At 50.5% G+C, this 57671-nt stretch carries 51 protein-coding genes and 2 riboswitches (1 of these 53 running past the window's edge); of the genes, 36 read left to right on the forward strand and 15 right to left on the reverse strand.

Annotated features, from left to right (window positions below; genetic code table 11):
- Positions 1–174: 174 nt before the first annotated feature.
- On the reverse strand, positions 175–903 hold the full coding sequence (locus tag I4V53_RS05170; RefSeq protein WP_195984326.1) for an ImmA/IrrE family metallo-endopeptidase: 729 nt from the start codon (positions 901–903) through the stop codon (positions 175–177).
- Positions 904–914: 11 nt separating this feature from the next.
- The gene (locus I4V53_RS05175) at positions 915–1244 is read right to left on the reverse strand and encodes a helix-turn-helix domain-containing protein (protein WP_195984327.1); all 330 of its coding nucleotides are present in this window, start codon (positions 1242–1244) and stop codon (positions 915–917) included.
- A 303-nt stretch (positions 1245–1547) separates the two neighbouring features.
- Between I4V53_RS05175 and rpsU the strand changes: the two genes are divergently transcribed.
- The 13 genes from rpsU to I4V53_RS05240 all read left to right on the forward strand — a co-directional run bounded on the left by rpsU (position 1548) and on the right by I4V53_RS05240 (position 14752).
- Positions 1548–1724 (forward strand): 30S ribosomal protein S21, encoded by a 177-nt coding sequence (gene rpsU, locus I4V53_RS05180; RefSeq protein WP_050698288.1) that lies wholly within the window; start codon positions 1548–1550, stop codon positions 1722–1724.
- A 105-nt stretch (positions 1725–1829) separates the two neighbouring features.
- A complete protein-coding gene (locus I4V53_RS05185) occupies positions 1830–2348 on the forward strand; it encodes a YqeG family HAD IIIA-type phosphatase (RefSeq protein ID WP_195984328.1) in 519 nt (172 codons plus the stop codon).
- 4 nt (positions 2349–2352) lie between these two features.
- Positions 2353–2787, forward strand: a complete 435-nt coding sequence (gene aroQ / locus I4V53_RS05190) for a type II 3-dehydroquinate dehydratase (RefSeq protein ID WP_195984329.1) — start codon at positions 2353–2355, stop codon at positions 2785–2787.
- Between the two features lie 124 nt (positions 2788–2911).
- Positions 2912–3469 carry an elongation factor P gene (gene efp, locus I4V53_RS05195; protein WP_050698285.1) on the forward strand — a complete coding sequence of 186 codons (558 nt, stop codon included), beginning with the start codon at positions 2912–2914 and terminating at the stop codon, positions 3467–3469.
- A gap of 99 nt (positions 3470–3568) precedes the next feature.
- Entirely contained in the window at positions 3569–3982 is a 414-nt protein-coding gene (locus tag I4V53_RS05200; protein ID WP_195984330.1) for a CD1247 N-terminal domain-containing protein, read from the forward strand.
- 119 nt (positions 3983–4101) lie between these two features.
- A complete protein-coding gene (locus tag I4V53_RS05205; protein WP_195984331.1) occupies positions 4102–5157 on the forward strand; it encodes an ABC transporter substrate-binding protein in 1056 nt (351 codons plus the stop codon).
- A 34-nt stretch (positions 5158–5191) separates the two neighbouring features.
- Entirely contained in the window at positions 5192–5926 is a 735-nt protein-coding gene (locus I4V53_RS05210) for an ABC transporter permease (RefSeq protein WP_353616475.1), read from the forward strand.
- A 10-nt stretch (positions 5927–5936) separates the two neighbouring features.
- On the forward strand, positions 5937–6551 hold the full coding sequence (locus I4V53_RS05215; protein ID WP_195984333.1) for an ABC transporter ATP-binding protein: 615 nt from the start codon (positions 5937–5939) through the stop codon (positions 6549–6551).
- A gap of 363 nt (positions 6552–6914) precedes the next feature.
- Positions 6915–8819 (forward strand): nucleoside-diphosphate sugar epimerase/dehydratase, encoded by a 1905-nt coding sequence (locus I4V53_RS05220; RefSeq protein ID WP_195984334.1) that lies wholly within the window; start codon positions 6915–6917, stop codon positions 8817–8819.
- 266 nt (positions 8820–9085) lie between these two features.
- Positions 9086–10489 carry a glycoside hydrolase family 10-like protein gene (locus I4V53_RS05225; protein WP_195984335.1) on the forward strand — a complete coding sequence of 468 codons (1404 nt, stop codon included), beginning with the start codon at positions 9086–9088 and terminating at the stop codon, positions 10487–10489.
- 251 nt (positions 10490–10740) lie between these two features.
- On the forward strand, positions 10741–11481 hold the full coding sequence (locus I4V53_RS05230; protein WP_353616476.1) for an ABC transporter ATP-binding protein: 741 nt from the start codon (positions 10741–10743) through the stop codon (positions 11479–11481).
- A gap of 10 nt (positions 11482–11491) precedes the next feature.
- Positions 11492–13342 carry a COG1361 family protein gene (locus I4V53_RS05235; protein WP_195984336.1) on the forward strand — a complete coding sequence of 617 codons (1851 nt, stop codon included), beginning with the start codon at positions 11492–11494 and terminating at the stop codon, positions 13340–13342.
- A 39-nt stretch (positions 13343–13381) separates the two neighbouring features.
- The gene (locus I4V53_RS05240) at positions 13382–14752 is read left to right on the forward strand and encodes an ABC transporter permease (RefSeq protein ID WP_195984337.1); all 1371 of its coding nucleotides are present in this window, start codon (positions 13382–13384) and stop codon (positions 14750–14752) included.
- Positions 14753–14911: 159 nt separating this feature from the next.
- On the opposite strand, the gene I4V53_RS05245 is transcribed toward I4V53_RS05240, so the two are convergent.
- The 7 genes from I4V53_RS05245 to I4V53_RS05275 form a co-directional block, all read right to left on the reverse strand.
- On the reverse strand, positions 14912–15610 hold the full coding sequence (locus tag I4V53_RS05245; protein ID WP_195984338.1) for a response regulator: 699 nt from the start codon (positions 15608–15610) through the stop codon (positions 14912–14914).
- A complete protein-coding gene (locus I4V53_RS05250; RefSeq protein WP_195984339.1) occupies positions 15603–18299 on the reverse strand; it encodes an ATP-binding protein in 2697 nt (898 codons plus the stop codon). Before I4V53_RS05250 ends, I4V53_RS05245 begins: the two co-directional genes overlap by 8 nt.
- 348 nt (positions 18300–18647) lie before the next feature.
- On the reverse strand, positions 18648–19250 hold the full coding sequence (kdpC, locus tag I4V53_RS05255) for a potassium-transporting ATPase subunit KdpC (protein WP_195984340.1): 603 nt from the start codon (positions 19248–19250) through the stop codon (positions 18648–18650).
- Positions 19251–19266: 16 nt separating this feature from the next.
- Positions 19267–21336 carry a potassium-transporting ATPase subunit KdpB gene (gene kdpB, locus I4V53_RS05260; RefSeq protein ID WP_195984341.1) on the reverse strand — a complete coding sequence of 690 codons (2070 nt, stop codon included), beginning with the start codon at positions 21334–21336 and terminating at the stop codon, positions 19267–19269.
- 14 nt (positions 21337–21350) lie between these two features.
- Positions 21351–23171 carry a potassium-transporting ATPase subunit KdpA gene (gene kdpA / locus I4V53_RS05265; RefSeq protein ID WP_207747844.1) on the reverse strand — a complete coding sequence of 607 codons (1821 nt, stop codon included), beginning with the start codon at positions 23169–23171 and terminating at the stop codon, positions 21351–21353.
- Between the two features lie 168 nt (positions 23172–23339).
- Entirely contained in the window at positions 23340–23558 is a 219-nt protein-coding gene (locus tag I4V53_RS05270) for a hypothetical protein (RefSeq protein ID WP_195984342.1), read from the reverse strand.
- A gap of 234 nt (positions 23559–23792) precedes the next feature.
- Entirely contained in the window at positions 23793–24434 is a 642-nt protein-coding gene (locus tag I4V53_RS05275) for a phosphoribosyltransferase (RefSeq protein ID WP_195984343.1), read from the reverse strand.
- Positions 24435–24648: 214 nt separating this feature from the next.
- On the opposite strand from I4V53_RS05275, the gene I4V53_RS05280 reads away from it, so the two are divergent.
- The 17 genes from I4V53_RS05280 to I4V53_RS05360 all read left to right on the forward strand — a co-directional run bounded on the left by I4V53_RS05280 (position 24649) and on the right by I4V53_RS05360 (position 40617).
- Positions 24649–25482, forward strand: a complete 834-nt coding sequence (locus I4V53_RS05280; RefSeq protein ID WP_195984344.1) for a mechanosensitive ion channel family protein — start codon at positions 24649–24651, stop codon at positions 25480–25482.
- A gap of 22 nt (positions 25483–25504) precedes the next feature.
- A riboswitch (cobalamin riboswitch) is annotated at positions 25505–25683 on the forward strand.
- 140 nt (positions 25684–25823) lie between these two features.
- Positions 25824–26963, forward strand: coding sequence for a cobalt-precorrin-5B (C(1))-methyltransferase CbiD (cbiD, locus tag I4V53_RS05285; protein ID WP_286167037.1), 1140 nt, complete (start codon positions 25824–25826; stop codon positions 26961–26963).
- Positions 26960–27739, forward strand: a complete 780-nt coding sequence (gene cobM, locus I4V53_RS05290; protein WP_195984345.1) for a precorrin-4 C(11)-methyltransferase — start codon at positions 26960–26962, stop codon at positions 27737–27739. The genes cbiD and cobM overlap by 4 nt, the downstream gene beginning before the upstream one ends.
- Complete coding sequence (locus tag I4V53_RS05295) at positions 27729–28781, forward strand: cobalt-precorrin 5A hydrolase (protein ID WP_195984346.1); 1053 nt, start codon at positions 27729–27731, stop codon at positions 28779–28781. The genes cobM and I4V53_RS05295 overlap by 11 nt, the downstream gene beginning before the upstream one ends.
- Complete coding sequence (gene cobJ, locus I4V53_RS05300; protein WP_195984347.1) at positions 28778–29509, forward strand: precorrin-3B C(17)-methyltransferase; 732 nt, start codon at positions 28778–28780, stop codon at positions 29507–29509. Before I4V53_RS05295 ends, cobJ begins: the two co-directional genes overlap by 4 nt.
- On the forward strand, positions 29509–30276 hold the full coding sequence (gene cobK, locus I4V53_RS05305; protein ID WP_195984348.1) for a precorrin-6A reductase: 768 nt from the start codon (positions 29509–29511) through the stop codon (positions 30274–30276). Before cobJ ends, cobK begins: the two co-directional genes overlap by 1 nt.
- A 13-nt stretch (positions 30277–30289) precedes the next feature.
- A complete protein-coding gene (gene cbiE, locus I4V53_RS05310; RefSeq protein WP_195984349.1) occupies positions 30290–31495 on the forward strand; it encodes a precorrin-6y C5,15-methyltransferase (decarboxylating) subunit CbiE in 1206 nt (401 codons plus the stop codon).
- Positions 31492–32874 carry a cobyrinic acid a,c-diamide synthase CobB gene (locus tag I4V53_RS05315; RefSeq protein ID WP_195984350.1) on the forward strand — a complete coding sequence of 461 codons (1383 nt, stop codon included), beginning with the start codon at positions 31492–31494 and terminating at the stop codon, positions 32872–32874. Before cbiE ends, I4V53_RS05315 begins: the two co-directional genes overlap by 4 nt.
- The gene (gene cobT, locus I4V53_RS05320) at positions 32861–33919 is read left to right on the forward strand and encodes a nicotinate-nucleotide--dimethylbenzimidazole phosphoribosyltransferase (RefSeq protein WP_195984351.1); all 1059 of its coding nucleotides are present in this window, start codon (positions 32861–32863) and stop codon (positions 33917–33919) included. Before I4V53_RS05315 ends, cobT begins: the two co-directional genes overlap by 14 nt.
- A gap of 12 nt (positions 33920–33931) precedes the next feature.
- Positions 33932–34471, forward strand: coding sequence for a bifunctional adenosylcobinamide kinase/adenosylcobinamide-phosphate guanylyltransferase (locus I4V53_RS05325; RefSeq protein ID WP_195984352.1), 540 nt, complete (start codon positions 33932–33934; stop codon positions 34469–34471).
- Positions 34462–35226, forward strand: a complete 765-nt coding sequence (cobS, locus tag I4V53_RS05330; protein WP_353616477.1) for an adenosylcobinamide-GDP ribazoletransferase — start codon at positions 34462–34464, stop codon at positions 35224–35226. Before I4V53_RS05325 ends, cobS begins: the two co-directional genes overlap by 10 nt.
- An 18-nt stretch (positions 35227–35244) precedes the next feature.
- Positions 35245–35628, forward strand: coding sequence for a bifunctional adenosylcobinamide kinase/adenosylcobinamide-phosphate guanylyltransferase (locus I4V53_RS05335; RefSeq protein WP_195984353.1), 384 nt, complete (start codon positions 35245–35247; stop codon positions 35626–35628).
- Positions 35625–36596: an adenosylcobinamide-phosphate synthase CbiB gene (gene cbiB, locus I4V53_RS05340; protein ID WP_195984354.1), complete on the forward strand. Its 972-nt coding sequence runs from the start codon at positions 35625–35627 to the stop codon at positions 36594–36596. Before I4V53_RS05335 ends, cbiB begins: the two co-directional genes overlap by 4 nt.
- 5 nt (positions 36597–36601) lie before the next feature.
- Complete coding sequence (gene cobD / locus I4V53_RS05345; RefSeq protein WP_353616478.1) at positions 36602–37663, forward strand: threonine-phosphate decarboxylase CobD; 1062 nt, start codon at positions 36602–36604, stop codon at positions 37661–37663.
- Between the two features lie 7 nt (positions 37664–37670).
- Entirely contained in the window at positions 37671–39173 is a 1503-nt protein-coding gene (locus I4V53_RS05350; protein WP_195984356.1) for a cobyric acid synthase, read from the forward strand.
- A 12-nt stretch (positions 39174–39185) separates the two neighbouring features.
- On the forward strand, positions 39186–39821 hold the full coding sequence (locus I4V53_RS05355) for a precorrin-8X methylmutase (RefSeq protein ID WP_195984357.1): 636 nt from the start codon (positions 39186–39188) through the stop codon (positions 39819–39821).
- 19 nt (positions 39822–39840) lie between these two features.
- Positions 39841–40617: a sirohydrochlorin cobaltochelatase gene (locus tag I4V53_RS05360; protein ID WP_195984358.1), complete on the forward strand. Its 777-nt coding sequence runs from the start codon at positions 39841–39843 to the stop codon at positions 40615–40617.
- A gap of 314 nt (positions 40618–40931) precedes the next feature.
- Here I4V53_RS05360 and I4V53_RS05365 read toward each other — a convergent pair whose 3' ends face one another.
- From I4V53_RS05365 to asd, 4 genes are read right to left on the reverse strand one after another with little or no spacing between them, the layout of a single operon-like run.
- Complete coding sequence (locus I4V53_RS05365) at positions 40932–41390, reverse strand: ACT domain-containing protein (protein ID WP_286167038.1); 459 nt, start codon at positions 41388–41390, stop codon at positions 40932–40934.
- A 12-nt stretch (positions 41391–41402) separates the two neighbouring features.
- Complete coding sequence (gene dapB / locus I4V53_RS05370; RefSeq protein WP_195984359.1) at positions 41403–42155, reverse strand: 4-hydroxy-tetrahydrodipicolinate reductase; 753 nt, start codon at positions 42153–42155, stop codon at positions 41403–41405.
- 31 nt (positions 42156–42186) lie between these two features.
- Positions 42187–43074, reverse strand: a complete 888-nt coding sequence (gene dapA / locus I4V53_RS05375; RefSeq protein ID WP_195984360.1) for a 4-hydroxy-tetrahydrodipicolinate synthase — start codon at positions 43072–43074, stop codon at positions 42187–42189.
- Between the two features lie 38 nt (positions 43075–43112).
- Complete coding sequence (gene asd, locus I4V53_RS05380; RefSeq protein ID WP_195984361.1) at positions 43113–44192, reverse strand: aspartate-semialdehyde dehydrogenase; 1080 nt, start codon at positions 44190–44192, stop codon at positions 43113–43115.
- A gap of 168 nt (positions 44193–44360) precedes the next feature.
- Positions 44361–44543, reverse strand: a riboswitch (Lysine riboswitch).
- A gap of 116 nt (positions 44544–44659) precedes the next feature.
- Here asd and queA point away from each other — a divergent pair.
- The 6 genes from queA to ltrA all read left to right on the forward strand — a co-directional run bounded on the left by queA (position 44660) and on the right by ltrA (position 55780).
- Entirely contained in the window at positions 44660–45697 is a 1038-nt protein-coding gene (gene queA, locus I4V53_RS05385) for a tRNA preQ1(34) S-adenosylmethionine ribosyltransferase-isomerase QueA (protein ID WP_195984362.1), read from the forward strand.
- Positions 45698–46363: 666 nt separating this feature from the next.
- Positions 46364–46609: a helix-turn-helix domain-containing protein gene (locus I4V53_RS05390; protein ID WP_195984363.1), complete on the forward strand. Its 246-nt coding sequence runs from the start codon at positions 46364–46366 to the stop codon at positions 46607–46609.
- Between the two features lie 147 nt (positions 46610–46756).
- Positions 46757–49534, forward strand: coding sequence for a type I restriction-modification system subunit M (locus tag I4V53_RS05395; protein ID WP_195984364.1), 2778 nt, complete (start codon positions 46757–46759; stop codon positions 49532–49534).
- A gap of 1 nt (position 49535) precedes the next feature.
- Positions 49536–50744 (forward strand): restriction endonuclease subunit S, encoded by a 1209-nt coding sequence (locus I4V53_RS05400; RefSeq protein ID WP_195984365.1) that lies wholly within the window; start codon positions 49536–49538, stop codon positions 50742–50744.
- A gap of 14 nt (positions 50745–50758) precedes the next feature.
- Positions 50759–53881 carry a type I restriction endonuclease subunit R gene (locus I4V53_RS05405; RefSeq protein WP_195984366.1) on the forward strand — a complete coding sequence of 1041 codons (3123 nt, stop codon included), beginning with the start codon at positions 50759–50761 and terminating at the stop codon, positions 53879–53881.
- Between the two features lie 615 nt (positions 53882–54496).
- Positions 54497–55780, forward strand: a complete 1284-nt coding sequence (gene ltrA / locus I4V53_RS05410; RefSeq protein WP_195984367.1) for a group II intron reverse transcriptase/maturase — start codon at positions 54497–54499, stop codon at positions 55778–55780.
- Positions 55781–55857: 77 nt separating this feature from the next.
- On the opposite strand, the gene I4V53_RS05415 is transcribed toward ltrA, so the two are convergent.
- Together I4V53_RS05415 and I4V53_RS05420 are read right to left on the reverse strand one after the other, a co-directional pair.
- The gene (locus I4V53_RS05415; RefSeq protein WP_195984368.1) at positions 55858–57456 is read right to left on the reverse strand and encodes a recombinase family protein; all 1599 of its coding nucleotides are present in this window, start codon (positions 57454–57456) and stop codon (positions 55858–55860) included.
- Positions 57449–57671, reverse strand: the 3' end of a protein-coding gene (locus I4V53_RS05420; protein WP_195984369.1) for a recombinase family protein. The gene runs 1667 nt beyond the window's last position; 223 of the gene's 1890 nt are visible here — the last part of the coding sequence; its start codon lies off the right edge, out of view; it ends in the stop codon at positions 57449–57451. The genes I4V53_RS05415 and I4V53_RS05420 overlap by 8 nt, the downstream gene beginning before the upstream one ends.

The raw sequence follows: 57671 nt of genomic DNA on the forward strand, positions 1-57671 counted from the left end.
ACTTGTGTATAATTCCGTTTCTCCATGACAATACCCCCTGATGTAGTCTATTTTCCTACATCAGGGGGTACTTTGTCTCTGTCCGTTTTTACTGGACCTGTTCATGGCGGGGGGATTGCTCTTGCTCTATGTGGTTTTTGTGTGTAGAACATGCACTTTAAACACTGCTCTTTTTTATGAATGGATGTCGATGGAGCGCAGGTTGAGCTTGCGGTCATGAATCTTTTTAAAGGTTGCGGTTTCTTTATGCAGCAGTTCTGCTTCCAGGTCGTTCAGCGAACGGACCGAGATACCGGCCTGACGCTGCCTGGAAGCGGACAAAAACTGAATGCGGTCTAGGGGAGTCCCCTCCAAGTATTGTGAGATTTCGTATTTTAAGCTTTCAAACCGGTAGGTGATGACGGCTTCCGTCACGGAAAAGATGGACGCCAGCTTTGCTTTAAAGGAGCCGTAATCCCTCCAGGCGGTGAGCTGCGGATATTGCTCCGCTATGTATGGAAAAAGCAGATGGGCGGGCGTCAGGATTTCCGCAGCGCCTTCGTTGGCCTGCCATTCCAGAAAAGCGTCCTGGTTGGGCTTGGCCTTTTCAAAACAGTTAAAGGACTTGGCCGGGCCGCTCTTGTGCAGTGTGATGTGAATCAGCTCGTGTGCACAGGTGAAATTGTTTTCCTTCCAGGAAAGCGTTCCGTTTAACAGGATGACGTTTGGTTCCCCCTGCGTCGACAGGCAGGAGATCCCTTTCAAACCGGGCGTTTTAAAGCAGGGGCAGGCTACCTCGATGTCCGGCCGCTCCCGGCAAAATTGAATCATATCCAGCGGATAGCCGTCCCGCGCGATATTCAATTCCCCGCAGAGCTGATGGATTTCCCGGTAAAGCTCCGCTTTTGTACAATGATGGTGCATAGGGCCTCCATTCAGCTCCGGCGCAGCTTTTTGATGATATCGATGGCCAGCTTGATGTCGTCCGGATCGATATCGTTCTCCTGTGCTTCGCGTGCAAAATTAAAGTAGACCTTGTCTAATTGGCTGGGAACAGCGCTCTGTGTACTCCAGTCCATCAAATAGGCGGGCGTTACCTGAAGCGTCTGGGCAAGCAGGGCGATCTTATCCCCGCGCAGGCTGGCGATTTCGCCGCTTTCCCAACGGGAAACCGTTGCAGAACTGACGCCGACTGTATGCGCCACATCTTCCAGGGTGAGATGCAGCTCAATACGCCGGTTTTTGATCTTTTCCCGGAGTTCCATGGAAACGCCTCCTCATAAAGTTTTATTCCAGTATAGCACATATTTGCGCTTTTGCAATCTTTATTGAATGAAATTGCATTTACGTATTGCTTTTTGTTTTGTAATATGAGATAATAAAATCCGTTCAGTTGGTAGTCAGGGATATTATATAAGGAGATAATTGGTTTTTCTGAAAGCATGACCGGAATTTTGATAGTTTATGCGGAAAGACTTGACAGATGGGGAATCTGTCTGTATAATATCTTTTATGTAATATGACTCTTACTCATAACCCCTGCCTTTCGGCGGATGGGAGGGAAATAAATGGCTGAAATCAGAATTAAGGACAATGAATCCTTGGACAGTGCTCTGAGAAGATTCAAGAAGCAGTGCGCCAGATCTGGAGTAATTGCTGAAGTTCGCAAGAGAGAGGCTTATGAAAAGCCGTCTGTCAAGCGCAAGAAGAAGTCCGAGGCGGCCCGTAAACGTAAGTTTAGATAAGGGCTGTCGGATTAGAATGAATTTTTAACAAAAAGCGGGCATGTTGCCCGCTTTTTTGATGTTATCCGGGTCGGGGCAGGCTCGGGCTGCATACGGAGGTGTCAAATGGCTTTCTTTTTGCCTACTGTCTCGGTAAAGAGCATTTTGGATATCACGCCTCAGCTGCTGCGTGCGATGGGCGTGAATACCATTTTACTGGATGTAGACAATACCCTGGCGGTTCACGGCGCGCAGGAGCCGTTTCCCGGCGCGGTGGAGTGGACAAAACAAATAAGTCAAAAAGGCTTTCGTATCATCATCCTGTCAAACAATTTTGAAAAGCGGGTTGCGCCGTTCGCACAGAAATTCAGCTTACCGTTCCTCTCTTTTTCCATGAAGCCGCTTCCAATGGCATATACCCGTGCGATGCGGAAACTCGGCGCGAGAAGGAAAGAGACCGTTGCGGTCGGCGATCAGATTTTTACCGATGTAATCGGCGCCAACCTCTCTGGCGTGAAATCCATTCTGCTTGCGCCCGACGATTTAGAAAATACGCTTTCTTTCCGGATCCGCCGTGCGCTGGAGCAGCCAATCCGCAGGCGGGCGGAACGCATCGGGCGTGGCTCGCAGTATTTTAAGGAGTAGCGGTATGAAAAAGAAGGTGCTTGTTCTTTTGGGCCCGAATCTCAATATGGTTGGGGTCCGGGAAAAAGGAATCTATGGGGACGAAACGGCAGAGCACATCAACGCACAGATTTTGGAGCATGCGGAAAAGCTTGGATATGATTGCGACATATATCAATCCAATCACGAGGGCGATTTAATTGATAAAATTCATGCGTCCAGGGGAATCTATAACGGTGTGGTGCTCAACGCCGGCGCGCTGACGCATTACAGTTATGCGCTACACGACGCCATCGGCTGTGTGCGGATTCCGTTTGTTGAAACCCATATGTCAAACATCCATGCGCGCGAGGAATTCCGTCACAAATCCGTGATTGCGGACGTTTGTGCGGGTCAGATTTCCGGCTTTGGAAAAAACAGCTATTTTCTTGCATTGGCAGCGCTGAAAGACCTGATGTGAGCTGGATAAAACAAAACCACAGCGGTTTTTTCGCAGATTGCCGTTTTGTAAAAATTTGTCTTGAAAAATAGCGGGAAATATTATACACTAAAGGATAGTAAATTAGTTATTGGAGGATACAGTCATGATATCTGCAGGAGATTTTAGAAACGGCGTAACATTCGAGATGGAAGGCAATGTTTATTCCATTATCGAGTTTCAGCACGTAAAACCTGGCAAGGGCGCTGCGTTTGTCCGTACGAAGATCAGAAATGTAATCAGCGGTTCGGTTACAGAAAAAACCTTCAACCCGAACGACAAATACCCCACCGCGTTCGTAGAGCGCAAGGATATGCAGTACCTGTACAGCGACGGCGATCTGTACTACTTCATGGATTCTGAAACCTTTGAGCAGATTCCGATCAATAAGAGTGTTCTGAATGATAACTTTAAATTTGTCAAAGAAAACATGGACTGTAAAGTGCTTTCTTACAAGGGCAATGTGTTTGGCGTAGAGCCGCCGAACTTTGTGGAGCTTGTCATCGTGGAGACCGATCCGGGCTTCAAGGGCGATACTGCTACCAATGCGACAAAACCGGCGAAGCTGGAGACCGGCGCGGAAATCAAAGTCCCGCTGTTCATCGACGAAGGCGAAACCATTCGCATCGACACCCGCACAGGCGAATATATGGAGCGCGCATAAGGCACACTATCTTTTGGTAGGGAAGCCTAAGCTTTGCCGCGTGCCAAGGCGCGTGGAATTTATAATAAAGAAGCTTACATTAAAAAGGAGGCACAAGTCATGACGAACACAGAAAAAGTTGCGTACATCCGCGGTTTGGCGGAGGGTCTGGAGCTCGACGGGAGCAAAAAAGAGGTCAAGGTTCTGAATGCAATCATTGAGTTGCTGGACGATCTGGCGCTGAGCATGTCCGATCTGGAGGATACCTGCAATGATATGGCGGATCAGCTCGATGCGGTTGACGAGGACCTGGGTTCGCTGGAAGAGGACTTTTATTTCGATGAAGACGATGAGGACGGTGAAGATTGCTTCTATGAGGTGACCTGCCCGAATTGTCACGAGACCATTTGCCTGTCTGAGGATATTATCGAAGACGGCCAGATGGATTGTCCGAACTGCGGCGAAACATTGGAGTTCGATCTCGACGAGTGCGACGAGGATTGCTGCTCTTGCGGCTGCGAGGATTGCGAATAAAATCCCCGCCAGCGCCCTCTATAGATTCATAATCCAAAGAGATAGAAGGCACCGTATCTGATCATACAGATGCGGTGCTTTTTTGAGAAAAAACGTTTTTTAAAAGGAAGGATTTTTTAATGAAGATCACTAAGAAATTTACCGCAATGGTTGTCTCGTTCTGCCTGTTTGCACTGGCTCTTTCTGGCTGCGGTGCTCCGCAGTCTGCGGATAGCAGTACGGCGCCGTCTTCCGCTACGGCAGGCTCCTCCGCAGCTGTATCGTCCGGTGAGCCGGAAGAGAAGATGACCATCAAGATTGCGGCGCAGAAGGGCCCTACCGGCCTTGGTATGGTCAAGCTGATGAGCGACAGCGAAGCGGACAAAACGGCGAACCGCTATGAGGCGACGGTGGTCGCCGGACCGGATGCCGCCGTTTCCATGATTTCCAGCGGGGAAGCCGATGTGGCGGCGGTTCCTTCCAATACAGCGTCCATCCTGTACAATAAAACGTCCGGCAGCGTCCAGCTTGCCGCGCTCAATACGCTTGGCGTTCTGTATGTCGTGACAGATGGCGAACCCGTCGGCAGCATACAGGACTTGAAGGGAAAGACCGTTCATTCTTCCGGCCAGGGCGCAACGCCGGAATATGTGCTGAACTATATCCTGGAGGAAAACGGATTGGAGCCCGGAAAAGACGTTACAATAGAGTATAAGGCAGACCATACAGAACTGGCGGCAAACCTTTTGGCCGGCAAATCCAAGGTGGCGGTTCTGCCGGAACCCTTTGTTACCCAGGTGACGACGAAGAACCAGGAGCTGAAAGTGGCGCTGAATCTGACGGATGAATGGAACAAAGTGGCGGGGGATAAAAGCGTCCTCACAATGGGTTGCCTCGTTGTACGCAAAGAGTTTGCGGAAAACAATAAGGCGGCGTTCGATGCCTTTTTGGAGGAATACAAGGCGTCCATTGCGTTTACAAACGAACATGTGGACGAGGCGGCGGAACTTTCTGAAAAATATGATATTATGCCGGCGGCAGTGGCAAAGAAAGCGATACCAAACTGCAATATCGTATATATTGACGGCGAAGAGATGCAGCAGAAAATGCCGGACTTTTTAATGGTGCTTTACAACGAGAACCCGAAATCCGTTGGAGGGGAATTGCCCGGAGATGATTTTTACTATAAAAAATAAGAAAACTGGCAAGAAATCATATCCGGCGGGGGTCGTGCAAAAAATATTGATCGCTTTATTCTGGCTGGCAGTCTGGCAGGTTCTATATTTAGCGGTCAAACAGGAGATACTGGTTGTATCCCCTGTCCGCGTTTTTCTCCGGTTAACAGAGCTGATGAGGGAAACAGAATTTTGGCTGTCCGCGGGATATTCCATGGTCCGCATCGTAAGCGGCTTTTTAGCAGCGGTGTTCGCAGGGACCGTTCTGGCGGTATGGACCTCTGTTTCTTCTCTGGCGAATGACTTATTTCGTCCCGTCATATCGATCGTCAAATCGACGCCGGTTGCCTCGTTTATTCTATTGGCGCTGGTTTGGATTGAGTCGTCCCATGTCCCGGCGTTTACGTCCTTTTTGATGGTCCTGCCTGTGGTTTGGGCCAATGTCACCAACGGAATCGCCAAAACGGACCAGAATCTTTTGCAGATGGCGCAGGTATTTCGTTTTGGCGCGGCAAAGACGGTGCGGCGCGTGTATGTGCCCTCCATCATGCCGTACTTCACAGCAGCGTGTACGACGGGGATGGGACTTGCATGGAAGGCGGGCGTTGCGGCGGAGGTGCTGGCCAATACCAAATATTCGATCGGCGGGCATATCTACAGCGCGAAGATTTATATTGAAACAACGGACTTGTTCGCATGGACGGTGGTGGTTATCCTGCTAAGCGTGCTGCTGGAATGGATGATGACCCATGTCATGCGTATCGTCAGCCGAAAATACAGCTTGTCTTGAGGGGAGAACGATGGAATTACAGATAAAAGACGTCTGCAAAACATACGGATCACAGAAAGTTCTGGACCATTTTTCTCTGACTGTCCCCAAGGGGAAAACGGTCTGTCTGTTTGGACCGTCCGGATGTGGAAAGACGACGCTATTGCAATGTATCGCTTCTTTAGAAAAGCTGGATTCCGGAACAATCGCCGGGATGGATCGAAAGAAAATTTCCTATATGTTTCAGGAGGATCGCCTCTTGCCGTGGATCAGCGCAGCTGAAAATATTTCAGTCGTTTGGGAACATCCTCATAGGGAGGATGCAATCGAGTGGCTCCGTCTGGTCGAACTGGAGGACGCGGCGGAGAAACGTCCCGCAGAGTTGAGCGGCGGCATGCGGCAAAGAGTTGCGCTGGCGCGGGCCCTGGCCTACGATGGAGACCCTTTCCTGCTGGACGAACCGTTTCGCGCGCTGGATCAGGGGACCCGGCGGCAAATGATGGATCTGCTGTGTGCACATACAAAAGGAAAGACCAAGATTTTAGTGACGCATGACTTGGGGGAAGCGCGTCTAATGGCGGATTGCATTGCTTTTTTGGAGGGGCCGCCTTTGAAAATTGTGCGAATAGAGAGAATACATGCGTAACCTGTAGTTGAATAACGTAGATTTTATCGGATTTTCCGGAGTGTGGAGAGAATTTGTTCCAAATAGAGGGAATTTATGCTATAATAACCTCACGCCGTAAACGGAAGCGGAGCTTCCGACGGCTGGGAGAACATGGAATCATACTGAAATCTTGGAAAAAAGAATAAAATCGTCTTAAAAAGCTTCTCATAGAATCGAGTATGATTGAATAACCTCACGCCACAAACGGAAGCAGAGCTTCCGACGGCTGGGAGAACATGGAATCTTGCCGGACTATAGGACAAATTTAGTTTAAAAACAGGGATAAAAACCCATAAAATAGATGCGGGAGTCCGCAGGATTGATACAGTTGGGGGAATGATAATGAGACAAAAAAGAGCCAGCATCTGGTCTGCCTTGCCCCAGGTGGTTTTTGATATCGTCTGGGTGTATTTCAGCTATTGGATTGCGCTGATGCTGCGGTTCGATGGAAATGTACCTTGGTGGGAATTTGAGTACTTCCAAAAACAGATTCCGTGGGCAACCGGCATCTGCATACTGGTCTTCTTTTTGGCACGATTCTATAATACGATGTGGCAGTTTGCCAGCCTGGACGAATTGCTGCAAATTTTTTATGGCGTCTCCATATCAAGCGTTTTGATTATGGCAATGGGCTTTGTTATGGCGGAGCCTGTTTTCCACACCAACCGTCTGCCGATTCCTGTGTATCTGATGGGCTGGGCACTGATGTTCCTGTTTGTTGGTGGATCGCGGTTTGCCATCCGTTTATGGCACAGGCGTAAACGCAAACAATCGCAGACGGATCAGGAGGAATTCCACCGCGTCATGGTGGTCGGCGCAGGGGAGATGGGTTCCCTGGTCATTAAAGATATGAAAACGGCGCCGGAGAGCAAGGGCATTCCGGTGGTCGCGATCGACGATGATAAAAGCAAGCGCGGCACCCGGATTCACGGCGTTAAAGTGGTCGGAGGGCGCGAGAGCATACCGCGTATGGCGGCGCGCTACAATGTAGATCAAATTGTTCTGGCAATTGCCTCGGCAAAAAAGCAGGACCGGCAGGATATTCTGAGCATATGTGCAAAGACTGGCTGCAAGTTGAAGACGATCCCCGCCCTGTATGAAATCCTGGAAGAAAACATGGAGCACCTCACCGTCCGCGATGTGGACATTCTTGACCTGCTTGGACGCGACGAAGTAGATCTGAATGTTGCAGAAATCAGCGGCTATTTGCAGGGTAAGACCGTGCTGGTTACAGGCGGAGGCGGTTCCATCGGTTCGGAACTTTGCCGCCAGATCGTGCATTTCCATCCTAAAAAGCTGATTATTTTCGATATTTATGAAAACAGCGCATATGACCTGCAAAACGAGCTGCTTATGAAGTTTCCCAAACTGAAGCTGGACGTACTGATCGGTTCGGTGCGGGATAAGATGCGTGTGGAACATATTTTTTCCGTCTACAAGCCGGACGTCGTATTCCATGCAGCCGCGCATAAGCATGTGCCGCTGATGGAACTCAGCCCTGGGGAAGCGGTAAAAAACAATGTTTTCGGCACGTTAAATGTGGCGCAGACCTGTGATAAATACGGCGTCAAACGAATGGTTATGATTTCCACAGATAAGGCGGTCAATCCGACCAATATTATGGGAGCAACAAAGCGTATCTGCGAGCTGATTATCCAGTATTGCAGCCGCCACAGCAAGGTAACGGATTATGTTGCGGTTCGGTTCGGCAACGTGCTGGGCAGCAACGGCAGTGTGATTCCGCTCTTTAAAAGGCAGATTGCGGCGGGCGGCCCGGTGACGGTTACACACCCGGAAATTATCCGGTATTTTATGACCATTCCGGAAGCAGCGCGCCTGGTCATTCAGGCAGGCGGCATGGCGCGCGGTGGGGAAATCTTCATCCTGGATATGGGCGAACCTGTCAAGATTGTTGATTTGGCGCGCAATCTGATCCGCCTTTCCGGGTTGGAACCGGATGTGGATATCCGGATTGAATATTCCGGACTGCGTCCCGGCGAGAAGCTCTACGAGGAGCTTTTGCTGGACAGCGAAGGCGGCTGCCAGAAAACATCGCATGAATTGATCTACATTGGCAAGCCTATTCCCTTTGATGAGGACAGCTTTCTGAGTGAGATTGAAGGGTTGCGCGAAGTGGCGGGCGTTGACAACGTGAAGATGATGGGAATTGTCCATAGGCTGGTGCCCACATACTCCGGTCACGCCGAAAAGAGCGACTTGCTGGCAGTGGAAGAGCAGAAGGCATAAATTTTAAAATTATTTGTACAAAGTGTGAAAGATTTTAAGCGCCTTTCCTGTATTATATAGGAAGGCGCTTTTTTATGCGGAAAACCATATTTTGGAATGGTGCCTAACTTGAGGAAAAGCGGATATTTTAAGCTGTGTTTCTTGAAATAGGCGTTTTTTTCCTGTATACTATACATAATTTTTATGTGTGAGCGCTTCCGCATAATACTGATAAAAAGCGCAGAAACGTACCGACCGTGAGACGTAGAGAAAAGGAGAGTACCAAAGTGAAGCCATTGAAGCGAATTTTGGCGGCTTTTGCCGCTGCCGCCCTGTTGTGCACAAGCATGGCCTGTACCAGCACGCCGGCGCCGGAAGAGCCGGTTTCCTCCAGCAGTACGGTTTCCAGCGAATCGCTGGCGCCGGAGTCCTCCGAATTGCCGGAGCTTCCCAGCAGCAGTTCCCCGGAGATCGTCGTATCGCATGAACCCATTTCGGAAGAGCCCTCCTCCAATCCGATCTTTTTGGAGAAAACGCCCTCAACTGTAACACCGGACACGGAGCTGAAGGAAGGGACGTTGAACAGTCCGCAGACGAACGCTCCCGCAGTGACACAGACAAAAGAGATGCGGGCCGTGTGGGTACCGTTTCTCAGCTTGGACATGAGCAAAGACGCTGACAAAAGCTATGAAGCGTTCCAAAAGAAATACAATGATATTATAGCAAAGGCGAAGAACAGCGGCGCAAACGCCCTTGTCGTACATGTACGTTCGCATGGAGACGCATTCTATCCGTCCAGCTATTATCCGTGGACGCATTTTCTGAGCGGCACGCAGGGAAAAGGACCTGGCTACGACCCGTTGGCGTATATGATTTCCGCCACGCATCAGGCCGGCATGGAGTTCCATGCGTGGTTTAACCCTCTGCGAATCAAGAAGGGCAACTATCCGCCGACGCTTGCGTCCACCAGCCCGCATACCGTGTGGCAGAAAGACGCGGCAAAAACCAACTGGACCTTTACCAAGGACGATGGCGTGTATATGAATCCCGGCTACTCGCAGGTGCGGGATTATATTGTCAACGGGATCAAAGAGGTTGTCCAGAAATACGATGTAGACGGCGTACAGTTCGACGACTATTTTTATCCGTTCAACGTTAATTCTAAAGAAGTAACGCTTGACCAGCAGGCCTACATAGCCAGCGGCTCCACATTGGAGATTGGAAAGTGGCGCACGCAGAATATCAACAGCCTGGTTTCGTCCGTTTATAAGATGATTAAAGAGGTAAAACCCAAGGTGGTGTTCGGCATTTCCCCGCAGGGAAATATCACCAATGACCTGAATGCGGGCGCGGATGTGTATACCTGGTGCAGCACGCCCGGTTATATTGACTATATTTGTCCGCAGATCTATTGGACCTACGACCATCCGACCGCTCCTTATGAGAAGCTGGCAAAACAGTGGAAGAGCATGGTGACGGCAAAGGACGTTAAAATTTATATCGGCCTTGCGCTCTATAAGGCGGGTACAACCTCCGGCGGTTGGGAGAAATCAAACAATATCATATCCCGTCAGATTCAGACGGCACGGAGCCTGGGATGCGACGGTTTTATGTTGTACGCATGGGCGTATCTGGATAACGCGCAGACCAAAACAGAGATGGAGAATGTTAAAAAACTCCTGAATGGATAAGGACCGGCAAACGATTTCCGCAGAGAAATGGAAATCAGCGCAGCCCGCCGGCAGGAGAGATATTCCTGCCCGGCGGGCTGTTTTGCGTTTTCAGCACAAAAAACAGGGAAAACAGATATGGCGGAAAAGAATGAAGAAAAAATTACAGTCTTTTCATAAATAGAGCAATTATTTCTGTTGTATGGTATAATAACATAGAAATTTGCCAAAAATGTGGTAATTTTACGTTTGTACATAAGAGGAGAACGACCGTGAGCCTGATACAAGTAAAGGATATCCGAAAAGTGTACCGGGTGGACGACGAAAAAATCGTCGCGCTTGGACGCATCAATATTATGATCGAACAAGGGGAAATCTGCTGCATTCTGGGAACCTCCGGCTCGGGTAAATCCACCCTGTTGAATATCATGGCGGGATTGGAAAAACCCTCGAAGGGAAAGGTCGTCATTGCAGGAGCAACTGTCACTTCCTTTTCGGAAAGGCAGTGGGCGCGGTTCCGCCAGCAAAATATTGGTTTTGTTTTTCAGTCGTACAATTTAATGCCGACGCAGACCGCCATTGAAAACGTAGCGATGCCTTTAATGTTTAAAGGCGTGAATAAGCGAAAGCGAACCAAAGAGGCGGTTCATATGCTCAAGGCGGTCGGTCTGGGGAGCCGCATGATGCATAAGCCGACGCAGATGAGCGGCGGTCAGCAGCAGCGTGTGGGCATTGCCAGGGCGTTTGTCGCCAAGCCGAAGATCGTCTTCGCGGATGAGCCGACCGGCAACCTGGACAGCAAAACCAGCCGCGACGTGATGGAAATCATGGTGGGCATGGCGAAGCGGTATCACGAGACGCTGATCATCGTAACGCACGACGTCAACATCGCACAGTATGCGGACCGGATCATCAACTTGCATGACGGCAGCATTGTCAGCGACAAACCCAATCAATCAATACTTTCCTTTGCGGACAAAGCGGAACCGGTTTCCGCCGCCGCAAACGGATAAGGAGGAACTTATGAGACAGACAGTAAAAAAAGGAATGGCACTGCTTACAATGCTGGTGTTGGTTTGCAGCGTTGTCATTTCATCGTTGCCGGTAGCTGCGGATACCGTGAAATATCAGCCGGATCCCAAGGTCTACAGCGATAAGCAGACAGTTACCAAAGGAACCCCGTTTGAAGCGACATTTATCTTTGATCACGACGATTTTATTGGTACGCTGCCGGAAAAGATTGACATCGACGTTAGCAGTGTGACAAGCGCGATTTCCCTGGGCAAGAAAAGCTATTCCACGGAAAAAAATGAAATTATCACCGAGGATGTGGAAGTGCCCGACCCGACGGAATCCGGGGCACTGGCGGAATCCGACTTTTCCTATAAGCTGACCATTCCGGAGAAGTATATGAAACGCGTTGGAGACGCCGTCGGTACGCTGCGTTTTAAAATCACGTATTATAATTCCAATGGCGGAAAACTGAATTCCTTCACCGTTCAAAAAACAGTTTTTGATCCGATTGGCGATGCGGCCAGCTCGGAGGATGAGGAAAAGAAGCCGATTTTGACGGTGGTTTCCTATGAGACGGACCCGCCAACCGGTATCAAAGAAGGCGATCCGTTTAACCTGAAGGTGACGATTAAAAACAACAGCGGCGTCGTTTGCAACAACATTGTGGCTGCGTTTGACAATACCAACGCACCGGATATTTCCATGCGCGGGACGACCGATACGCTTTATATCGATTCCCTGATGGCGCAGGGGACGGCGACGCTGACCTATCCGCTGGTCTGTGCAACTAAAATGGAGGACAAAAGCTATCCGGTTGCCATCAAGCTTTCGTCCAGTGATCTGGCGGCGGAGTCCAATATCTCTCCGCGTATGTTTATCCCGATCAAGGGAACCAAAGTGAGCGAAGAGGACAAGGACGACGAGCTCTCCACCAGCATCCCGCAGATCATCATCCAGAATTACGATTACGGCGGGCTTTCTGTCACGGGCGGCCAGGAATTTATGCTGACCATGAATTTTAAGAATACCAGCCCGAACGTCGCCATTGAAAACCTGAAGATGACGGTATCTGCTACTCCCGACGGCGACGAAGGCGTGGTGGCCTTTACGCCTGCCAATTCGTCCAATACCTTTTTTATTCCCAAGGTGGGCGGCAGTGGGAGCTTCCAGGAGAAAATTGCGCTCTATCCAAAAGTGGATGCAGCGCCCAAATCCTACGGCGTCACCATTGACTATACCTATGAGGCAGTGGTGGACAACGTTCGCAAATCGGACCTCAAGGGGACGGAAACCATTGCAATTCCGCTGACACAGCCGGACCGTTTTGAGGTCAATCAGGTGGACCTCTATGGACCGATTTATATGGGAGACCAGGGTCAGCTCAGCATTAACTATGTAAATAAGGGCAAGAGCAAAATCTTTAATCTGTCCGTTTCCCTGGAAGGGAACTTTACTTCTACAGAAGCCTCTACCTACATCGGCAATGTGGATTCCGGAACCGGCGATTCCTTTGATGCGTCGCTCACGCCTCTGGAGGAAGGGACGATGTCCGGCACAGCAACCTTTTCGTATGAGGACTCCAATGGAGAGTTAAAAGAAATACAAAAAGAATTTGCGTGCGACGTTATCCCGCTGCCGGATATGAACGGGGGGATTGATGGGGGAGAAATGCCTCCCGATGTCCCGCCGGAATCCTCCGGCCCGCCGCTTTGGGCGGTCGGTCTGGTAATAGCGGGCGGCGCGATTCTGTTGATTATCATTATCATCCTGATTCGACGTAAAGTGAAGGCCAGAAAGCTGCGCATGCTGGAAGAGGACGACGATTACGACGATATGACAGCCAATGAAGAGAAACCATAAAACGAGGCCATCGGTGTTTGGGAAAGGAGGGCTCATCATATGAAAATAAAAGATATGATCGGTATGAGCCTGGGCAACCTTTTTAAACGCAAAGTGCGTACGCTCCTCACCGTTGCCGGAGTTATCATTGGCACCTGCGCCATTGTGGTCATGGTTTCCTTCGGTATCGGAATTCGGGAAAGCATGAATACCATGATGGAGGGTATGGGAGACCTGACGATTATACAGATTAACAACTACAACCAGACAAATACCGACAATCCGCTGGATGACAAAGCGGTTGAGCAGATTGCGGCGCTGCCGCATGTGGCGGCGGTTACGCCGGTATATAATCTGGATTGGAACGCGGTGACCATCAACAGCGGCAAATACGCGTATCAGGGGCAGATTTACGGCGTCAATATGAAGGCGCTCGCTGATTTCGGGTATACCGTAGAGCGGGGCGAAATGCCAGGAGAGGATTTCGATTCCAGTACCATTCTCTTTGGCCATTCCGCGCTTTACAATTTTTACAACACGAAGAAGACCAGTAATAACATGATTTTTGAACAGCCGGATGTGACGGGTAACATACCGGACCCTTATGTGGATCCGCTGGAAGACAAGCTGGAACTGGTGATCAATGAACAGGACAGCAGTTCACCCGGAACCACTACGGCCAGCAAGAAACAAAAACCGATTAAATTGAACTGCATCGGCGTCATGGGGGACGATTGGAGCCGCAGCCCGCCGCCGGGCTACGCCGTTTTCATGGATATCTCCTTTGCGAAGGAGCTGCAGGAAAAGTATAACAAGATCAATAAGATCAAGGTGGATAAGGCGCAGCAGGCGCAGGGATACCAGAACGTCAGCGTTAAGGCAGACAGTGTGGAGACGGTGGCGGAGGTGCAGGAAGCGATTCAGGCAATGGGTTTTTCCGATACCTTCAGCATGGAAAGTATCCGCAAACCGCTGGAAGATCAGATGCGCACCATCCAGATGATCCTGGGCGGGCTGGGAGCGATTTCCCTGTTGGTTGCGGCACTTGGCATCACCAACACGATGATCATGTCCATCTATGAGCGGACGCGTGAAATCGGCGTGATGAAGGTGCTCGGCTGCGTGCTCGGCAATATCCGCGCAATGTTTTTGGTGGAAGCCGGAACCATCGGCTTTATAGGAGGCGTATTGGGACTCGCCTTCAGCTACGCAATCTCCTTCGGTATCAATACGTTTTCAGCCGGAGGAGAGGGAGGCTCAATGGGCGGCATGTTCGGAATGGGAATGGGCGGAACCAGCATTTCCATCATTCCGCCATGGCTTGCACTGGGCGCTTTGGTATTTGCCACGATGATCGGATTGGTTTCCGGATTTTATCCGGCAAACCGTGCCGTAAAGATCAGCGCTTTAACGGCAATTAAACAGGAATAATCAAAACAGTGGCTGCGCCATTGTGGACGTTTAGCACAAATGATTGACAGGAACAAAGCGATTCCCCCTCTGCCTTCGACGGAGGGGGAATCGCTTTGTTCCATAAGCTTTTTGACATACACGGTCTGCGGTGAGACAAATACTTTTTTCAGGATGCGTTTACACCCTGAGCATCCGATAGCCGATCCCTACATGGGTTTGGATGTATTGGGGGGAAGAAGGATCCTTTTCAATTTTTTTTCTGAGCGTTGCCATAAAGACGCGCAGGGAAGCGACGTCGTTTTCCCAAGAGCTGCCCCAGACTTCCCGTGTGATGAAAGAATGTGTGAGGACCTTGCCCACATTTTTGGAGAGCAGGCAAAGCAGCTTGTATTCGATCGGGGTCAAATGCAGCTCCTTTCCGTCCAGATATACACAGCAGGCGGAGTAATCGATTTTTAAATTTCCGTTTTCAAACACTGCGTTTTCGTTTCCGGTGTTGTTGGCGGAGTAATTCAACCGACGGAAGGTTACGCGCAGCCGGGCGAGCAGCTCCTCCACGGAAAAGGGCTTTGTCAAGTAATCGTCCGCTCCCGCGTCCAGCGCTTCTATTTTATCGGTTTCTTCACTGCGGGCGCTGATAACAATGATTGGAAGATTGGACCAGGAGCGTATTTTCCGAATGATTTCAATCCCGTCGATATCCGGAAGGCCCAGGTCGAGCAACACGACATCCGGATTGTGTGAAACCGCCTCCATGATGGCGGATTCCCCGCTTGCAGCGGTGAGATGCCTGTAGTTGTGCGTCTCCAGCGTGGTGGAGATTAAGTTCCGAATGGCCGCGTCATCCTCCACGGCCAGTACAAGTGGTTTATTCACGTAACGTTACCTCCTCTTTAGGCAATGTAAAACGGAAGATGGTCCCTTTGGGATTGTTGTTGCGCACGGAAATTTCGCCGCCGTGCGCGGCGATAATGGATTTACAGAGCGACAGGCCCAGTCCCAGGCTGCGCCGGCTGTCTGCAAGTCCTTTATTGGCGGTGTAAAACATTTCAAAAATATGAGCCTTTGCATCGTCGGGGATACCGTCTCCGTCATCGGCGATCTCAACGATAACGCTGCTGTCCTGCGCGGAGGTCGTAATAACGATATTTGAACCGGGCGGCGTATATTTGATGGCGTTGTCTACAATATTGATAATCACCTGAATGATCAGACGCGCGTCGATCTTGGTGAGCAAAAACTCGTCCGGCTGCCGGACAGCAATCTTATGCTCCGCACTTTTGCGATTCACATGCCTAAGTGCTTCCGCAATTACTTCCTCTATCAGTTCCGCAGACAGGCGCAGCTTCATGGTGCCGTCTTCTATGCGGGTAACGGACAGAAGGTTTTCCACCAGGTTAATCAGCCACAGAGAATCATCGTAGATATCCAGATAGAGCTTTTTGCGGCTTTTCTCGTCCATGTCATTTGCGTTGGCCAGCAGAATCCCGGCGTTGCCGGAGATCGAGGTCAACGGCGTCCGCAGGTCATGGGAGATAGAACGCAGGAGGTTGGCGCGCAGCTGCTCATTCTTTGCCAGCAGGGCGCTTTGCTCGCGCTCCTTCAGTGCCGTTTCATTTTCAAGTGCCAGCGCACATTCACCCAAAATAGAAAGCATAACGTTATTTTCAAATGTGTCAAGCGGTTCCCCCGGCATAGCAACTCCCACAACACCGTACACGGTATCGTTGACGCGGATTGCGAGATACAGGCATTTTGCATTCCCAAGCGTATTTGTGGTGGCGCCGGCATGCTTATTGTTTTTACAGACCCAGGAGGCGACCGCGCGTTCATTGGCGGTGGTATATTCAGGGGCAATGGAGGATCCGTTGACGGTAAAGGGCATCGGTTTGGAGAGACGATCTTCCTCTGTCAGGTAAAAGATCACGTCGCGCCGCAGCAGTTTAACCAGCTGACTGGCTACAACGGAAACAATCTCGTCCTTCCCTTTGCCTTTTTGGATCAACTGATTGGTTTCAAGCAGGATTTTGGTGCGAAACGCGGCCTCAGATGCCTGCTTTGTCTGTTGTTTCATTCGCACGGCCAGCGTGCTGGTGATGAAGGCGGACAGGAACATGACCAAAAAGGTGACGGGATAGCCTTCGTCGTAGGCCTTCAGCGTCAGATATGGCTCTGTGAAGAAATAGTTAAAGGTCAGGACGCTGACCAGTGAGGAAATCAGACTGTAGATGCGCTGGTTTGTAAACGCGGCAGTGAGCAGTACGCCCAGAATATAGACCGTGATGATGTTGGCCTCTGAAAAACCGAACTGCCGGAATGCGAATCCGACCAGCGTAACGGCAGCCAACAGAAAAATGCTGATGACTGCATCCAACAGGATGACGCGCCCCTTCTTTTGCCGCATACGTTTTCTTTTATAGATGGGGGTGTTTTGGTCTGGAATGATGTGGATATCCAAATTTGGAGCCAGTGTGATAAGCTTTTCAGTCAGAGACGGTTTGCTCCAAATGTATTTCCGCTGCATGTTGCTGCGCCCCATGACAATTTTGGAGACGCCCGACAGACGGGCAAATTCCGCGATCTGAAAAGGGATATCGTCCCCGTAAACGGTTTCAATGGTAGCGCCTAAACGCTGTGCCAGCCGGATGTTTTCCCGCAGCCGGTTTTTATCCTCTTCGTTCATTTGAAGAAAGCTGGGTGTTTCCACAAACAAAGCTGTAAAAGTTCCTTTGAAGGCGTTAGCCATCCTCGCAGCGGTGCGTATAATCTTGGAATTTGTGGGGGAAGAGGAGATGCAGACCAGAATGTGTTCGTCTGTGTAATAGATGTCCCGGTGGGACAGCCGCACTTTTTCAGACATTCGGTTGACCCGGTCTGCGCACCGCCGCAGAGCGATTTCCCGCAGCGCCGTCAGATTTTTAATATCAAAGAAATTTCCCAATGCTTTCTGCGCCTGCGTTTCCCGGTATATTTTTCCGGCGTTTAATCTCTCAATCAATTCCTCCGGCTCGATGTCGACCAGCTCGACCTGATCGGCGTTGTCAAAAACGGAGTCAGGAATCCGCTCCCGCACGGCTACGCCGGTAATGGATGCGATCATGTCGTTTAAGCTTTCGATATGCTGTACATTTACTGTCGTATATACGTGGATGCCTGCCTTTAACAACTCCTGAATATCCTGATACCGTTTTGCATGGCGGCAGCCATCCGCATTCGTGTGTGCCAGCTCATCCACCAGAATCAGCTGCGGTTTGCGCTGTATGGCGGCGTCCAAATCAAACTCATGCAGAGTGATATCCTTATGCGCAACAACGAGGTCGGGAAGCCGTTCCAGCCCTTCAAAGAGCGCGGTCGTTTCCGGTCTGGAATGGGGCTCCACATATCCAATTGCAACATCCATACCGCGCCTTTGGGCGGCATGTGCGGCCTTCAACATGGCGTAAGTTTTGCCAACGCCCGCTGCGTACCCGCAAAAAATTTTCAGATGGCCTTTTACCTGTTGGGAACGTTCTTCCTTTTTGATCTTTCGAAGGAGTTCGTCGGGATCGGAGCGGAAGTCGTCCATGAACCTCACCTCTTTTCTTTGTAAAGTTATTCAATCCTGCCGTTCGCGCAGAACAGTTTGTATCGTACGGCAATTTAACAAATAGCTTTAAGCCGGTATGATTCAATGTTCTCTCGGCCGTCGGAAGCTCTGCTTCCGGTTACGGCGTAAGGTTATTCAATCCTGCCGTTCATACTGAACAGTTTGTATCGTACGGCAATTTAACGAACAGTTTTAAGCCGGCATGATTCAATGTTCTCTCAGCCGTCGGAAGCTCTGCTTCCGGTTACGGCGTGAGGTTATTATAACACAAATACCCTTAACGAGACATAATGGGTCGCGTCAAGGGTATTAAGAACGTATAAAGATTTATAGAATGCCATCCAAACGAAGATTTACTTCCAACACGTTAACGGTTTCTTCGCCAAACAGACCCAGCCATTTTCCATCGGTGCAGTCCTGTATGATGACGCGGACTTCGTCTTCTGTCATCTGGTTGGCCTCTGCCAGCCTGGGAACCTGGTATTCCGCGGCGGCGGGGGAGATGTGAGGATCCAGTCCGCTGCCGGAACAGGTAACCAGATCCACCGGGATGGCGGTTTCATCCATATTGGGATTTGCGGTGCGGAGCTTTTCAATACGATCCTGCACCAAAGCCTGATACTCCTCACTTGCCGGGCTGAGGTTGGAGGGGGCGGCATACATCAGCGGAGAGCCGTCCTCTGCCGTGAAAGTGCCGACGTCCACTTTCATGATGCGGCCCCAAAGGTGCGCATCGTCCGTATACTGCTGCCCCAGCAGTTCACAACCGTATTTTTTTCCGTCTACTTCAATGATGCTGCCGTTTGCCTGCTTGGGAAAGAGCAGCTGGGCAATGCCAGTGACCAGAGCGGTGTAGATCACGCCGCAAATGATCGTAAAAGTCAGAAAAAACAGCACCGCGCGTAAAAGGGTGGATTTCATTGCTTTCATAATCTGTCTCTCCTTTTTATGCCAGACCCAGCAAGACGAGCAGCATATCGATTAATTTAATGAAGATAAAGGGAGCCGCCAGCCCGCCGACGCCGTAGAGCAGCAGGTTGCGGGAAAGAAGCTTCCCAGAGGGCAGTTCGCGATATTTAACGCCTTTTAATGCGAGCGGGATCAGTGCGACGATGATCAGCGCATTATAGATAATGGCAGAAAGCACAGCGCTCTGCGGGGAATGCAACCCCATGATGTTAAGCGTGGCCAAACCGGGATAAAGCCCCATGAACAGCGCAGGGATAATGGCAAAGTATTTTGCCACATCGTTGGCGATGGAAAAGGTAGTCAGGCTGCCGCGAGTCATCAAAAGCTGTTTGCCGATGCGGACGATGTCGATCAGCTTGGTGGGGGAGGAATCCAGATCGACCATGTTGCCCGCTTCCTTGGCAGCCTGTGTGCCGCTGTTCATCGCTACGGCGACGTCCGCCTGGGCCAGGGCCGGCGCGTCGTTCGTGCCGTCGCCTGTCATCGCAACCAGATGGCCTTTCGACTGGAAGTCCCGGATCATGGAGAGCTTACCTTCCGGCGTAGCTTCTGCGAGAAAATCGTCCACACCGGCTTCCGCCGCAATCGCGGCGGCGGTCAGGGGATTATCGCCGGTGATCATGATTGTTTTGATACCCATTTTGCGCAGGTCCGCAAATTTCTCCTGTACGCCCTGCTTAATAATATCCTTCAGGTGAATAACGCCCAAAACCTTATGGTTTTTTGCCACCACCAGCGGCGTACCGCCCTGCTCGGCGATGTTTCGGACCGTTTCTTCACATTCCTTGCTGTAAGTACCGCCGTTTTCCAGGACGTAATCACGGATCGAATCGGCCGCTCCCTTGCGGATTTCATTTCCCTCGTAGTCAACGCCGCTCATGCGGGTTTTGGCCGTGAAAGGAATAAAATGCATCTGTTTATCGCGCAGGCTCCTGCCGCGCAGTTGGAAGAGTTCCTTTGCCAGAATTACTACGCTGCGGCCTTCCGGCGTCTCATCTGCAAGAGAGGAGAGCTGTGCCGCGTCCGCCAGTTCTTCGGCGGTGGCGCCGTCTACCGGAACAAATGCGCTTGCCTGGCGGTTTCCCAGAGTGATCGTGCCGGTTTTGTCCAGCATCAGAATATCCACATCACCGGCGGCTTCAATCGCGCGTCCGCTCATCGCAAGAACATTGGCCTGATTCAGGCGGCTCATACCCGCAATACCGATTGCGGAGAGCAGCGCGCCGATGGTCGTCGGAGCGAGGCAGACCAGCAGGGCAACCAAGGTGGTGACGGAGGTGGGGTTGGCAATACCTGCCTGGCTGGCGGAGAAGAGGGAATAGGTGTAAAGGGAAACCGTGACCAGAATGAAGATGATGGACAATGCGACCAGAAAGATTTGCAGCGCAATCTCATTTGGCGTTTTCTTTCTGGAAGCGCCTTCGACCATGGCGATCATCTTATCCAAAAAGCTTTGGCCGGCTTCGCTGGTGACCTCCACAACAATCCAGTCGGAGAGAACCGTGGTGCCGCCGGTGACGGCGCTGCGGTCGCCGCCGCTTTCGCGGATTACCGGCGCGGACTCGCCTGTAATAGCGCTTTCATCTACGGATGCGGCGCCCTCTACGACCTCGCCGTCCGCGGGAATCTGTTCGCCGGCTTTGACAATCACAAAATCGCCCTTTTTCAACAGGGCAGAGGGGACGCAGGTGACAGCGTCCTTTTGCTGGGCGGAGGGGATCTGATGCGCCTCTACATCCTTCCGGGAAGCGCGCAGCGCGTCGGCCTGCGCCTTGCCGCGCCCCTCCGCGATGGCTTCTGCAAAATTGGCAAACAGCACGGTGAACCACAGAATAACGGCAATGGCCAGCGTGTAGCCGGAAGTTACGTCCTTTAGACCGAACAGAGAAACGGCCCACAGAATGGTTGTCAGAATTGCAGAGATGTAAACCAACAGCATGACGGGGTTTTTGGCCTGCGTTTTGGGTGCAAGCTTGATAAAAGAATCCTGAACGGCTCTCAACAGTATTTTTTGATCCATAAAGGGGCTTTTTGTTTTTGTTGTCATTTTGAAAACCTCCTTTAGGCAATGCTGCCAAAGTATTCTGCGATCGGGCCGAGGGAAAGTGCGGGGAAGAAGCTCAGAGCGCCAACCAGGAGCACAATAAAGATCAGCAAAAATACAAACATGGCATTGGTGGTAGAGAGTGTTCCCGCCGTCGTGGCGACTTTCTTTTTGGATGCAAGGCTGCCTGCAATCGCCATGGTACCGATAATGGGGATGAAGCGCACAAACAGCATCACAAGCCCGAGCGAAACATTTAAAAATACGGTATTTGCGTTAAACCCTGCAAAAGCGGACCCGTTGTTGCCGCCGGCGGAAGAATACGCGTATAAAATTTCAGAGAAGCCGTGGGCGCCGCCGTTGTTCAGGCTGTCCGCCACGCTGGGGAGCGCGGCCGCGATTCCGCTGCCGATCAGGATTGCAACAGGGGTGGCCAGGCAGACAACCACAGCCCATTTCATTTCGTACGGTTCAATCTTTTTCCCAAGGAATTCCGGTGTACGGCCTACCATCAGTCCGGCAATAAATACTGTCAGGATGGCGAAGGCGAGCATACCGTAGAGTCCGCAGCCGACGCCTCCGAAGATTACTTCGCCCAGCTGCATCAACAGCATGGGAACCATACCGCCGAGCGGGGTGTAGCTGTCATGCATAGAGTTGACGGAGCCGTTGGAAGCTGCGGTGGTGAAGACTGCCCAGGTGGAGGAGGTGGCGATGCCAAAGCGGGTTTCCTTCCCCTCCATGTTGCCGCCTGCCTGCATCTGCGAAACAGCGGTGTCCACAGCGCCGTTTTGCGAAAGCTGCGGCGTGGCTAGCTGCTCATTGACGGCAACCACAGACAAGGCGAACGCCAGGCAGATAAACATGGCCATAAAGATGGCGATTCCCTGCTTTTTGTTTTTTATATTGCGCCCAAAGGCGAAGCAGAGGGCGGCGGGAATTAAGAGTAAGGAAATCATTTCCAGAATATTGGTAAATGGATTCGGATTTTCCAGGGGATGTGCGGAGTTCACGCCAAAATATCCGCCGCCGTTGGTACCGGTCTGCTTGATGGCGATTTGGCTGGCGGCGGGGCCAAGCGGAACAATCTGCTGTGTGACGATCTGCGCGTCGGGGATGATTTTCCCTCCTGCGGTAACGATTTGGGTTTCCACGTCAATTGCGGCATTTTCAATGATTTCGCCTTCTGCACTTATCGCGATCGGTTCGAGCAAATCGACTGCCTCCGCGGGTTTTAAATTCTGCACCACGCCGCCGCCCACCAGGCAGACTGCAATCACAAGATTTAAAGGGAGCAGAATGTGGACGAGGATGCGGGTCATGTCCACCCAGAAGCTTCCCAGGCCTTCTTTTTTTACTTGAATCAAGCCTCGAATCAGCGCGAACAAGACGGCAATGCCGGTCGCGGCAGATACAAAGTTCTGAACCGTCAGACCCAAGGCCTGTGTTAGGTAGCTGAGCGTGCTTTCACCGCTGTAGGCTTGCCAGTTGGTGTTGGTTACAAAGCTGACAGCGGTATTAAAGGACAGGTCCCACGGAACACCGGGAAGGTGCTGTGGGTTACCGGGTAAAAAGCCCTGCAGCATTTGCAGGAGAAAAAGTCCCACCAAACCGGCAGCGGAAAAAAGCAGGGTACAGACGGTGTATTTTTTCCAATTCATCTGCTCGTTTTTGTCAATCCGCATGACTTTGTATACCAGATTTTCACATGGGACAAAAACTTTTGACAGAATGGTTTTTTCACCGTTCATGACCTTGCCTATGTACGCTCCAAGGGGGATTGCCAGTATAACGAGGATTGCCAGATAAAGGATATACTGCATGACCGTTCCCATCATTGTTTGTCACCTCTCATCAGAATCGCGACATAGTAGACCAACAATGCCACGGCAGTCAGGCCTGTCAGGCCGATCAATATTTGCATGTTGTCTTCCTCCTTTTGCGTTTCAGTTTAATACAGGCGCGTTTAATTCGGTATAAGGAGACGAGGCAAAAGCATTAAGATTTTATAAAGGCCAGCCCATCAGCCAGGCGATAGGAAGGATAATGATGATTGCCAGAGTGCCAACCGCGCCGAGCGCCACGGCGGGAATTCCCACCAGAGCCGCCCAAAACGACAAGAACGGATGACGGCTGGTAAATTGGCTGAGCAAATGTTCTGCATTGTATTTATGACGTTTTTTCGCATCGCCTGAATGACGAATGTCCATTATATTTGTGTTCATGGTTCTTCCTCCTTTACGTTCTCTTCTACTATTATTGTAAGCGCCGCCCCGTTAAGATGGTTGCGGGGGAACAGGTAATGGAGTTAAAAAAACGTAAAGATCAAAAAAACACCGCGGATATTGAACCGTGGTGCAAAGTATGTTTATTTATTATAGTAAAGGTACGTTTTCAGTATAGGCATAAAAAAGCCAGCCGGGAGGCAAACTCCCGGTTGGCTTTTGTTAATCTTCAAATTAGATTTTTGAGTATCCGTAGCTGTTGACAATGGCGTCGATTTTACGCTTTTGCTGACAGTCCGGACAATCCTTAAACAGATAGGTCTGATAATTGGGCACATCGCTGCTGGTGAAGATGCTGTCAATGTGAATGCCGCCTATCTCGGAAATCGCGCTGAAGATAGCCGAAATTCCCATGACGCTTCCGCCGTAATATTTGATGCACTCCAGCGAGCGGTTGATGGTTTTGCCTGTTGTTGCTGAAGCGACCAGCAACAGAACCCGCTTTTCCCAAACCATTTTTTGAATATTATCGCGGAAGATCATTTGCCCGTTGCTGTTGAATTCCGGGGTGATAATAGCAATGTCACTTTTGTCGTTCATCGACATAATACCGGATTTCGCCAGATACTGCGCAAGGAAAGCGGCAATAATCTCACAGCCGTCCATACAGATGATCGTGTCGATGGGCGTGTTGTTTTCATAGCGCATCGCCATGGTTGCGGCGGCTTCATAGGCCATCGCATGCCGGTGTTTGATACTGGTCATATCAATATAATAATTGACGTGTGAGTGGTTCGTTGCAAAATGACCCGGGATCACACTGATGGATATTTTGCTGTTTTTGGGGGATTTAATCTTTATTGCTCTGCTTTCCATAAACTGCCTCCATTCTCCATTACTGGAATGAATTTTCTTTTGGTTACAATTGCATTATAACATTTGTTTCTAAAATATGCAATAGAAACTTCAATAATATAGGTTATAATATACAAAATACGCCTGAATTCTCTTTGCAAGGGCTTGTTTTTCGAGATCGTTTCCAGTATATTAAATGAAGTAGAATATGAAATAGACAGGGGAAGGTGTTTTTATGGGAGGTGCGTCCGCCAAGCTGTGGGAATCTTTTCTGAAGTGGTGGGAGGAGTCGGGGCCGGGTTTATTGGGCGATATACTCAGTGCGATTGTAATTCTGGTTTTAGGCTGGTGGCTCAGCAAAATTGTCGTCCGTTTCATGAAGCGCGCAATGTCCCGCACAAAAGCGGAAGCAGGCGTCATCTCGTTTATCTGTTCTCTTGTAAAGGCCGCGGTACAGGTGCTCGTCTGTATTACCGCTCTGTCTAAATTGGGCGTGCCTGTCAGTTCTATTATTGCCACTTTGGGTGCGGCGAGTGTGACGATTGGCCTGGCCTTGAAAGACAATATGACCAATATTGCCAGCGGCGCGCAGATTATCTTTACCAAGCCGTTTGCAGTGGGGGACTATCTTCTGCTGGATGGCGTGGAGGGAAAGGTGGAGCGGATTGAAATCATGTTTACCACACTGCGCACATTTGACAACAAGGAAATCGTTATTCCAAATTCGAAGGTGACAGTGAGTACCATCACCAATTATTCCGCGATGACCACCCGGCGTCTGGATCTCACCTATTCCATCGCCTACGATGCCAATATTGCCCAGGCAAAGGCGCTGCTCTGCGCGCTTGCGGAGAAAAACCCGCTGGTTGAAAAGGAACCGGCGCCGTTGATTGCGGTGGGCGAGCATCAGGACAGCAGCATCCAGATGATCGTTCGCGTCTGGTGCAAAACAGAGGACTATTATACGCTGTATTATCAAATGCAGGAGGACGTCAAGCTGGCGTTCGATCAGGCGGGAATCAACATCCCTTTCCCGCAGATGGACGTCCATGTGGATCACCTCAGTTGACAAACAAAGGAAATTCGCTTAGAATAAACAACAGAATACAGGTTCCGCTTTTGCGGATGAAAAGGGAAGCAGGTGTAAATCCTGCGCAAGTCCGTTGCTGTGAGTACGGAGCGCTGCCCCAATCAGCCACTGGTAAACCGGGAAGGCGGGATGGTGTGTCGATGTATGAGCCAGAATACCTGCCGTATTTCTATTCATGCGACTCTCCACGGTACTGGAGTGCGTGTGGCTGATAAGTGAACATGATGCGCGGGGTGCCGCGCCCATTTTCATTTGCAATTCACGCCATTCGGTAATGCGAGTTACTGGATGGCTTTTTTGTTTTTACAGGAGGTACGCCGTTGAAGCTGGAGGAATACGTATACCGGGGACAAAAACGGCTGCGCTGCGGCTACACAACGGGTTCCTGTGCGGCTGCTGCGGCGAAAGCGGCGGCGGTAATGCTCCTGTCCGAAAAGCAGGTAGAAGAAGTCAGTCTGATGACGCCAAAAGGAATTCTTCTGCGTTTGACTGTTCAGGACGTGCGGATCGGAAGAGGGGAAGTTTCCTGCGCTATTCAAAAAGACAGTGGCGACGACCCGGACATTACCAACGGCGTTTTGGTTTATGCGCATGTAACCCGCATCGACCAGGACATTCTTGTGGAAGGCGGCGAAGGCGTTGGGCGCGTCACACGGGCAGGGCTGAAATGCGTGGTGGGAGAAGCGGCGATCAATCCCGGGCCCCGCGAACTGATTATCCGGAATGTACAGGAGGTTTGCCGGGAGTATGCGTATCCAGGCGGAATGCGCGTCCGGATTTCTGTTCCTGACGGCGTGGAATTGGCGAAAAAAACCTTTAATCCCCGGTTGGGAATCGAGGGGGGAATCTCAATTCTGGGTTCAACCGGTATTGTAGAGCCAATGAGCGAACGCGCGTTAATTGAGACGATCCGCGCCGAGCTGACGCAGATGAAGGCGAACGGTGCGCAGGTTGCGGCGGTGGTCCCCGGCAACTATGGGGAAACGTTTTTACACGACCGTCTTTCCCTGCCGTGCAGGGCTGTGCAATGCAGCAATTATATAGGAGATATGTTGGATCTTGCCGTGGAGCTTCAATTAGATGGTATTCTTTTAGTCGGCCATATTGGAAAGCTGGTAAAACTGGCGGGCGGCATTATGAACACGCATTCCCGTTATGCCGATGGGCGGATGGAGATTCTGGCGGCCCATGCGGCGCTGCATGGGGCTGACACCTCCTTAATTGCCCGGCTGATGGACTGTGTTGCAACAGATGAAGCGCTTTCCATACTGGACGGACAAGCGCTGCTGTACCCAGTAATGGATACCATCATGAAGAAAATTTCCGGTCATATGGACCTGCGTGTGCATGGAAGCTTGCAGACCGCAGCGGTCGCTTTTTCAGACGCTTATGGCGTCTTGGGGCAGACAGACCGTGCGGACGGTCTGATCCAACGGCTCAGAGAGGAAGATAGAAAATGATCTATATTGTAGGGGCAGGTTCCGGGGCGGTGGATCTGATTACTGTCCGCGGCGCACGCCTGTTGCGTAATGCCGACGTTGTTGTTTATGCGGGCTCTTTGGTCAATCCGCAAATCCTTACGGAGTACACGAAACCGGAGTGCCAGATTTATGACAGCGCTCGCATGACGTTGGAAGAGGTGCTGCAGGTACTAATTACAGGGGAAAAAGCCGGTTTGACAGTTGTGCGTCTGCATACGGGGGACCCCTGTCTGTATGGGGCTATCCGCGAGCAGATGGATGCATTGGATGCGCAGGGCGTTGCGTATGAAGTGGTGCCGGGAGTCAGTTCTTTTTGCGGAGCCGCCGCCGCTCTGCGCGCAGAATACACGCTGCCCGGCGTTTCCCAGTCAGTTATCATCACACGAATGGCGGGGCGCACCCCTGTGCCGGAAAGGGAAGAGATTGAAAAGCTGGCGTCGCACGGTGCGACAATGGTGGTTTTCCTCAGCACAGGATATTTAAAGGAGCTCAGGGAACGCTTGCTCGCCGGCGGATACGCATCGGATACGCCGGCGGCAATCGTGTATAAAGCGACCTGGCCGGATGAAAAAGTGGTGCGCGGTACAGTGGAAGAACTGCCGCAAATGGCGGAAGAAAACGGAATCGAAAAAACGGCATTGATTCTGGTAGGCGGGTTCTTGGGAAATCAGTACGATCGCTCTAAACTGTACGATCCTTCCTTTTCCCATGGATACCGAACGGCCGTAAGCCCGGAGACCTTGCATGAAGATTGAGTTAATTGCCTTTTCTGCAAGGGGAGCGAAGCTGGCGGCTCAAACGGCCTCTTTGCTGGAAGAAGCGGGACATATCTGCCAAGCCTTTGCCCCGGAAAAGTATGCGGTGCAAAGGTCTGTTATGCCGCTTCAACAAACGCTTTCCGGCTGGACGGAGCAGGCGTTTCTCCATGCAGACGCGCTCCTGTTTATTGGCGCCTGCGGAATAGCCGTGCGGAGCATTGCGCCGTATCTGCGGAGTAAAAAAGATGACCCGGCCGTTCTTGTAATGGATGAATGTGGGCGCTTTGTAATATCTCTGGTTTCCGGGCATGTTGGCGGCGCAAATGCGTTGGCGGAGGAAATCGCCGGATGGACCGGCGCAACACCGGTCATAACGACCGCTACTGACGTCAACGGACTGTTTGCGGTGGATACCTGGGCGGTGGAAAATCAAATGATGGTCACTGATTTTGCGGCGGCAAAGGCAATATCATCCGCTCTGCTGAATGGGCAGACCGTCGGTTTCTACAGCGATTTTCCAGTGCAGGGAGCATTGCCCAAGGGGCTGGCGTGGATGCAGGAAGGGGAAATCGGGATCCAGGTTTCATTGCGCTCAGAGCCGCGATTTCAGACCGCCTGCTGGTTGATTCCGCGTGTCCTGACAGTGGGAATCGGTTGTAAAAAGGGCATTTCAAAAGAAAAAATAGAAAACGCTGTAAAAAACGCCCTGCAAGGTATTGGGCTTTACATCAAAAATATAAAAAAAGTGACATCGATTGACTTAAAAACGCATGAAATAGGGATTTTTGAGCTTTGTAAAGCCTATAAGCTTGACAGAGAATTTTATACAGCAGAGCAGCTGAAACAGGTTTCCGGGCGGTTTTCCGGCTCGGATTTTGTAAAAAAAGTGACCGGCGTGGACAATGTCTGTGAGCGGGCGGCGGTGATCGGCGGAGGGCGTCTTATTCTCTCAAAGCAGGTTTACGACGGGGTGACAGTTGCCGTAGCGGCGGAGCCCTGGACGGTCGTTTTTTCACGCGCGGAAGGAGAATCAATATGAAGCTATACGTTGTGGGGCTTGGGCCGGGCGCACCGGAGCAGATGACCAACCGCGCCGCCGCCGCTCTGGAGAAAAGCGACGTCATTGTAGGATATACCGGATATGTGGAGCAGATTGCGCCGCTCTATCCAAAGAAAAAACAGATTTCCACGCCCATGCGGGGGGAGCGAGAACGCTGCCGAATCGCAGTGGAAGAAGCCGCTGCAGGAAAGACGGTATCCATTGTCTGCAGCGGGGACGCCGGCGTTTACGGAATGGCAAGCCCTGTTTTGGAGGCGGCGTCCGTTTATCCGGACTTGGAAATAGAAGTTGTCCCGGGGGTAACAGCGGCGTGCAGCGGGGCGGCTCTGCTGGGCGCTCCGCTTTCCCATGATTTTGCAGTGATCAGCTTGAGCGATCTTTTAACGCCCTGGGAGTTGATAGAAAAGCGTCTGGCATGCGCGGCAGAGGCGGATTTTTCGATCTGCCTGTACAACCCTTCCAGTAAAAAACGGGCGGACTACCTGCAAAAAGCTTGTGCAATCATTTTGCGGTTTCGCTCGCCGGATACGCCTGCGGGGGCGGTTCGGAATATTGGACGTGAGGGAGAAACCGCGGCGTATATGACGTTGGAGGAATTGCAGCGTTATCAGGCGGACATGTTTACAACGGTTTTTATTGGTAACTCTCAGACAAAAATGATTCATGGAAAAATGGTGACGCCGCGGGGATATCGGGAGGAAGCATAATGCCGTCTGTATTGCTGTTTGCTGGTACCAGTGAAGGCCGAGAACTGGCGGAGCGTCTGATTGGGTGTGGATTGCAGATTTATGTCAGCGTCGCAACCGGTTATGGAGAGGCCCTTTTGCCGCGCGCGGGACTGCATGTTTTGCAGGGCCGGATGGACAAGGAACAAATAGAGCAATTTTTGCGGGCGCATACGGTGGATTGCGTCGTCGACGCCACGCATCCCTATGCCGTGTTGGCGACAAAGAATATCCAATCTGCCTGCCATGGTCTTGCGGTTGACTATTTGCGTCTTTTGCGCGAGCGTACAGAAGCGTCGTTCAGTGAGCGGCAGGATTATCTGTATGTGGAGAATGCGCAGGCAGCGGTTGATGCTTTGTATAAAACGCAGGGGAATGTATTGCTGACGACAGGCTCAAAAGACCTGTCCGCCTTCACACAAATACCGGATTACCAACAGAGATTATTTGTGAGAATCCTGCCCAGCGTGGAGGCGGTCCAGCATGGCCTGGACCTGGGCGTCGCGCCAAGCCGTTTGATCTGCATGCAGGGGCCCTTTTCCAAAGAATTGAATCTGGCTTTGCTGCACCAGTTTGCGATTCAGACATTGGTAACAAAGGAGTCGGGAAAAGCCGGGGGATTTACAGAAAAGCTGGAAGCGGCGCAGGAGGCGGGGATTCAAACAATTGTGATCGGGAGACCGCCGCAGGCTCCGGGGGATTCATTGGAGTCCGTTTGGGCCAAGTTAAAACAAAGATTTTCATTATGAGGAGGCGGACACGATGGCGGAACAGATTTATTTTGTCGGCATTGGGATGGGGAATCGCGATACGCTGACCATCGGCGCGTGGAAAGCGCTGCAACAATGTGACTGCCTGATCGGCGCGCAGCGGATGCTGGACGCGTTTCAGGATTTGCCCTGTGAAAAGCGCGCATTGACGTTATCGGAACAGATCGCCGCGTATATCCAATCGAATCCGCAGCATCGTGTGATCGGCATTGTCTTTTCCGGAGATCTGGGATTTTACAGCGGCGCAAAACGTTTGCGGGAGCTTTTGCGGGCATACCCGATCCAGGAGTTTTGCGGAATCAGCTCGGTTTCCTATTTCTGCGCAAAGCTGCACCAGTCATGGGAGGATGTGCATTTAATCAGCCTGCATGGACGTGCGGGAAACCTGGTGGGAGTGGTACAGAACCATGAGAAGGTCTTTATTTTGGCGGGTCAGCTGCACGCGCAGGCGGTCTGCCGGAATCTCTGTGATGCCGGTCTCGAGCAGGTGACTGTATCTGTGGGGGAGCGTCTGTCCTATCCGGATGAACGCGTGACGACGGGAACCGCGCGGGAGCTATCCGAACAGGAGTTTCACCCGCTCAGCGTGTTACTGATTCAAAATCCAGAGGCTTTGAATCAGACGGGATTTGGACTGCCCGACCACCTTTTTCTGCGGGGCGGCGCGCCGATGACCAAATCCGAGGTACGTGCGGTTTCCCTTGCGCGGCTCCGGCTCCGGCCGGACAGCGTTGCCTGGGACGTCGGTTCCGGTACAGGCTCGGTAGCGGTGGAAATGGCGCTGCAATCAAAATATGGAAGCGTCTATGCGGTGGAAAAAGAGGAAGAAGCGGTGGAACTGATCCGGCAGAACCGCAGCAAGTTTTCTGTTCTGCATATGAGCGTTGTTCAGGGAGAAGCGCCCACGGCCTTGGACGGTCTGCCCGCGCCGGACAGCGTGTTTATCGGCGGCTGTTCCGGTAATTTGGAGGCTGTGATGCGTACGGCGCTTTATAAAAACCCGAAGGTGCGGGTTGTGGTCAACGCCATTACGCTGGAGACGCTGCATGCGGCGGTCGATGCGTTTGCGTCTTTGCATTTTACAGATGTAGAGATTTCACAGGTTTCGGTTGCCAGAGCGAATCAAGCTGGCCCGTATCATATGATGCTGGGGCAAAATCCGGTTTATGTGCTCAGCGGGCAGGGGGCAGGCTTGTGATTGGGTTGCAGCCGCGCATTCTTCTGGCCGCTGCCGTCAGCGGTTCAGGCAAAACGACGGTGACGTGCGCGATCCTTCGTGCGCTGAAAAATCGCGGCGTACGCGCGGCGGCGTTTAAGTGCGGCCCGGATTATATTGACCCCATGTTTCACCGGGAGGTTTTGGAAGTCCCTTCAACAAATCTGGATCTGTTTCTTTTGCAGGAACAGACTGTCCGTTCCCTTTTATGCGAAAACGCGCAGGAGGCCGGCATTGCCATTTTGGAGGGCGTGATGGGGTATTACGACGGAATTGGCATGACAGATCGGACGAGCAGCTTTCATATGGCGTGCGTGACGAAAAGCCCTGTGGTATTGCTTGTGGACGCGCGTGGCGCGGCGCTTTCCCTATTGGCACAGATCGAAGGATTTTTGAGGTATCGGCCGGACAGCCGCATTGCGGGCGTCATTTTCAACCGGCTATCTCCCGCGCAGTATCCTGCTTTGAAGGAGCGCGTCGAGCAGGATTTGGGGATCGCATCATTGGGCTTTCTCCCGAAAATGCTGGAAGCAGTGTTGGAAAGCCGCCATCTGGGACTGGTAACAGCGGAAGAAATACAGGGCTTGCAGGATAAGCTGGACATGCTGGCATTTCAGGCGGAGCAGCATATCGATTTGGACGGTTTTCTGGCATTGGCAAGGCGGGCCGAATCTTTGCAATATACGCCTGTGGAGGTTCCCGCGTGTACCGGAGAATTGCGTATTGCGGTAGCCAAAGACAAAGCTTTCTGCTTTTCTTATCCGGATTCGCTTCGCCTGCTGCAAAAAATGGGTGCGGCGCTTTGCTTTTTCAGCCCTTTGCGGGATGAAAAGCTGCCGGAGGGATGCAGTGGGCTTTTGCTGTGCGGCGGTTATCCGGAATTATTTGCACAGGAGCTGGAAGCGAATATCTGCATGCGCGCACAGGTCAAATATGCCGTGCGGAACGGCATGCCCTGCATCGCGGAGTGCGGAGGCTTTTTGTACCTGCATGAGTCGATTGAGGATGAAACCGGCGTCTGTCGGGAGATGGCCGGCGTGCTTCCGATCAAAGGAAAACGGACCGATCGATTACAGCGCTTTGGCTATGCAGTTTTGACAGCCAGAGAAAACAACCTTCTCTGCAATAAAGGAGAAACCATACCGGTGCACGAATTCCATTATTGGGACAGCACCGACAGCGGCGCGTCTTTCCGGGCTCGGAAGGCGTCCAATGGAACGGAGTGGGACTGTGTTTTTGCGGGAGATACGCTTTATGCGGGGTATCCCCATCTGCATTTTTGTTCCAATCCGAGGATGGCCATATCCTTTTTGCAAAGATGCCAGAGATATAAAGAGGAGCAGATCAATGACTTTAGATGAAGCGATTCGCGGGATTGTCCCGCCGGACGAAGCCGCCGTTCAGCTGGCCTGGCAGAGGTGGGACAGCATTGCAAAGCCGCTGCGGAGCTTGGGCCTTTTGGAAGAAGCGCTGGCGCGCATTGCCGGTATGACCGGAACGCCGGAAATTGACCTCAGCCGCAGGGCGGTAACGGTGTTTTGTGCAGATAACGGCGTCGTACAGGAGGGCGTTACACAGACGGGCCAGGAGGTGACCGCGGTTGTGACGGAGAACCTTTCCAAGGGGGATACCAGTGTCTGCCGGATGGCGCAGGTGGCGCATGCGGACGTTTTTCCGGTCGATATCGGCGTTGCACGCGATGTGGTGGGAGAGAACATTCTGCATCGGAAGGTTGCGTATGGAACGCAGAACATGGCAAAGAGTCCCGCAATGACGCGTGGACAGGCGGTTCAGGCGCTGGAGACAGGGATTCAATTGGCACTGGAGCTCAAGGAGAAAGGCTACAAAATTCTGGCGACAGGTGAAATGGGGATTGGGAATACAACCACCAGCAGTGCGATCACCGCTGTATTTCTGCGTTTGCCGCCGGAGCAGGTGACGGGGCGCGGCGCAGGGCTGTCTTCCGAAGGACTGAAAAGGAAGATACAGGCAATTGAGCGGGCGATTGCGGTCAATCAGCCGGACTGCAATGACGCAGTCGATGTGCTTTGCAAGGTTGGAGGGCTGGATTTGGCAGGGCTGGCCGGCGTGTTTCTCGGCGGCGCTTTGGCGCGTATTCCTGTTGTGGTGGATGGTTTCATTTCCGCGGCCGCGGCGCTGGCAGCGGTCCGGCTGTGTCCGTCCGTCAAAGGGTATTTGCTGGCGTCCCATGTTTCCAGTGAACCGGCGGGTTGTCTTTTAATGCAGGAGTTGGAGCTGTGGCCGTTTATCACAGCTGATATGTCGTTAGGAGAAGGAACGGGCGCTGTAGCCGCCCTGCCGATTTTGGATATGGCATGCGCGGTTTACAACGGGATGCGCACATTTGAGCAGATCGCTATTGCGCCTTATCAGCCTTTGGCCTAGGAGGAATACGCAATGTTGACGTTGATTTTGGGCGGCGCCGCCAGTGGAAAGTCCGAATATGCCGAAGATTTGGCGATGGAGCTTCCCGGTGCGCCGCGGATCTATCTGGCGACCATGCAGGCAAACGACGCGGAAAGCCGGGCGCGTGTGGAGCGGCACAGGGCATTGCGCAAGGGGAAAGGCTTTTTGACAGTGGAGTGTCCATTGAAATTGGAAAATGTTGCGGTTCCTCCAGGATCGATCGTTTTGCTGGAATGCATGTCCAATTTGCTGGCGAATGAGTATTTTAGTCCGGAAGGTGCGGGAGGGCTGGCCTGTGAACAAATTCTGCGCGGGATGGATCGCTTATGCCGACTTGCCGATCACACCGTTGTTGTTTCTAATCTGGTGTTTTCAGATGGAATGGTATATGATGCGTCCACCATGGAGTATATCGCAATGCTGGCGCGCGTGAACGCCTCATTGGCGCAAAAAGCGGATCGTGTGGTGGAGGTTGTATGCTCTATTCCAATTTTTTATAAGGGGAAAGGGGAAACTACAGCGTGCGTCTGATTCGATCGTTCTGTATTGCTTTTTCGATGTATTCCCGTCTGCCTGTGCCGCATACGGAATGGACCGAAGACGATATGCGGTATGTCATGTGTTTCTTTCCGCTGATCGGTGCGGTGATCGGTTTGGTTTTGATTGCGTGGACTTCACTTGCCGCTCATTGGGAGATAGGAAAAGCTTTGTTTGCCGGGGTTGCGGCGGTTATTCCGGCGGTTTTGACCGGGGGCATCCATCTGGATGGGTTTTGTGATACGCTGGATGCCCTGGGGTCCCGGCAGCCGATGGAACGCAAGCTGGAAATCCTGAAGGACTCCAACAGCGGCGCGTTTGCCGTCATGGGCTGCTGCATATATTTCCTGCTGCTGTTCTGCCTGTGGCAGGAATGGGCGCTGAATGGGAAATCCCTGTGCATTCTGGCGGTTGGTTTTGTACTTTCCCGCGTGTTGAGCGGCCTTTCCGTGGTTTGCTTTCCGTGTGCAAAAAACAGCGGCTTGTTGGCCATGTTTTCCCACACGGCGGATAAACGGCGCACGGCCTGGGTGCTGGCTGCCTATCTGGTTTTATCTGCGGCTTTTTTATTGCTGGTTGACGCCAGAACCGGCGCTGCGGTATTGATTGCGGCGCTCGCGGCGTTTGGATATTATCGTTGGATGTCTGTGCGGGAATTCGGCGGAACCACCGGCGACTTGGCTGGATGGTTTTTACAGCTGTGCGAATTGGCCATTTTATTGGCGGCCGTCATTGTACAGAAAATATAAAGGTTGGGAGAAGAAAACATGCGTCTGGTAATTGGCGGTGCGAAGCAGGGGAAACTGCAGTGGGTGTTAAAGGAAATCGGCGGTGTGGCGTCGCAGGTAGCGTATACCTGCGATGAGGCGGAAAACATGCCGGTTTGGAATGCGCTGCACGAAGAAATCCGCAGGCTGATGCTGTTTGGGCAGGACCCGGTAAAAGCAGTGGAACGGGTGCTGTTTCAGAATCCGGAGGTTGCGATCCTGTGCGATGAAATTGGCTGTGGAATCGTACCGATTGATGCTTTTGAACGCGAATGGAGGGAGCAGACAGGGCGGATCTGCTGTATGCTGGCCCGGCGTGCGGATCGGGTGGATCGGATGTTCTGCGGGATTGCGGCCTGTTTGAAGCCGGAGGCTCCGGTATGATCGGCTCTCTTGCAGCGCTTTTGCTGGGCTTCCTTTTAGACCTGTGTTTGGGAGATCCGCATTGGCTGCCGCATCCGGTGCGGTTGATCGGATGGCTGATTCAAAAGCTGGAAAAACTTCTGCGCGCCTGTTTTCCAAAGACGGAACGGGGAGAAAGGTTTGCGGGCGTTCTTCTTGCTGTTTTAGTACCGCTGTTTTCCACCTGTACGGTGGCCGCATTGCTTTTTCTGTGCAGGAAGATAAACGTTTGGCTTTCCTTTGCGTTGGAGACGCTGCTTTGCTATCAGATGTTGGCGGCAAAATCCCTTCGGACAGAAAGTATGAAGGTATATGACCGTCTGCGGGAGGACGATTTGGAGGGTGCGAGAAAGGCTGTGTCCATGATCGTCGGGCGCGATACACAGGCGCTCTCTGAAACCGGTGTGACAAAGGCGGCGGTGGAGACCGTGGCGGAGAACACCTCCGATGGAGAAATTGCGCCGCTTTTCTTTTTGGCATTGGGCGGTGCTCCGTTGGGCGTGTTTTACAAGGCGGTCAACACGATGGATTCCATGGTGGGCTATAAAAACGAACGATACCTGCATTTTGGCAGGGCCGCGGCAAAGCTGGACGACATTTTGAATTTTATTCCTTCCAGGCTGTCGGCATGGCTGATGATCCTGGTAGCCCGTCCTCTGGGACTGGATGCAGAAAATGCGCTTCGGATCTATCGGCGCGACCGCTTTTGCCATGCGAGCCCGAACAGCGCACAGACGGAAGCGGCCTGTGCGGGCGCATTGGGCGTCCAGCTGGCAGGGGACGCTTCTTATTTTGGCAAGCTTGTTGCAAAACCGACGATCGGGGACGAAATGAGACCAGTTGTGCCGGAAGATATCCGGCGGGCCAACCGGCTTTTATATGGGGCGTCGATTCTGATGTTGCTTTTATGTGTGATCTTTCGTTTCTGTATCGTGTTGTATTGGGGGTGATGTTTGTGAATTTGATACACGGCGGCGATATTTACTCGCTGCAAAGAGAGAAGGGAGAAGCGCCGCTCGACTTTTCCGCGAATATCAATCCGCTTGGAATGCCCCCCGGGGCGGTAAAAGCGGCGATGGATTCCCTCGAAGAGTGTGTGCATTATCCGGATCCGCTTTGCCGTGCGCTTAGGGACGCGATCTCCGTATATGAGAGCGTTTCTCCGGAACAGATTGTGTGCGGCAACGGCGCGGCGGATCTGATTTTTCGCATTACCGCTGCGGCAAAACCGCGGACAGCGCTTTTGCCGGTTCCAACCTTTGCAGAATATGAACAGGCATTGACAGCGGTAGGCTGTGAGTGCCGGTTTTATTCGCTGAAAGATACAAATGATTTTGCGCTCATGGAAGATTTTTTACAGGAGCTGACGCCGGAAGTGGATATTGTATTTCTCTGCAATCCCAATAATCCAACCGGGCGGACCATCAAGAAGGACCTGCTTTTGCAGATTGTAGAACGATGTAAGAATTGTTCCATCCGTTTGGTGGTGGACGAATGCTTTAATGACTTTCTGGATGAACCGGGAAACCATACAATGAAGCCGCATCTGAACGCATATCCGAATATGGTTCTCCTAAAGGCGTTTACAAAAATATTTGCCATGCCTGGGCTGCGGTGCGGTTACGCGCTCAGCGCAGACCTCCGCTTCATAGACGCATTGTATACGGAGGGACAGCCGTGGAGCGTTTCCATACCCGCGCAAAAGGCGGGAATTGCGGCATTGACAGATGAGGCCTATTTGAAAGATACGAACCGTCTCATACGGCAGGAGAGGGTGTGGCTCGCGCGGAATCTGGAACAGCTTGGAGCAAAAGTTTATCCGCCGGAGGCCAACTATATTTTATTCCGTATAGAGGATGCGGGGGCCGTTCAAAAACGGCTTGCGGACAAGGGAATCCTGGTGCGCGGTTGTGGAAATTACAGGGGGCTGGACGACCGTTACCTGCGTGTTGCCGTGCGCGGGCGAAAAGAAAATGAGCGGCTCATAGATGCGCTGGAAAACAGCTTAAAGGGGTGAATGCCGGATGGCAAGGGCAATCATGGTGCAGGGGACGATGTCAAATGCGGGAAAGAGCTTTTTAGTCGCTGGTCTGTGCCGCATTTTTAAGCAGGATGGATACCGGGTCGCGCCATTTAAATCACAGAATATGGCGCTGAATTCCTATATCACCTCGGAAGGGCTGGAAATGGGACGCGCGCAGGTGATGCAGGCGGAAGCCGCCGGTGTAGAGCCTTCGGTGCGGATGAATCCTGTCCTGCTGAAACCGACAAATGACACCGGTTCGCAGGTGATCGTCAACGGCAGGCCGATTGGCAATATGGATGCGTCCGCGTACTATCCGTTTAAAAAGCAGCTGGTCGCCCCGATTCTGGCGGCGTACCAGTCCTTGGAGGCAGAGAACGATATCATTGTTCTGGAAGGAGCTGGAAGCCCGGCGGAGATCAACCTGAAACAGGACGATATTGTCAATATGGGCATGGCGAAGCTGGCAAAGGCGCCGGTGCTGCTGGTGGGGGACATTGACCGCGGCGGCGTGTTCGCGTCCCTCTATGGGACCATGGAGCTGTTGGACCCTGCGGAGCGCGGAATGATTAAGGCGATGGTCATTAACAAGTTCCGCGGCGATGTGGAGCTTTTAAAACCGGGCCTCCGCATGCTGGAGAAGCGCACGCATGTACCATTTGCAGGGGTAATTCCCTATTTACGAGTTGCGTTGGATGATGAAGACAGCCTTTCGGAGCAATTACATCAAAAGGCACAGGGGGGCTTGATCGATCTTGCGGTGATCCGCTGCCCAAAGGTGTCCAATTTTACGGATTTTAACCCACTGGCCAGAATGCCCGGCGTTTCCGTGCGGTATGTGGAATCTGTCAGGGAATTCGGCAGCCCGGATATGGTGCTGCTTCCGGGCACGAAAAATGTAATGGGGGATTTGCAATGGATACGGGAAATCGGGCTGGAAGCCTGTATTGTGACCTATGCAAAGCAGGGGAACCCTGTCCTGGGCATCTGCGGCGGATACCAGATGCTGGGCAAAACGATCAGCGATCCGTTCGGCGTGGAGGGCGGTGGAGAGATGGAAGGAATGGGACTGCTTCCGGTATCCACTGTGTATGAAAAAGAAAAGGTTCGTACCCGTGTGAAAGGTTCCGTTTTGCAGGTAAACGGTATTTTGGAGGAACTCTCCAACACGCCGTTTGAGGGGTATGAAATTCATATGGGGAGAACCAAGCGGGAACCGGGAACCGTGCCCTTTGTTACAATGACGGAACAGGGAAAAGAGGAAAAGAAGGACGGCGCGGTATCCGGCAATGTCTATGGTACCTATGCGCACGGCTTTTTTGACGGAAAAGCGGCCGCCGCTTTGGTGCGGTCATTGCTGCATCGCAAAGGGCTGCCCTCAGATGCGCTTCCCGAAATTGATCAGCAGGCGTTTAAAGAGACGCAGTACAATCTATTGGCGGAAGCTCTGCGAAAAAATCTGGACATGCGTATGATTTACCGGATTTTAAAGCAGGGTGTTTAAAAGGAGAACTTTATGCAGTTTGAAACCATACAGCCGGGAGAAATTGAAAAACGCAGCTTTTCCATCATTGAATCGGAATTGAGGGGCAGAACATTACGTTCCGAGGAAGCGCCTGTGATCAAACGGGTGATCCATACAACCGCGGATTTTGACTATGTGGAAAATCTCTGCTTTTCGCCGGATGCCGTAAAAAAGGGGATCGCGGCGCTGAAAAGCGGCGCCTGCATCGTAACGGATACGGAAATGGCGAAGGCAGGCGTCAACAAAAGAAGCCTTGCGCGCTGGGGCGGAGAGGCTTTTTGTTTTATGGCGGATCCAGATGTTGCGAGAGAGGCGAAAGACCGCGGCGTGACCCGGGCGACCGTCAGTATGGAGCATGCCGCGCGTCTGGATGGCCCGTTGATTTTTGCTATTGGAAACGCGCCGACGGCGCTGATTCGCCTGCATGAGTTGATCTGTAAAAAAGAGATTCAACCGGCACTGGTAATCGGCGCGCCGGTTGGATTTGTCAATGTGGTGGAAGCGAAAGAGTTGATTTTACAAGATGAATCGCCTTATATTGTTGCGCGCGGCAGAAAAGGCGGCAGCAATGTGGCGGCGGCTATTTGCAATGCGCTGCTATATTTAGCGGAAGATCGGAAATTGTGAGAATAAAGGAGTACGGATCGTGGGAAAAAAAGCAATTCTGGCAGTTAGCTTTGGAACAATGGTGGACGAAACCCGTGAAAAGACGATCGGCGCGATAGAAGAAGCATTTCGGGCAGCTTTTCCAGGTTGGGAGGTTCGCCGCGCGTTTACCAGTCCGACTATTCTGCACAAGATGGCGGCAAAGGGGAAACCGACGGAAAACGTCTGGCAGGCGCTTGACCGATTGGCGAAGGATGGTTTTTCGTCGATTCTATGCCAGCCGACTTACGTTGTCAACGGAGAAGAATATGAAGATATGTGCGGGGTGGTGAAGCAGTATGCTGCCAGGTTTGACCACATTTGCTGCGGCAGGCCGCTGCTGACGCAGACAGAGGATTACCATGAGGTTGCTGCGGCAATTCAGAAGGCGTACTCCTTGCCGGAAAGCACAGCGCTTGTTCTGATGGGACACGGGACCGTACATTTTGCAAACGCCGCTTACGCCGCGCTGGACTATGTGTTTAAAGAGCGGGGGGCGCAGAATGTTTTTGTCGGCGCGGTGGAAGGGTACCCGGAATTGGATGAGCTTCGCCGTCAGATCGGCCGGTTTCAGCCGGAACGTGTGGTGCTTGCGCCATTAATGGTTGTGGCGGGCGACCATGCGAGAAACGATATGGCGGGCGAAACAGGTTCCTGGAAAACTGCGCTTGAAGCGGACGGTTATTCGGTGGAAGCCGTATTAAAGGGATTGGGAGAGTACGCGGATATCCGTGCGATTTATGTGCGGCATGCGAAAGATGCGATGCAGGAGCTTTAAAAAGGGATTGCTCTGAAAACCAGAAAAGCGAAGAAAAAAGTGCAACAAAAAAGCCCGCCTGAAAAGCGGGCTTTCCGTTTTAAAAGAAAGGAATCAGGAAGAAGGAGAGAGCGTTCGTTTTCATCAGGCGTTACACCAAGGTCGCTTCCCGATACGGTAGGATGTACTTTTTAGTCAGAATCCTGGAACTTTTATAAAAGGAAACAGCAACACCGTTCAAAGGGTACTCCTCATGAACGGTGTTGCTGTTTTTTCTGAATCCGTTAATGCGCGCCTCTGCCTGCTGTTTTTGTTGACCGCGGTTTCAAGCAGGCTTACGCTTCTACTTTTTTCTGAATAGATTCCAGCGTTTGCTCAAAATCGGCGGAGGTTACCAGCAGGGAAATCTCTACATCAGAGGTGGAGATCAAACGGACGTCTGTTTCGACCTCTGCGGCGGCCTGCAAAATCTTGGCGGCGACGCCGGGGGTGTTCTTCATTCGTTCGTCATACACAGCGATTTTGCAATTGCCGCCGCTGACGATCGTCTTGATACTGTGGTTGTCGTACAGCGCGGAGGTAAATTTCAAAATTTTCCCCAGGTCCTCATCGTTGATTGTAAACGAAATGGTCGTATAGGCGCCATGCGTGGGAGCCAGGGAGATCATATCGACATTGACGCCCAGCTCGGAAATTTTTTGGAAAATCTTTGCGATAGAAGTAAGCCCAGCCGGGCAATTTTGCAGCGTGACCAGCGTAATATCGTTCAAGGTGGTAATAACTGCTTGATCCATAATCATTCCCCTTTACTTTAATAAGTCAGACATGTCGTAAAGCCCTGCGGGCTGTTTTGCCAGATAGACGGCCGCATTGATGGAACCGTTGGCGAAAACCTCTTTTGACTGTGCCGAATGGGAAAGCGTGATCACTTCATGAGGGCCGGCAAAGATGACTTCATGTTCGCCGACAATGGTGCCGCCGCGAACAGAATGCATGCCGATTTCGTTTTGGTCGCGCTTTTTGCGCTGGGAATGCCGGTCGTACATGTAGTGCATCGGCCTTGTTTCCGTAGCAGAGATTTCGTCCGCAATCATGAGAGCCGTGCCGCTAGGGGCGTCCAGTTTTTGATTATGGTGCTTTTCAATGATTTCAATATTAAATTCCGGTCCCAAAACCTGCGCCGCTTTTTTAGACAGCTCAATCAGCAGATTGATTCCCAGGCTCATATTGCGGGAATAAAACACGGGGATGCTTTGGGCTGTTTCCTTTACCGCCTGGACCTGTTCCGCGTTGTACCCGGTTGTACACAGAACCAGCGGCAGGTTTCGGCTTCGCCCAAATACCAGCAGGGGGGGAAGGAGGGCCGGATTGGAAAAGTCGATCAGGACGTCCGCTTCTTTCTGGATTTCTTCCGGCTTCGCATAGATGGGAAACGCATAGGGAGACTGTGTGTGAATGTCGATTCCCGCGACGATTTCGCAATCCTCACGTTCCTTGACGCAGTTCGCAATGACGCGCCCCATATGCCCGCAGCAGCCGCTTAAAATAATTCTTGTCATTTTATCGTCCTCCGAGATCCATCGGGATGTATCAGATCAACTGATATTTCTCCATTATGGCAATCAGCTTCTTCAGCATGCCGTCATCCATGGTGGTGAGCGGCAGACGGCAATTTCCAACATCAAAACCGGCAAGATTCATGGCGGCCTTGATCGGGATAGGGTTGACGTCCATAAAGAAAGCGTTCATCAGCTCCACATATTTTAAAGTGAGGTTTCGGCTTCCTTCGATGTCGCCTGCGAAGAATTTTGCACAGATTTCATGCATTTCTTTTGGCAGGATATTGGCGAAGACAGAGACAACGCCTTTGCCTCCCAATACCATCATGGGAAGCGTCTGGTCGTCGTTGCCGGAGTAGAAATGCAGGCTATCGCCGCAAAGGGAAATACTCTGCGCAACAGAGGAAATATCCCCGTTTGCTTCTTTAACAGAGTTGATATTCGGATGCTTGGAAAGCTCCAGATACGTTTCCGGCTTGATGTTGCAGCCGGTACGGGAAGGAACATTGTAAAGCATCATCGGCGTGTTGACACGATCCGCAATATACTCATAGTGCCGTACAAGGCCGATCTGAGAAGTTTTATTATAATAGGGAGTGACCAGCAGAAGGCCGTCCGCGCCCAGCTTCTCCGCTTCCTGGGAAAGCTTCACAGCATATGCGGTATCGTTGCTTCCCGTGCTGGCAATTACCGGAATGCGCTTATTGACCTTTTGGATCGCGTACTCCAGCGCTTTGCAGTGTTCCTCATGGCTGAGAACCGGGGATTCCCCAGTGGTCGCACAGGCGATCAGGGCGTCCGTACCGTTTTCAATTTGAAATTCGATCAGTTCGCCATATTTTTCGTAATTGATCGAGCCGTCTGCATGCATGGGAGTGACGAGCGCAACGCCGGAACCGGTGTACAATACTTTTTTCATAAGTAGGACCTCCAAAATGTAACATAAATTGGATTGCCTTAATCCAGGTATCCTTTTGCACAGAGAAGCTCTGCCATCAGAACCGCGCCGCCGGCAGCGCCGCGCAGCGTATTGTGGGACAGGCATACAAATTTAATATCATACTGTGTGTCGGGGCGGAGGCGGCCAATGGAAACAGCCATGCCGTTTTCCAGGTTGCGGTCCAGACGGGACTGCGGGCGATCGTCCTCACGGAAATAATGCAGGAACTGTTTGGGCGCGCTGGGCAGCTCCAACTCCTGCGGAACGCCTTTGTACGTTTCCCATCTGCGAATAATTTCTTCCAGCTCCACTTTCTTTTCAAAAGAGGCGAAGACTGCCGCGGTATGTCCGTCGGAAACCGGAACGCGCAGGCATTGGGAGGTAATGCAGGGGGAAGCAGCGTTTACGATCTGTCCGTTTTCCACGTGGCCCCAAATTTTCATCGGCTCGTTTTCAGATTTCCCTTCTTCGCCGCCGATGAAGGGAATCACATTGTCCAGCATTTCCGGCCAGGTTTTAAAGGTCTTCCCAGCACCGGAAATCGCCTGATACGTGCAGGCCAGCACCTTTGTGACATTCAGATCCATCAGAGGATGGATTGCCGGAACATAGCTCTGGAGAGAGCAGTTGGATTTTACGGAGATAAAACCGCGCTTGGTACCCAGGCGTTTGCGCTGTGCGTGGATGACCTCCGCATGGTCGGCGTTAATTTCCGGAATGATCATGGGAACGTCCGGCGTTCCGCGGTTGGCGCTGTTGTTGGACATAACGGGACATTCGGCTTTGGCATATGCTTCTTCCAGCGCTTTAATTTCTTCTTTCTTCATATCTACCGCACAGAAGACAAAGTCTGCCAGGGCCGCGACCTTTTCAACGTCTGCAGATGCATCAAAGATGATCATATTTTTCATGGCTTCCGGCATCGGCGTAGTCATCGCCCAACGGGACCCAACAGCCTCTTCGTATGTTTTGCCGGCGGAACGGACGCTTGCCGCGAGCGCGGTCACTTCAAACCACGGGTGGTTCTCCAAAAGGGTTGCAAACCGCTGTCCAACCATACCGGTTGCGCCGATGATTCCTACATGATACTTTTTCATGATTTATATGCCTCCTATAAATATATGTTGCACAGGAACGAAATAACTCTGTTCATACGGATTCTCCCGGTAAATGTCAGGTAATGAAACTGCGTAATAAAAAAACCGGTTGAAAACCGGTCACCAAATCAATATAATAGAACTTGTTCGGTATTTCCCCACAGAAGATCCGCCGATAGCGCTCCATCATAAATCATATGATGACAGTTACAAAGTTATTCACTGTTGCAACCAGAGGAACGCGTGCCAAACCCGGATTCCCCTTCGGCGGTTTTCCCTTTTCCAAATGCGCATAACAGCATTGGCAGCTTATCGCATGGTACTCTTTAAAACCGCACCTCTACCTTGTATATGAAGTTGTAACCATCATACCATGCGGTTTTTAGGTTGTCAATTTTTTCTTTGTAAACCGAGCCTCCTTCTTTGGGAGATGGAGTTTTAATAAATGCTAGGAGATATCAAAAAAGATGGAAGAAACATTAAGCACACATGATTTTTATTACGACCTGCCAAAAGAATTGATTGCGCAGACGCCGCTGGAGCCGCGGGACTCTTCCCGTCTGATGATTCTAAACAAGAAGACCGGAGCCGTCGAGCACAAGCATTTTTATGATGTAATCGATTATCTGAATCCGGGAGACTGCCTGGTTCTGAACGATTCCCGCGTATTGCCGGCCCGGCTTTACGGCGTAAAAGAGGACACTGGGGCCAAAGTGGAATTCCTTTTGCTTATGCATCGGGAGGGCGACGTCTGGGAAGTGCTGACGGGGCCGGGGAAGCGCGCCAGGCCGGGAACCAGATTTGTGTTTGGGGATGGGCTGCTGTATGCGGAAATTCTGGAAATCATTGAAGGCGGCAACCGTTTGGCGCAGTTCCATTATGAAGGGAATTTCTATGAGATTTTGGATCAGATCGGCCAAATGCCGCTCCCGCACTACATTACAGAGGAATTGAAGGACAAGGAACGGTACCAGAATGTTTACTCCAAAGAGATCGGTTCCGCCGCCGCGCCCACCGCGGGCCTGCATTTTACGCCGCAATTATTAGAGCGGATTCGGGAGAAGGGCGTAAAAGTAGCGTTTGTAACTCTGCATGTCGGACTGGGTACGTTTCGCCCGGTAACAGTAGAAAAAATTACAGATCATAAGATGCATTCGGAGCATTATTCGATCAGTAAAGAAACAGCAGATGCAATTAACGAAACCAAACGTAGCGGGGGACGTGTCATCGCGGTGGGAACAACCAGCTGCCGGACGTTGGAGTCCATAGTGCAGAAAGAGGGCTGCATCCGGGAAAGCAGCGGCTGGACGGACATTTTTATTTATCCCGGCTATACGTTCCGGGCCCTGGACTGTCTGGTGACTAATTTTCATCTGCCGGAAAGCACGCTGATTATGTTGGTTTCCGCGCTGGCGGGATACGAACATACGATGCAGGCCTATCGCACTGCGGTAGAGGAGAAATACCGGTTTTTCAGCTTTGGCGATGCAATGCTCGTGGTGTGAGTAAAAATTTAGAGCGGAAAAGAACCCGCAAAAGCGCAGTGTTACTGGGCTTTTGCGGGTTTTTGACGTCCAATTTTAAAAACAACTTTTTGGGCGTTTTGGGGCCAAAATCGGGGCAAAAGGGTGTTTTTACCCCAAACTCTTGCAAAAGTCTGAGAGGGAAAATCGTGAATAAATATGTGGATATTGATGCATAAACAGACGGATATGATTGTCTGTTGTATGAGTATGCATGCACAAGTTTTTCGATTTTCGGGGTATAATTCTGTCTTTAAAATATAAAAGCTTCGTGCTGCCGAGTAGCAACCGAATAGGGGAAATACGGTTGAAATAAGCAAGAGGTGCGGTATAATATTAGAAATATTTATAATTGTGCGATGAAATTCCGTTCCATTTAAATGATTAAACAAGAAGATGTTTTAGGTGGAGCAGGCAGCCTATCTGCCAAGGGAAGGCACGTACATTCTTCATAGTATTTCAGCCTTTAAAATTAGGAAACTAAAAATCGTGTGATTTTATCATTTCCTTGCCATTTCTGACCGAATATGCTATCATTAAAACAACACTGTCGGTGTTGTGATAGGCCTCAGCAGTGCGACGGGATCTCTGCAATACTCTGCCGTCTGGCAGAGTATTTTTCATATACGGGATAGAGGAGAACTCTTTATGGCTGTCAGTTATAAAAAGCTCTGGAAGCTGCTCATTGACAAAGATATGAAGAAAAAAGATCTGTGCGCGAAAGCAGGCATCAGCCCAGCCTCCGTCACCAAAATGGGCCGGAACGGCCATGTCTCCACAGAGATACTCCTGAAGATATGTACGGCACTGAATTGCAGTGTTGAGGACATTATAGAGATCGTGCCAGGCAATCGAAAATCGCAAAATGAAGCAGGAGACACCAAGGATGTTTGATAGGATCAAGTTTTAACTGCATTTATATTTTCTTTTGGTAACTAAAGTCTGATGCTGATTAGATATGTCAACTCTCATGACTTTGGTGACCCTGGTTGCGGCAAAATTGGTTTAGATTAAGTATAATTGGACTGGAGAATCTCACTTATGAACAAACAACAGCTTGCAAATAAAATTTGGGAGTCTGCCAACAGAATGCGCTCCAAGATTGAAGCGAATGAATATAAAGATTATATTTTGGGCTTTATTTTCTATAAATTTCTGTCTGACAAGGAAGTCGATCGACTGAAAAAGGACGGATATAGGGACAGCGACCTCCGGGAATACGTGCATGAAAACAATGCGGACGTGGTGACATACTGTCAGCGGGAGCTGGGATATTTTATTGCTTACGATAATCTATTCTCCACCTGGCTGGCGAAGGGCAACAGCTTTACTGTGGATAATGTCAGAACGGCTCTCTCTGCATTTAACCGTTTGATCAGTGACACGCAGAAAAAGGTGTTCAGTAAAATTTTCAACACCTTGGAAACTGGCTTGAGTAAGCTTGGAGACAGTACCAGCAGCCAGACCAAGTCGATCAGTGAGTTGATTCAGCTGATCAAGGATATTCCGACGGATGGCAAGCAGGACTATGATGTTCTGGGATTCATCTATGAGTATCTCATCAGTAATTTTGCGGCCAATGCTGGTAAAAAGGCCGGTGAGTTCTACACCCCTCACGAAGTATCTCAACTCATGTCTGAAATCGTTGCCCATCATTTGAGAGGAAGAGAGAAAATTGAAATCTACGATCCCACAAGCGGTTCCGGCTCTCTGCTCATTACCATCGGCAAGAGCGTTTCCAAGTACACGAAAAGCAAAGATGACATTATGTACTATGCTCAGGAGCTGAAGGAAAACACTTACAACCTGACTCGTATGAACCTCATCATGCGTGGAATCAAGCCGGATAACATCTTCACCCGCTGCGGCGATACCCTGGAGCAGGACTGGCCCATGTATGATGATGTGACCCAGGAATACAATCCGCTGTACCTAGATGCCGTGATCTCCAATCCGCCCTATTCCCAGCGCTGGGACCCGACGCATAAAGACACCGATTCACGCTACCGTTATGGAATTGCGCCCAAGGGCAAGGCGGACTATGCGTTTCTGCTGCACGACCTGTATCACCTTAAGCCGGATGGAATTATGACCATTGTTCTGCCCCATGGTGTTCTGTTTCGTGGCGATGCGCTGGGGGGAACCGATGGACAGGGCGAGGGCGAAGGCAAGATTCGCTGCAATCTAATTGAGAATAACAACATCGAAGCAATTATCGGCCTGCCTGCAAACATTTTCTTTGGAACGGGTATTCCAACGATTATTTTGGTGCTGCGCCAAAAACGCGAGGAATCCGACGTCCTGTTTATTGACGCTTCCAAGGGCTTTACTAAGGTAGGCAAGACCAATAAGCTTATGGCGTCCGACATTAAGCGGATTGTGGATGCGGTTGCCGCCCGTCCTCAAAGTATTGAAAAATTCGCTCGGCTGGTTTCCAAAGAGGAAATCCGCCGCAATGGTTACAACTTGAATATCCCGCGCTATATTGATTCCTCTGATGCTCCGGAAACATGGGACATTTACGCTACCATGTTTGGCGGAATTCCCAACCAGGAGATTGAGCGTTTGGAACCCTATTGGACTGCATTCCCCCGATTAAGAAACCTCTTGTTCGCGTCCGATGACACCCCATATTCCGCGCTGGCTGTCCAGAACATCAAAGGAACCATTGAGGGCAGCACCGATGTACAGGCATTTGTCGCCGCTCATCAGGCCGCGTTTGCTGACTTTGACGCATATCTTGACGGCGAACTAATCAAAAAAATGATGGAGCTGAATGTCTCCCAGACAGAGGACATCATTACACAAGATATCTTTGGACGCATTGCGCCGCTGCCGCTTCTGGACAAATACCAGGCATATCAGCTTCTGGACGACCAGTGGAGCAAAATTGCCACCGACCTTGAAATAGTCCAGACCGAAGGCTTTGAGTCCACAAAGCAGGTTGACCCCAATATGGTCATCAAAAAGAAGGGCGACAAGGAAGAAGAGGTGCAGAATGGCTGGGTTGGCCATGTGATCCCCTTTGATTTGGTGCAAACCACCCTTCTGAAGGAGGATTATGACGCACTCAGAGCAAAGGAAGCGCGGCTGGATGAAATAGCGGCGGAGTTGACCGAGATTATCGACTCGATCGACGAGGGCGACCGCGGCGATTTCCTGAACGAAGACAACACCGCTTTTGCTGCCAAGGAGTTTGCGGCAAAGCTGGCGGAGATTTATGGGGATGTCTCTTCCCCCGAACTGGACGGCTTACAGGGGTACCTCGATCTGCTGGAAGCAAAAGCCGGAAAAGCAGAAAAGATGGACTATATCAAAAATCACCAGGAAGTCAGCTGGGCCAATGTGGAGGGAAATTCTCCCTATGCCAAGGCGAAGGTTTCCGTGTATGTCAAGGCGCTTCGGGCGGCCTATACCTTCCCGGAGGTTTCCTTTGAGGGGAAAATGGTTCAGGCGGAAAAGCTGATGACAGAGGAAAAGACTGTTAAGAGCCAAGTGAAAAAGGACGCGGAGGCGCTGCACCTGAAAACCAAAGAGACCATTGAAGGGCTGAGCGACGAGCAAGTCCTGGAATTGCTGCGCCTGAAATGGATTTCACCCCTGTGCGCCTCCCTGCGGGCTATGCCGGAGGCCATAATTGCTACTCTGGAAAAGGCGGTGCAGGCGCTTGCGGATAAGTATGCCGAGACCTATCTGGAGTTGGACAAGCAGATACAGAAATCGGAGGCGGCGCTAGCCGGCATGATTGATGATCTTACAGGCAGCGAATTTGACATGAAAGGACTTAGTGCGTTTCAATCGCGGCTGAAAGGTAAATGAGATGAAAGAAACAAAAAAGCCAGCGGTTCGATTCCATGGGTTTTCGAATGAGTGGGAGCAGTATAAAGTTGGGGAATTGATTGAGGATTATACAGAAAAAACAATTGTACAAAATCAATACCCGGTTTTGACTTCTTCTCAGCAACAAGGAATTGTTCGACAAGAGGAGTATTTTGCTGACCGTCAGGTGACTACAAATGATAATATTGGGTACTTTGTTTTGCCATTCGGCTATTTTACATATAGAAGTCGAAGCGACACGGATGTTTTTGTTTTCAATCGAAATGATCTAATAGACAAAGGTATTATCAGTTATTACTATCCTGTTTTTGTGCCTAAAGCCTGCGATTCCAACTTTCTGCTCAGAAGATTAAATTATGGCATCAGAAAGCAACTTTCAATGGCGGCGGAAGGAACAGGACAAAAAGTTCTTGCTCACGGTAAATTCAAAGATATGATTGTTGACGTACCAGCTAAAGAAGAACAGATTAAGATCGGATCTATCTTTGAAGACATCGATAATCTCATTACACATCGCCAGTCCAAGCTTGAAAAACTCCAAGATCTCAAAGCCTCCATGCTCGAAAAAATGTTCCCCAAAGATGGTGCAGATGTACCAGAGATTCGTTTTAGGGGCTTTAGCAGAGTGTGGAAAACAATTTGTCTGAAAGATATCACATCAGAGATAACAAGGACCGACAAGACTTCATATGCACCCATTATGATGATAACGGCAGCAAGTGGTTTTATTGATCAAGCTGACAGATACTCGTTTGATAATGCAGGGCATAGTCTTGCAAAATACATTGTTTTGAAAAAAGGTGAACTGGCATACAACCATGGCGCATCCAAATTGCGTCCATATGGTTCCTGCTTTGCATTGGAGGTAGATGAAGCAAGGATACCGTATGTGTATCATTGCTTCACTATTAGCGACCATAACCCCTATTTTATATCAAGGGTTTTAAACAACAAAGGAATAGAAAAGCAGTTGCGCCGCCTTGTTACATCTGGTGCAAGAATGGACGGATTGCTTAATATTTCATACGAGGAATATACGACCATAAAGATTCAGTTACCAGAAAAGGATGAGCAAGATAAAATTGTAGCATATTTTAAGAATATAGAGAATTTAATTGATTTTTCTCAACAAGAACTTAACAAACTCCAATCCATCAAAAAAGTCCTGCTGGAAAAAATGTTTGTCTGATACAGGAGGCTGCCATGGCATTTGAAAAGGAAGCTGCCTTTGAAGCGGCGCTTATCAACTTACTGACAGAAAAATATGGCTGGGAGCCGGAAATCCTGCGGTACAAAACCGAGAAAGATCTTATCCAAAACTGGAAACAAATCCTCTTTGAAAACAACCGGGAGATAGACCGCCTGAACGATGTTCCGCTGACCGATGGCGAGATGCAGCAGATTCTTGACCAGATTACCCGGCTGCGCACGCCGCTGAAGCTCAACGGCTTTATCAACGGCAAAACGGTTGCCATCAAGCGGGATACCCCCGACGACGCGCTGCACTTTGGCAAAGAGGTCAGCCTGAAAATCTACGACCAGCGGGAGATCGCCGCCGGACAAAGCCGCTATCAGATTGCCCAGCAGCCGGTGTTCCAGGCGAGAAGCGCGATTCTGCCCAACCGCCGGGGCGATTTTATGCTGTTGATTAACGGTATGCCCTTGATCCACTGTGAGATCAAGCGCAGCGGCGTGGATGTAAGCCAGGCATATAACCAGATTGAAAAATACGCCCATGAAGGTGTGTTCTCCGGCCTGTTCTCTCTGGTTCAGATTTTTATTGCCATGCAGCCGGATGAGACGGTATACTTCGCCAACCCCGGCCCGGACGGAATGTTCAACAAGGATTTTTACTTTCACTGGGCGGATGTCAATAATGAGCCGCTGAACAACTGGAAGGACATTGCCCAGTATCTGCTCTCCATTCCTATGGCGCACCAGCTGATTGGGTTTTATACGGTTGCCGACGATACCGACGGCATTCTGAAAGTCATGCGCAGCTATCAGTATTACGCGGCCTCCCGCATTACGGGCCGCGTCGCCATGCGGCGTTGGGCAGATAAGGATCAACATGGCGGCTATATCTGGCACACCACCGGCTCCGGCAAAACCCTGACCAGTTTCAAATCGGCCCAGCTGATTGCCGGCTCAGAAGACGCGGATAAAGTGGTGTTCCTGATGGACCGTGTGGAGCTTGGAACACAGTCGCTGATGGATTACCGCGGTTTTGCCGATGATGCAGGTTCTGTCCAAGACACAGAGGATACAAGTGTTCTGGTGGCAAAACTGAAAAGCGACGTTTCGGCAAACACACTGATCGTCACATCCATTCAGAAAATGAGCCGTATCCAAGAAAACAGCAGTTATAATGCCCACGATATCGAGTTAATCAGGGATAAAAGAATCGTTTTTATCATCGATGAGGCACACCGCGATGTGTTCGGCGAGATGCTGCGTACAATTAAGGAAACCTTCCCCAACGCCATGTTCTTCGGGTTCACTGGAACGCCAATCCATAAAGAAAACCAGAAGAAAATGAGCACTACCTCCGATGTATTTGGCAACGAACTTCACCGGTACAGCATTGCGGACGGCATCCGGGACAAAAATGTTCTGGGCTTTGATCCCTATATGGTACCTACATACAAGGACCGTGATTTGCGCAAGGCGGTTGCCCTCGAAAAAGCCAATGCAACTACCGAAGCAGAGGCAATCGCTGATCCCCGAAAGAAAAAAGTTTATCTGCATTACATGGATCACACAAAAGTACCAATGGCCGGAGTTGTTCAGGCAGATGGAAGCTATCGGAAAGGCATTGAAGATTACCTGCCCAATTCGCAGTATGATCGGGAAGAACATCGATGCGCCGTGGTAGATGATATTCTGGACAACTGGGTTACACTTAGTCAGGCGGGTAAGTTCCATGCCATTTTTGCAACCAGCAGTATTTCGGAGGCAATTCAATATTACAAGCTCTTCAAGGAAAAAGGCACTCTGAAAGTTACGGCGCTGTTTGACCCCAGCATCGATAACAATGGCGGGGCGATCTTTAAGGAAGAATCCATTGTTGAGATTCTGGAAGATTACAATGCCCGCTATGATATGAAATTCAAGCTGGCCACCTATGCGACCTTCAAAAAAGATGTTTCCTACCGCCTGGCGCACAAGGAACAGTATAAATCCGTGGAGCGGATCTCGGAACAGCAGATTGATTTGCTGATTGTTGTGGATCAGATGCTGACCGGCTTTGATTCCAAATGGATCAATACACTTTATATGGACAAGGTTTTAGTCTATGAAAAGCTGATTCAGGCGTTCTCCCGCACCAACCGTCTTTTTGGTCCGGAAAAGCCCTTTGGCACAATTCGCTATTACCGTAAGCCGTACACCATGCGGCGGAATATTGATGAGGCATTTAAGCTGTATTCCGGCGACAAGCCCCTTGGCTTATTTGCAGACAAGCTGGAGTATAACCTGGGCAAGCTGAATGATTTGTATGATGATATCACGGCGATATTCCGTTCCGCCGGAGTCAATAATTTTGAAAAACTGCCGGAAGACCACGCAGAGCGCGGCCAGTTTGCCAAACTTTTCAAGCGTTTTAATAACTATCTGGAAGCCGCTAAAATTCAAGGATTTACTTGGAATAAACTTTCTTATGACGTAGAAACGGAAACGGGTAAAACCACCATCGGGCTTCATCTGGATGAAACCACTTATCTGATTCTTGCTCTTCGTTATAAAGAGCTCTTTTCCAGCGATGGAACAGGTTTGGATGGTGACGATATCCCGTATGAAATTGATTCTTATTTGACTGAAATCAATACCGGCGTTATTGACGCCAATTATATGAATTCCAGATTCAGCAAATATCTCAAGTCCCTACAAGATGGAACAGAAATAGAGGCGGTGCTGGACGAATTGCATAAGTCCTTTGCAACCCTTACGCAGGAAGAGCAGAAGTATGCGAATATCTTCCTGCACGATGTACAGACCGGTGACATCATGGTTGACGAGTGTAAGACTTTGCGCGACTACATCACGGAGTATATGACCAGGGCAAAGAATGACCAATTACACCGTTTCGCAGAGGCTTTGGGCGCGGATGAGACAATGCTACGGGACTTCATGCAACTGAGAGTCACAGAAGCAAACATCAATGAGTTTGGACGCTTTGATAAACTGAAGGCAACCGTTGATAGGGAGAGGGCAAAAGCATTCTTAGAAACGCTTGAAGGAACTACCATCAAGCCGTTTCAGATCAACATGAAAGTGGATCAGGTTTTTAGAAAGTTTATCCTTGAGGGTGGGTTTGACATTGAATAGAAAGAGCGCGGATAAGTACACTTTGATAAGCATTGTCCAAGCAAACTTCGCATTATATTTACAATATCCCATCACACTTAAAGGAGGGTACCAATAGGTACCCTCCTTTAATAGGTATGACGGGCATGCCGTCAGTCTGTGGTGAAAGTCCACAAGGGGCGTAGTTGCCGACGAACCCCAAAGCGACTCCCAAGGTTCACACTGTGAAGTGTGGGCGAGAAGAAGGGATAGCGAAATCGTAGCCTGACGAACAGAAACCTGATATAAGGCGTACCTGGCGGATAAGCTGGCCTAAGACAGCAAAGTCCAAAAGGCAACCGTAACCCATGTGCGTAAATCAGGCAGGTAGACGAGGAAAGGCTGGGAGGCTTATCCCGTGAAGTCTTGCAGGCGGTTTCATTAGCCGTAGTAACAACGAACTGCGAGAAGTCAGCAGAGGCCGTAGTAGGCAGAGCTTTGAAATGGGCACTGCCAAAGGGCTGAACAACGTAACCGTGTAATCAAATGTATGCTTCATGGAATACCTGACAGCAGGAAGGGCGAAACGTAAAAGAGCAGATACTGCACCACATAGGGCGAATCCATGAAAACGGAAAGGAGAAAGCACACAAGGCAATGTCAGAACTGTTAGAAAAGATACTATCCAAAGACAACATGAACGCTGCCTACAAAAGAATCTGCGCCAACAAAGGGGCAGGAGGGGTAGATGATGTGACGGTTGAAGAACTCGGAGACTATGTCAAAGAGAACTGGGAGAGTATCAGGGAGCAAATCAGGTGCAGGGAATACAAACCCCAGCCAGTCAGGAGGGTAGAAATACCAAAAGCAGACGGAGGAGTGAGGAAACTGGGAATACCGACCGTAATGGACAGGGTAATCCAGCAAGGCATCATACAGATAATAAGTCCAATGTGTGAGCCGCTGTTTTCGGAATGGAGCTATGGTTTCAGACCGAACAGAAGCTGTGAAATGGCAATCAGGCAATTATTGGAGTATCTGAATGAGGGATATGAGTGGATCGTGGATATCGACCTGGAGAAATTTTTCGATAACGTGCCACAGGACAGACTTATGAGCCTAGTCCACGACATAATCAAAGACGGGGATACGGAATCGCTCATCCGTAAATACCTGAAAGCAGGAGTCATGACGCCACAGGGATATAAAGAAACAAGACTGGGCACACCGCAGGGAGGGAATTTGTCGCCACTCTTGTCAAACATTATGCTGAATGAACTGGATCAAGAACTCGAAGCGAGAGGACTTCGGTTCACAAGATACGCAGATGACTGTGTGATAGCAGTGAAAAGCGAATCAAGCGCTAAAAGGGTTATGCGGACAGTGACGGACTGGATACAGAGGAAACTGGGATTAAAGGTCAACGTGACAAAAACCTACATCGCAAGACCGCAGAAGCTGAAATACCTCGGATTCGGGTTCTACAAGGACAGTAAGACAAAAGAGTGGAAGTGCAGACCCCATCAGGAATCTGTGAAGAAACTCAAAGCCAGACTGAAAGAACTGACGAGTAGGAAAATGCCTGGAACAGTCACAAGCAAGATGGGGAAAATCAACCAGGTGACGAGAGAGTGGATAAACTATTACGCACTGGGCTCTATGAAAACGGCAATGGCAGAGATTGACGCACATCTAAGAACAAGACTCAGAATCATGATCTGGAAACAGTGGAAAGTGCCGAAGAAACGGCAATGGGGATTGCAGAAGTTAGGGATAGGAAAAGACCTTGCAAGGCTGACCGCATACTGCGGAGACCGCTATTATTGGGTTGCGACCAGAACGTGTGTCAGCAGAGCAATTTCCAAAGAGGTACTAGGAAGAGCAGGGCTAGTAAGCTGTCTTGACTATTATAATGAGCGTCATGCTTTGAAGTTATGTTGAACCGCCGTATGCCGAACGGCACGTACTGGTGGTGTGAGAGGGGAGAGAAAATCTCCCCTACTCGATTTATCATATTATCATCTAAACTGATGCACCTCTCTCTTCTTTTGCTCCGAACTAAACTCAATCGCTGTAATCTTCCCATCTTCCACATATATCCTTGCAATGATGCCCTGAAAAAAGTGCTTCAAGTCATAAAATGGAATGCTCTTAACACAGCCTGAAAAATCAATATCAGAATGATATAGGTTACGCTGGTTGAAGAAGTCATAGCATGTTTTCAAATAGCCAACCTGCGGAACCGATTGCGCTCCAACGTTATTTTCTAGCTGTTGGAGTTCCACAGATAGTCTCTCTATTGTGCTTTTCAGCTGATCAATCTGAATATTTGGCACATCAGAAGAATCTGGTCCATAGAGTTCTAGCCGTTCTAATTCCCGCTCTTTTATCTGCAGTTCAAATTTCAACTTCTTCCGCTTATCCTGAACATCCTCCTTTGCGGATCCATCTCCTAATAGTGGATGTTTGATTTCTTCTACATTTACGAGAGTTGTTATTCCATCGAATTCCTTGCCTCGAAGAAGCATTCTCTTTAGAGTTATAGAGGATGTGGAAGGAGAGACCTGTCCGTAAGCCTGCAGCAGATTAAAAATATAGTTCATCACAAAACTGCCGATCTTATCATCTGTAAAGCTATTTTGAGAACAATAAGGGCATGAATACGTCGCAGGGGATGAGAATTTTCGCTTGTTCTCCTTTTGCCATGAAAGCGGGATTCGATGTACGTTACACACCAACAGGTCGGCAAACAATGGCTTGCGCACATGATAAACCGTATCTTTTCGCTCGGCATATCGCTGCTGACATCGCTCAAATTGTTCTTTGGTGATAATAGCGGGATGGTTGTTTTCCACGAGGACTAAATCATTCTCATCGTTTATAACCTGTTCTTTCTTTGAAGTGTAGCTGCGATAGTTGTATCGCAGAGCGCCGGTATAAGAGATGTTGGTCAGCATTCGCTCGATTGTGGGCATCTGCCACTTTTCCTTGACTCGCTCCTTTAGAGGGAGGGTGTTGAGGTGTTTGGCGATTGTGTAAACCGTGGTTCCCTGGTCAAACATGTCAAAGATCAGTCGGATGATATTAGCCTCCGGTTCTTCGATAGAATACTCCTTGGTATCCGAATCCCTGCGATAGCCAAAGGGGATTCGAAAGCCAGTGTACTCTCCAGCTTCTGCTTTTGAAAGCAGAACGGCCTTGGATCGTTCTGCGGCATTGTGCCTTTCCAGCTCGGCGAAAATCAGGATCATTTTTAGAAGCGCCTGTCCTACGATTCTGGATGTATCGAATTGCTCAGCCAGACTGATAAAGGTGATCCCTAACGCCTGTAATTCATGATACATATCGGTGAAGTCAATGATGTTCCTGCTGATTCGGTCAATTTTCCATACCAGTAGGTGGGTGAATTCTCCGGCCCGTATGTGCTGTAGCATTTTCTGATAATCCGGTCGGTCGGTGGTGCCAGCGGAAAAACCGGCATCCTCAAATATTTTATAATCTGGAATTCCAAGAATGTCATTACAGTACCGAATCAGGTCATTTCTCTGTACGCCTCTGCTTTCTTTATCTAACTGCATAACAGTAGATACACGAATGTAAATTGCTGCCTTAGTCATTTTCCTGCACCTCCTCATCTTTGTATATAAAGCGATGTTCATAGCCGTTCTGAAAAACAATCGACGCCACACGCCCCTGCCGGATATAGCATTTGGATAACACCGCATTCAAAAATAGCTTCAGCTCTATAGGGTCAATTTTTTTCTTGAGAGCAAAGTAATCGATATACCGTTCTTCGTTCAGACTGTTTTCAAGGATAAAGTTACTGACTAAC

This window comes from Clostridium sp. D33t1_170424_F3 (genome assembly GCF_015667585.1).
Classification (GTDB): domain Bacteria; phylum Bacillota; class Clostridia; order Oscillospirales; family Acutalibacteraceae; genus Anaeromassilibacillus.

Coding starts and splice junctions, on each gene's coding strand:
- I4V53_RS05170 (WP_195984326.1), bottom strand. CDS start 903: ATGCACCATCATTGTACAAAAGCGGAGCTTTACCGGGAAATCCATCAG.
- I4V53_RS05175 (WP_195984327.1), bottom strand. CDS start 1,244: ATGGAACTCCGGGAAAAGATCAAAAACCGGCGTATTGAGCTGCATCTC.
- rpsU (WP_050698288.1), top strand. CDS start 1,548: ATGGCTGAAATCAGAATTAAGGACAATGAATCCTTGGACAGTGCTCTG.
- I4V53_RS05185 (WP_195984328.1), top strand. CDS start 1,830: ATGGCTTTCTTTTTGCCTACTGTCTCGGTAAAGAGCATTTTGGATATC.
- aroQ (WP_195984329.1), top strand. CDS start 2,353: ATGAAAAAGAAGGTGCTTGTTCTTTTGGGCCCGAATCTCAATATGGTT.
- efp (WP_050698285.1), top strand. CDS start 2,912: ATGATATCTGCAGGAGATTTTAGAAACGGCGTAACATTCGAGATGGAA.
- I4V53_RS05200 (WP_195984330.1), top strand. CDS start 3,569: ATGACGAACACAGAAAAAGTTGCGTACATCCGCGGTTTGGCGGAGGGT.
- I4V53_RS05205 (WP_195984331.1), top strand. CDS start 4,102: ATGAAGATCACTAAGAAATTTACCGCAATGGTTGTCTCGTTCTGCCTG.
- I4V53_RS05215 (WP_195984333.1), top strand. CDS start 5,937: ATGGAATTACAGATAAAAGACGTCTGCAAAACATACGGATCACAGAAA.
- I4V53_RS05220 (WP_195984334.1), top strand. CDS start 6,915: ATGAGACAAAAAAGAGCCAGCATCTGGTCTGCCTTGCCCCAGGTGGTT.
- I4V53_RS05235 (WP_195984336.1), top strand. CDS start 11,492: ATGAGACAGACAGTAAAAAAAGGAATGGCACTGCTTACAATGCTGGTG.
- I4V53_RS05240 (WP_195984337.1), top strand. CDS start 13,382: ATGAAAATAAAAGATATGATCGGTATGAGCCTGGGCAACCTTTTTAAA.
- I4V53_RS05250 (WP_195984339.1), bottom strand. CDS start 18,299: ATGGACGACTTCCGCTCCGATCCCGACGAACTCCTTCGAAAGATCAAA.
- kdpC (WP_195984340.1), bottom strand. CDS start 19,250: ATGAAAGCAATGAAATCCACCCTTTTACGCGCGGTGCTGTTTTTTCTG.
- kdpB (WP_195984341.1), bottom strand. CDS start 21,336: ATGACAACAAAAACAAAAAGCCCCTTTATGGATCAAAAAATACTGTTG.
- kdpA (WP_207747844.1), bottom strand. CDS start 23,171: ATGATGGGAACGGTCATGCAGTATATCCTTTATCTGGCAATCCTCGTT.
- I4V53_RS05270 (WP_195984342.1), bottom strand. CDS start 23,558: ATGAACACAAATATAATGGACATTCGTCATTCAGGCGATGCGAAAAAA.
- I4V53_RS05275 (WP_195984343.1), bottom strand. CDS start 24,434: ATGGAAAGCAGAGCAATAAAGATTAAATCCCCCAAAAACAGCAAAATA.
- I4V53_RS05280 (WP_195984344.1), top strand. CDS start 24,649: ATGGGAGGTGCGTCCGCCAAGCTGTGGGAATCTTTTCTGAAGTGGTGG.
- cobM (WP_195984345.1), top strand. CDS start 26,960: ATGATCTATATTGTAGGGGCAGGTTCCGGGGCGGTGGATCTGATTACT.
- I4V53_RS05295 (WP_195984346.1), top strand. CDS start 27,729: ATGAAGATTGAGTTAATTGCCTTTTCTGCAAGGGGAGCGAAGCTGGCG.
- cobJ (WP_195984347.1), top strand. CDS start 28,778: ATGAAGCTATACGTTGTGGGGCTTGGGCCGGGCGCACCGGAGCAGATG.
- cobK (WP_195984348.1), top strand. CDS start 29,509: ATGCCGTCTGTATTGCTGTTTGCTGGTACCAGTGAAGGCCGAGAACTG.
- cbiE (WP_195984349.1), top strand. CDS start 30,290: ATGGCGGAACAGATTTATTTTGTCGGCATTGGGATGGGGAATCGCGAT.
- cobT (WP_195984351.1), top strand. CDS start 32,861: ATGACTTTAGATGAAGCGATTCGCGGGATTGTCCCGCCGGACGAAGCC.
- I4V53_RS05325 (WP_195984352.1), top strand. CDS start 33,932: ATGTTGACGTTGATTTTGGGCGGCGCCGCCAGTGGAAAGTCCGAATAT.
- I4V53_RS05335 (WP_195984353.1), top strand. CDS start 35,245: ATGCGTCTGGTAATTGGCGGTGCGAAGCAGGGGAAACTGCAGTGGGTG.
- cbiB (WP_195984354.1), top strand. CDS start 35,625: ATGATCGGCTCTCTTGCAGCGCTTTTGCTGGGCTTCCTTTTAGACCTG.
- I4V53_RS05350 (WP_195984356.1), top strand. CDS start 37,671: ATGGCAAGGGCAATCATGGTGCAGGGGACGATGTCAAATGCGGGAAAG.
- I4V53_RS05355 (WP_195984357.1), top strand. CDS start 39,186: ATGCAGTTTGAAACCATACAGCCGGGAGAAATTGAAAAACGCAGCTTT.
- I4V53_RS05365 (WP_286167038.1), bottom strand. CDS start 41,390: ATGGATCAAGCAGTTATTACCACCTTGAACGATATTACGCTGGTCACG.
- dapB (WP_195984359.1), bottom strand. CDS start 42,155: ATGACAAGAATTATTTTAAGCGGCTGCTGCGGGCATATGGGGCGCGTC.
- dapA (WP_195984360.1), bottom strand. CDS start 43,074: ATGAAAAAAGTATTGTACACCGGTTCCGGCGTTGCGCTCGTCACTCCC.
- asd (WP_195984361.1), bottom strand. CDS start 44,192: ATGAAAAAGTATCATGTAGGAATCATCGGCGCAACCGGTATGGTTGGA.
- queA (WP_195984362.1), top strand. CDS start 44,660: ATGGAAGAAACATTAAGCACACATGATTTTTATTACGACCTGCCAAAA.
- I4V53_RS05390 (WP_195984363.1), top strand. CDS start 46,364: ATGGCTGTCAGTTATAAAAAGCTCTGGAAGCTGCTCATTGACAAAGAT.
- I4V53_RS05395 (WP_195984364.1), top strand. CDS start 46,757: ATGAACAAACAACAGCTTGCAAATAAAATTTGGGAGTCTGCCAACAGA.
- I4V53_RS05400 (WP_195984365.1), top strand. CDS start 49,536: ATGAAAGAAACAAAAAAGCCAGCGGTTCGATTCCATGGGTTTTCGAAT.
- I4V53_RS05405 (WP_195984366.1), top strand. CDS start 50,759: ATGGCATTTGAAAAGGAAGCTGCCTTTGAAGCGGCGCTTATCAACTTA.
- ltrA (WP_195984367.1), top strand. CDS start 54,497: ATGTCAGAACTGTTAGAAAAGATACTATCCAAAGACAACATGAACGCT.
- I4V53_RS05415 (WP_195984368.1), bottom strand. CDS start 57,456: ATGACTAAGGCAGCAATTTACATTCGTGTATCTACTGTTATGCAGTTA.